This window comes from Nocardiopsis oceanisediminis (assembly GCF_048595525.1).
Taxonomy (GTDB): Bacteria; Actinomycetota; Actinomycetes; order Streptosporangiales; family Streptosporangiaceae; genus Nocardiopsis_A; species Nocardiopsis_A oceanisediminis.
Genome location: NZ_JAFMZJ010000001.1, coordinates 4,819,626 through 4,876,136 on the forward strand (window position 1 = coordinate 4,819,626; position 56,511 = coordinate 4,876,136).

Consider the following 56,511-nt stretch of genomic DNA (forward strand, 5'->3'; position numbering starts at 1 on the left):
CCGCACACGACCCGCCACCCCGGCCCGCTCCCGCCCTCGCCGCCCGTCTGAACCTTCGCTCCGCGAGGCGCCGCGCCCGACCGACCGGCCGGCACACCTTCTGCCGTCGCCGCCCGTCTGAACCCCCACCCCGCGAGGCGCCGCGCCCGACCGAGACGCCCGCCCCCCCCCGCCTCCGCCGTCGCTGCCGGCCCGTACCTCCACCCCGTGGGCGCCGCGCCCGGCCGGGGCACCCGTCCCGCCCCTAACTCTGCCGTCGCCGCCGGTCTGAACCCTGGTCCCGTGGGGCGCCGCACTCGGCCGAGGCCTCCGCTCCGACTCTTCCTCCGCCGTCGCCGCCCGCCTGAACCCCCGCCCCGCGAGGCGCCGCGGCCGGCCGGTTCCTCCGCCCCTCCCCACCTCGCCCTCCTGGGGCCGACGGCGGCGCGGTTCCGCCTCGGGGCATAGGCTCGAACGCCGAGGACCGCCGGCCGGGACGGTCGGGACCACCGCCCGGCCGGAGACGACCGCGCAGAGGACAGAGGAGGACCCCGATGACCGCGCTCGGCGGATCGGACATCGAACTGCACCCGCTCGTCCTGGGCGGCAACACCTTCGGCTGGACCGGCGACGAAGCCGCCTCGCACCGGATCATGGACGCCTACCTGGACGGCGGCGGCACGCTCATCGACACCGCGGACGGCTACTCCGCGTGGGTCCCGGGGAACTCCGGCGGCGAATCGGAGCGGACCATCGGCTCCTGGCTGAAGGCGAGCGGCCGGCGCGACTCCGTCGCCATCGCCACCAAGGTGAGCGGCCACCCCGAGTTCCCCGGCCTGTCCGGGAAGAACGTCAAAGCCGCAGCGGAGGCGTCTCTGCGCCGCCTGGGCACCGACCGGATCGACCTGTACTACGCGCACTTCGACGACCCGGACACCCCGCTGGAGGAGACCGTCGCCGCCTTCGCCGCCCTGGTCGAGGAGGGCAAGGTGCGCCACGTCGGGGTCTCCAACTACGCGCCGAAGCGGCTCCGGGAGTGGCTGGAGACCGCCGACCGGCTCGGCGCCGCCCGGCCCGTGGCGCTCCAGCCGCACTACAGCCTGGTGCACCGGAACACCTACGAGCCGGAGCTGCGCGACATCGCGGTGGGCGCCGGCATGGGCGCGCTGCCCTACTACGGGCTCGGCGGCGGCTTCCTCACCGGCAAGTACCGCACCCGCGCCGACCTGGAGGGCCGGTCCCGCGGCAGCACCGTGGAGCGGTACTTCAGCGACGCCGGCCTCGCCCTGGTCGACCTGCTGGCCGAGATCGCCGACGCGCACTCCGCGGAGATCCCCACCATCGCCCTGGCCTGGCTGCTGACCCGCCCCGGCATCGCCGCGGCCCTGGCCAGTGCCAGCCGCCCGGAGCAGCTTCCGGCCCTGCTCGCCGTCGCCGACACCGCCCTCACCGACGACGAGGCCGCCGCCCTCACCCGCGCCTCGGACGCCGCCGCGGCGGGCTGACCGCCCCGCGGCGGCCGCGCCCCGCCCGGGGCCAGGAGCCCGTGGCGGGTTCCCTCCTCCCCTGGATAGATTCCGACGCACACCGGGAGGGCAGACGGACAAGGGGATCCAGTGGGAACAGGGCGGAAGGTCGGCGGGTTCCGGCTGGTGCGCGAGATCGGCTCGGGCGGGTTCGGTTCGGTGCACCTGGGAGAGGACTCCTCGGGCCGGCAGGCGGCGGTGAAGCTGCTCCACCCCCACCTGGCCAAGGACGCCCGAGTACGCCGGTATTTCGCCCGGGAGCTGGACAGCATGCGCCAGGTGCAGGGCTTCTGCCTGGCCGAGGTGCTGGACGCCGACGCCGAGGCCGCCCGGCCCTGGATCGCCACCGAGTACATCAAGGGCCCCACCTTGGAGGAGGACGTCCGCGACCGCGGCCCGCGCACCGGCGGCGAGCTGCAGCGCCTGGCCATGCACACCATCACCGCGCTCAACGCGATCCACGCCGCCGGGGTGGTGCACCGCGACCTCAAGCCCGCCAACATCCTGCTCGGCCCGGACGGGCCCCGGGTGATCGACTTCGGCATCGCCCGCGCCCTGGACGCCGACACCTCCTCGGCCACCCGCATCGGAACCCTGGGCTACATGGCCCCCGAGCAGCTCGAAGGCACCGCCCTGGGGCCGGCCGCCGACCTGTTCGCCTGGGCATCGGTCATCGTCCACGCCGCCACCGGCGCCGAGGCCTTCCCCGGCCCCACCCAGGCCGCCCGCATCAACCGCGTCCTCACCCGCCCGCCCGAGACCGGGGACCTGGCCGAGCCGCTGCTCGGCATCGTCCTGGCCTGCACCGCCAAGGAGCCCGACCAGCGGCCCACCGCACGCCAGGTCCTCGACATGCTGCTCACCGGCCGCAGCGCACCCCCGCCGGCCGGGGGCGACGCGCCGACCACCGAGTACACCGCGCGCGCCGGCGGCGAGCGGACCGGGCCCGCGGCCGACCCGGATTCCTGGCGCAGCAGCGACACCGACCGGACCCCGTTCACCGTGGACGCGCTGCTCCCGGAAAGGTTCGTCTCCTACAAGGGCATCGAATTCGCCCGGGTGGCCTCAGGGATCCAGCCGTGCGACCTGGCCGCCACCGGTGAGGGTTCCGCCAGCGCCGGCGAGGTGGTCGAGAAGATCATCGCCCTCGGCTGCACCCGGCTGGCGGCCGGGGTCTACACGGAGCAGCCCGGACCCCTCGCCACGGCGCACAACCCGGTCACGGTCTCGGTGTCGGTCTTTCCCTTCCCGGACAAGGCGAAGGCCGTGGAGATGTACGAGTTCCTGGACGGCCCCGCGCACTGGAACCTGACCACATGGCGCCCGCAGTGGCACATCGGCACGCTGTTCCGGAGGTCCGGACCCGACGTCAGGCCCTTCGTCCCCGGCCGGAAGCACTTCCGCTGGTGCCACCGGCGCTGGCGCCACCGCTACCTGATCATCGCGATGGCCTACCGGGCCGATCTCACCACCGACGGCGGCATCGGGCCGTGGCTCGAAGCGGCCGCCCACAAGGCGGCCGTGTCCAGTGGACCGGACGGCCGGCGGACGTGACCGGCCCTCCCTCTCCGTCCGGGCCCTCGCCGACCGGCTCCACGCCGGCCGTCCGGTCCGCCGCTCGGGCGGTGCGGGCGCGGTCCGCCGGGCGGGCCGCTCCGGCAGGCCGGGCCGGTCAGGGCCGGTCGGTGGTGTGCACCGCCTCGTCCTCGGGCCCTTCCTCCTCCTCGGCGTACTCGGCGTAGCCGTCCTCCTGCTCGCCCGGGCGGCGCTCCTGGGCCAGTTCGGCGTCGATGCCCAGCTCGCCGGCGGAATCGTCGTCGACCACGTCGACCTCGCCCTCCGGCGGGTCGTCGATGTAGCGCTCCCACAGGGAGAGGTCGCTCTCCTGCTCGTCGTCGCCCATGTCCGCCTGGAGCCGCTCCTCCTCGCCCCGTGCGCGGCGGACGCGGGGGTCGCCGCCGCCGAACCTCTCCGACTCCCATTCCGGGTCGCGCTCGCTCATCGTCTTTCCTTCCCCTCGGTTCTCCCCTGCTCCGGCTCCGGCCCGCCCCGCGAAGGCCCGGCGGGCACCCGCAGAACGAACACCGCCCCGCCCAGGAGCGGGCTCTCCCCAGCGGTCAGCGTGCCGCCGTGCGCCTCGGCCACCCCGCGCGAGATCGCCAGGCCCAGACCGGAGCCGCCGGGGTCCTTCCGTCGCGACTCGTCCAGCCGGGCGAAGCGCTCGAAGATGCGCTCCCGCTCCTCCTCCGGGATGCCCGCGCCGTCGTCGTGCACCTCCAGCACGGCCTCCGGCCCGGCGCCGCCGTCCTCGGCGCGGACCGCGACGAGGATCCGCGACCGGGCGTGCCGCTCGGCGTTGGCGATCAGGTTGACCAGCAGCCTGGCCAGCCGCAGCCGGTTGCCGCGCACCACCGCGCCCGGCTCCAGGTCGGTGTCGATGCGCGCCGCCGCGGCGGCGCGGTGCCCGGCCTCGGCCCGGGCCAGTTCGGCCAGGTCCACCCGCTCCTCGGCGCGGGCGACGTCGGCGTCCAGCCGGGCCAGCTCCAGCAGGTCGCTCACGATCCGCTGCAGCCGCTCGACGTCGCCGAGCACGCTCTCCAGGGACCGCCGCGCCGCGGTGTCGCCCAGCTCCGGGTCGGTCAGCTCCACCTCCAGCCGGGCGCGCATGCCGGCGATCGGGTTGCGCAGCTCGTGCGAGGCGTCGGAGACGAAGCTGCGCTGCCGCTCCATCGCGGTCTGCAGCCGGTCCAGGGTGGCGTTGGCGGTGCGCGCCAGGTCGGCGAGCTCGTCGCCGGTTCCGGGCAGGGCGAGCCGGTGGCGGAGGTCGGTCGCGGACAACCGCTCCAGGTCGGAGCGGATGCTCTCCACCGGGCGCAGGGTGCGGCCGGTGCCCCACCAGGTGAGCCAGCCGACCACGAGCAGCACCACCAGGGCGACGGCGACCAGGCCGAACTCCAGCAGGAAGCCGTCGGTCACCTCCGCCGAGACGATCGCGGCGTAGACGACGACCGGGCCGTAAGCGCGGCTGTCCGTCTCGAAGCCGGCCACCACCAGGCAGCGCCCGGAGAGGTCGTCCGGGCAGACCTTGTCGTCGACCCGGAAGTCGTTCTCGGCGGGCAGCCTGTCGCTGAGCGGCGGGCGGCCCTGCATCGCGTCGCTGGCCGCGACGACCTCGCCCGACCCGTCCACCACCTGGATCCGGAGCACCCCGTCGGCCGCCGGGATGGGCTCGGAGTAGCCGGACTCGGCCAGGTGCAGGGCGACCTGGCGGGCCGCCTGGGCGGCCCGGTCCACCTGCTCCCGCTCGATCTCGTGCCGGAGCACCACGGAGACGACGGTGATGCAGATCAGGATGACCGGGGCGACCACCCCCAGGGCGCGCACGGTCATCCGCGCCCTGATCGAGCGCGGCCGCGCCAGCCGCCAGCCGCTCATGGCCCCCCGTGGTCTCTGCGCCGCCCTGTCCGACGATCCTCCCAACCGGGCGGCCCGCACCGGGCGGCGAACACAGCACCGAAACGGACTTTTGTCATCTATTTACCGGTGGGGCCGGTGCGGCCCCTGCCGCCGCCCGCACCGTCCGCCTTACTCTTCCGGCACCGTCACCGCGCTCCCCGCCCGCCGCATCCGGAGCCTCGGGGGATTTCGGCGATTCCCGCACAGAGGACGATGAGTTGCGACTAGATTACCGTCCGCAACGATCTCGAAGGGGAACGGAGAAGCTCCCATGCTGAAGAGGTTCGCCCCGGCCGTCGCCGCCGCCCTGGTCGCAGCGGGGGCCGCCGGTCTCGCCGGCGCCGCGCCCGCGCAGGCCGATGACGCCCCGAAGGCCGGCTCCCGGCTCGTGCTGTCCTGGAGCGAGGGGGAGGGCGGCGCGCCCCGCTCGACCACCCTGACCTGCCGGCCGGCCGGCGGCTCGCACCCGTCCGCCGCGGACGCCTGCGCGGCCCTGGAGTCCGCCGGCGGGGACTTCTCCTCGCTGCGGCCCTCCGGCGGCGCGTGCACCATGGAGTACCGGCCGGTGCGGCTCTCCGCCCGGGGCCACTGGGGCTCCGAGCCGGTCGACTACTCCGAGACCTTCAGCAACCCGTGCACCGCCCGGAACGGCACGGACGGGGTGTTCGCCTTCTGAACCGCCCCTCGGACGCAGCGGAGAGGGCCGCCCCTGCTCGGGGCGGCCCTCTCCGCTGTGCCCGCCCCCTCGGCACGTCACCCGGTGTGCATCGGTGTTCGCCGATGTGCTGCATTGCGGTCCAGGCGTTGTGCGATGCACAACTTTGCACACCCTCTCTTCAGCCGCTCCGGGCGGCGACCTTACATTCAAGCCCCATCAGGCGGTTCGATCCGGTATAGACCATTCGTCGCACTCGTCCCGTCCGTACCGGTCAGCGCCTTCCCCCACCCCCTATAACCGGCGAAGGAGATCCGATGCGACCTTCCCGCCCATCGCCCGCCACCCCCCTCAGCGGAGGCGCTTCGGGCCGCCCCCGCGCTTCAGGCCGACCGGCCTTCCCCCCGTCCCCCCTCTCCTTCTCCCGCCCGCTCCGCGCCTGCGCCCTGGCCGGGCTCGCCGCGGTGCTGGCCGCATGCGCCCCCGCCCAGACCGACGGCGCCGGCTCCGGCGCCGACAAGATGGAGGGCACGCTCCGCGTCTGGCTCTTCTCCGAGGTCGACCAGGAGCCCAAGGAGAAGGTGGTCGACGAGGCCGTCGCGGAGTTCGAGTCCGCGCACGACGGCGTCACCGTCGACGTCCAGTACATCCCGGTGGAGACCCGGGCCGAGCGGTTCCAGGGCGCCTTCAACGACCCCTCCTCCGCGCCCGACGTCGCCGAGTACGGCAACACCGACCTGGCCGGCTACGTGGAGTCCGGCGGGTTCGCCGACATCTCCGACGAGCTGGCCGAGTGGGAGGACCACGCCGACATCTCCGAGGACGTCGCCGCCACCGCGCAGGTCGACGGGGCCTCCTACGGCGTCCCGTGGTTCCTGGGCGCACGCGCCCTGTACTACCGGACCGACGTCTTCGAAGAGCTCGGCATCGAGCGGCCGGAGACCCTGGAGGAGGTCGTCGAGGCCGGCCGGAAGGTCCGCGAGGAGGACCCGGACATGCTCGGCGTCTCCGTCGGCGGCGCCTACACCTACGCCTTCCTCCCGTTCGTCTGGGCGCACGGCGGCGACGTGGCGGAGGAGGGCGGTGACGGGGCCTACACCGCCGCCATCGACTCCGAGGAGGCCAAGGCCGGCCTGGAGCTCTACGGCGAGATCCTCTCCGACGACAACTGCCCGCCGCAGACCTGCTCGGAGATGACCGGCAACGACAGCGTGCAGAACTACGTCGCGGGCCGCGCCGCGATGACCCTGGGCGGCAACTTCAACCTCAAGGCGGTGCAGGACAGCGAGGTGGCCGAGGACACCGAGGTGATCCCGCTGCCCGGAACCGAGCCCGGCAGCATCGCCCCCGCCTTCGCCGGCGGCAACAACCTCGGCGTGCTCGCCGGGACCGAGCGGCGCACCCTTGCGGTGGAGTTCGTGAAGCTGCTGGCCGGCAAGGAGTACCAGCGCGACATGTACGACGCGATGGGCAACCTGCCCACCTTCGGCGACGTGCAGAACGAGCTGGCCGAGTCCGACCCCGACGCCGGGCCGTTCATCGAGACGCTGGACGCCGGAACCCGGTTCGTCCCGGTGACCGGCGCCTGGGCCGCGGTCGACGCCGAGGGCGTGCTGCCGACCATGGTGCAGAAGGTCGCCGCCGGCGACGCCTCGGTGGACGAGGCCGCCGGTGAGGCCGCCACCGCGCTCGACGACGCCTTCGGCGGGGAGTGACCCGGGCGCCATGGGAATCCCCGCACTTCCGCTCCGGCGCCCCGGGGGCACCGCCTCCGGGCGCCGGCGCCTCGAACCCTGGATGTACCTCGTGCCCGCCCTGGCGGTACTGGGCACGATGCTGGTCTACCCGCTCTACCAGCTGGTGCTGGTCTCCTTCTTCGACTACCGGCAGCCGCAGGTCACCGGCGCCGAGCCGCTGCGCTTCACCGGTCTGGCCAACTACCGGGAGCTCCTCTCCGACCCGCAGTTCTGGGAGGTGCTGCTCAACACGGTGGTGTTCGCCGGGGCCTGCGTCCTGGGCACGATCCTGCTCGGCGGCGGGCTGGCGGTGCTGGCGACCCGGCTCTCGCCGTGGGTGCGCACCGTGCTGTTCCTCGCCGCACTGGGCGCCTGGGCCACCCCCGCGGTCACCGGCAGCGCGGTCTGGCTCTTCCTGTTCGACCCGACCCTGGGCCCGGTCAACCAGGCCCTGGCCGGCCTGGGGCTGACCGAGTTCGCCGGGCACTCCTGGACCTACACCAAGACCTCGGCGTTCGTGCTGGTGGCCTCGCAGGTGCTGTGGTGCTCGTTCCCGTTCGTGATGGTCACCCTGTACGCCGCGATCCGCGCGATCCCCGAGGAGGTGATCGAGGCGGCCCGGCTGGACGGCGCCTCCACCGCGCGCATCGCCCGCTCGGTGATGCTGCCGATGCTGCGCCCGGCGATGACCATCGTGACGATCCAGTCCATCATCTGGGACTTCAAGATCTTCACCCAGATCTACATCATGACCGGCGGCGGCGGGATCGCCGGGCAGAACCTGGTGCTCAACGTGTACGCCTACCAGAAGGCGTTCGCCTCCGGCCAGTACGGGCTGGGGTCGGCCATCGGCGTGATCACCACCCTGCTCCTGCTCCTGATCACGCTCGGCTACCTGCGCGCGCTGCGCCGCCAAGGGGAGGTGCTGTAGTTGCTCCGCCGTATCCGGACCGACGCCGCCGGGCTGCTGATCGCCCTGGTGGTCGCGTTCCCGCTCTACTGGATGGTGCTCTCCGCGCTCAAGCCCCGGGCCGCGCTGGAGGCCGGGGACCCCATGCCGTTCACGCTCACCCCCACCCTGGACTCGTTCCGCCGGGTGCTGCTGGTGGACGGCTTCGGCCAGTACCTGCTGAACAGCGTGGTGGTGGCCGCGGTGGTGGTGACCGCCTCCACGTTCTGCGCGTTCTGCGCCGCGGTGGCGCTGACCCGGTACCGCTTCCGGCTCCGCACCACCCTGCTGGTGCTGGTGCTCATCGCGCAGATGGTGCCGGTGGAGGCGCTGACCATCCCGCTGTTCTTCCTGATGCGCAACATGGGCCAGGCCGTCCCGGAGCTGGGCCTGAACCACCTGGGCTCGCTGATGCTGGTGCACACCGCCTTCGCAGTGCCGCTGGCGATCTGGATGCTGCGCGGCTTCGTCGCGGCGGTGCCCAAGGAGCTGGAGGAGGCCGCCCAGCTGGACGGCGCGGGCAGCCTGACCTTCGTCACCCGGGTGCTGTTCCCCCTGGTCGCCCCCGGGGTGGTGGCGTGCAGCATCTTCTCGTTCATCATGACCTGGAACGACTTCCTGTTCGCCAAGACGTTCATCATCTCGGCGCAGGAGAACCAGACCCTGCCGATCGCGCTGCTGTCGTTCTTCAAACCGGACGAGAACGACTGGGGTGGCATCATGGCCGGGTCCGTGCTGATGACCATCCCGGTGCTGGTGTTCTTCCTGTTCGTCCAGCGCCGGCTGGCCTCCGGCCTGGGAGGGGCGGTGAAAGGATGAACGTCGACCTGACCCCTCGGCGCAACTCCTCGGCGTCGCTGCGGCGGGCGCTGGCCATCCTCGACTACGTCCGCTCCCGCCCGGCGGACAGCGGCGGGGCGAGCCTCACCCAGCTCGCCGAGGGGGTGGGGGTGAACAAGAGCTCGGTGCTGCGGCTGTCCGCCCCGCTGGTGGAGGCGGGGCTGCTCACCCGGGACGCGCGCACCGGCCGGTTCCGGCTGGGGCCGGCGGCGCTCTCGCTGTGGCAGGCCTACCTGGACCAGATGGACCTGCGCTCGGTCGCCTCCGAGCACCTGCGCGGGCTGATGCGGCGCACCGGCCACACCTGCCACCTGGTGCTGCTGGACGGGCACGACGTCGTCTACGCCGACAAGGTGGAGAACACCACCACGGTCCGGATGGCCTCGCGGATCGGTTCCCGGCGGCCCGCCTACCGCACCGCGGTCGGCAAGGCGATCCTCGCGTTCAGCCCGGCCGACCTGGTGGCGGACGTGATCGCGGCGGGCCTGCCGGCGGCCACCCCGCGCACCGTCACCGACCCGGAGGTCTTCACCGAGGAGCTGCGCCGGGTGCGCGAGCGCGGCTACGCGATCGACGACCGGGAGAACGAGCCGGAGGTGCGCTGCGTGGCCGCGCCGGTCTTCGACCACAACCGGGACCCGGTCGCCGCGATCAGCGTCTCGTCGCTGGCCAGCCGGCTGCCGGCGGCCCGGGTGCGGGAGCTGGGGCCGCAGGTGGCGGCGGTGGCCGCGCGGATCTCCGACGACCTGGGGGCGCCGCCCCCTCCGCCCCCGCAGGGCGCGCCCGCCCCGCAGGGCCGTCACTCGTAGGGGTCCGGCGGGTTCTCCACCTCGCGCATCTCCTCGACGGTGAACCGGTGGTCCCGGACGGACTGCAGGTCGCCCTCGGGCTCGTCCCAGGTGCCGCGGACGGTCCACCAGGAGTCGGTCTCCGGGGCCGGCTCGTCGGTGATCAGCACCCGGTTGACCACCGCGTCCGCGGCGCAGCAGGCCATCTGGAGCCGGGCCAGGTACCAGCCCTCGTCCTCGCCCTCGGGGTGCGGCACGACGAACCCGGTGAGCTCGACGGTCCGGCCGGACATGGTCCGCTCCTCGTCGGTCCAGGCCCGGGAGACGAACTCCTGCAGCTGCAGCTCGACCGGGCCGTCCCCGGCCTCGGCGAACGGGTCGTCCCGGTACTCGCTGAGGTCGACCCGGGAGGGGTCGGGGGCCTCCGCCGCGCCGGACGCCGCGGCGGTGTAGGCGCCCAGCGCCGGCGGCGCGACCACGAACACCGCGACCGCCGGCAGCACCAGCAGCCAGGCGACCCGCGGCCCGCCGTGGTGGTCGTCGCCGTGGCCCTGGCAGTCGTGCCCCTCCTCTTCCTCCTCGCCCCGGGCGGCGGTGCGCAGGTCCGCGGCGACGACCAGCGCGCCCAGGAGGACCAGCACCGCCCCCGCGGCGATGAGGAACGGCCGGAACGCCCCCTGCACGTAGTTCAGGTACAGCTCGGAGAAGGCCGAGGAGCCCAGCGCGGCCGCGCCCAGCAGCACCAGGACCAGCCCCTGCGCGATGCGGTTCACAGGATCAGCGCTCCGATCAGGAAGGTGGACAGCAGGGTCACCAGCAAGGTGAGCGGGACGAAGCGGCGCACGAACCCCCAGCCGAAGGTGCCCGCCTGCAGCGCGATGAGCTTGATGTCGACCATCGGGCCGACCACCATGAACGCCAGCAGCGCGGTGGGCGGGAACGGGTTGAGGCTGGCGGCGACGAACGCGTCGGCCTCCGAGCAGATCGACAGCAGGATCGCCAGCGCCGCGGTGACCAGCACCGAGACCACCGGGAGGTCGGCCAGGCCGGTGACCCACTCGCGCGGGATCACCACGTTGAGGGTGGCCGCCGCCAGGGCGCCGACCACCAGGAACCCGCCGGCGTGCACCAGGTCGTGCACCATCGAGTCGCGGAAGACCCGCCACTTGGGGGCGTCGGGGTCGTGCGGGGTGCGGGGCGGGCGGATCCAGTCGGCCTTGCCGAACCGCGCCCAGATCCAGCCGATGACCACCGCGGCGCCGAGCGAGGCGACCAGCCGGGCGATCCACACCTCGGGCTGCCCGGGGAAGGCCACCGCGGTGGCGATCAGCACCACCGGGTTGATCGCCGGCGCGGCGAGCAGGAAGGTCAGCGCCGCGGCGGGGGCGATGCCGCGCTTCATCAGCCCGCCGGCCACCGGGACCGAGGCGCACTCGCAGCCGGGCAGCACCATGCCGGAGAGCCCGGCCACCGGGACCGCGGCCACCGGGTTGCGCGGGATGACCTTGCGGTAGAACGAGGCGGGCACGAACGCGGTCAGCGCGGCCGACAGCGCCACGCCGAACACCAGGAACGGCAGCGCCTGCAGCGAGATCGCGGTGAAGATCGTGGCCCAGGCGAGGAAGGCCTCGTGGGTGAAGCGGTCGGAGAGCCAGAGGTTGCCGGCCGCCATGGCGGTGATGAACAGGGCGAACAGCCACACCGTCGCGGTGCGGCGGGGGCCCTTCGGCCGCCCCCAGTCGGACGGTGGGAGCTCGCCGGGGCCGCCCCAGTCCTGGACCAGGGAGTCGCCGAGGGAGGAGCCCGGGGGCCTGTCGGACACGAGTGCACTCCGTCATCGGGTTCGCGGGAAAGCGGGCCGGGACGGCCGCGGCGGCGGCCGTCCCGGCGAATGCTACCGAAAACGGTTTTCGTACGCGTGCCGGCGCCCGGAACCGGGGCGCCGCGGGGCCTACTCCCGGTCGAGCCTCCCGGCCGGGCGCTCCTCCTCGCCCTCCCAGACCTGCACGCCGGGCACACCGGGCAGCCGGTCCCGGGTGAACACCGGGTCCAGGCCCTGGCGGCGCTGCGCCGTGTAGTCCTTGAGCAGCAGGAACGCGATTCCGGCCAGCGGCACCAGCGCGATCAGGTTGATGGTGGCCATCACGCCCTGGAACACGTCGGCCATGGTCCACACGAGGTCCAGCGGCGCCACCGCGCCGAGGAAGACCATCACCAGCACCAGCGCCCGGTAGCCGGTGAGGACGGACGGGGAGGCCGACATGAACTTGAGGTTGGACTCGCCGTAGTAGTAGTTGCCCAGCACCGAGGTGAACGCCAGCAGGAAGAGGATGATGGTCAGCGCGTGCACGGACCAGCCGCCCAGGTTGGCCTCCAGGGAGGCCTGGGTGAGGCTCGCCCCCTCGCGGGTGCCGTAGGAGGGGTCGGCGACCAGCACGATGAACGCGGTGATCGAGCAGACCAGCAGGGTGTCGAAGTAGACGCCCAGGGTCTGCACCAGGCCCTGCTTGACCGGGTGGCTCACCGCGGCGGTGGCGGCCGCGTTGGGCGCCGACCCCAGGCCGGCCTCGTTGGAGAACATGCCGCGCCGCATGCCCTGCACGATCGCGGCGCCGATGCCGCCGGCCACGAACTCCTGGACGCCGAACGCGCTCTGCACGATGTCGCTGAGCACCCGGGGGATCTCCCCCGCGTTGAGCACGACCACCGCGATGCCCAGCAGCAGGTAGAGCAGGGCCATGAACGGCACCAGCAGCTGGGCGACGTGCGCGATGCGCCGCACCCCGCCGAAGATCACCCCGGCGGTGAGCGCCACCAGGCCGAGGCCGATCGCCCAGCTCAGCCAGGCGGCCGGGGCGGCGCCGGCGACCTCGACCGAGCCGGCGATCGCGTCGGCGATGCTGTTGGTCTGCACGGAGTTGAAGATGAAGCCGAAGGTCACCGTGATGACGACGGCGAAGACCAGCCCCATCCAGCGGGCGCCCAGGCCGTGCTGCATGTAGTAGGCGGGGCCGCCGCGGAACCCGGTCCGCTCGCGCACCTTGAACAGCTGCGCGAGGGTGGACTCGACGAACGCCGCCGAGCCGACCAGCAGCGCCATCGCCCACATCCAGAACACCGCGCCGGGGCCGCCGAGCGCGATGGCGGTGGCGACGCCCACGATGTTGCCGGTTCCCACCCGGGAGGCCGCCGAGATGGCGAAGGCCTGGAAGGCGGAGATCGCCTTCTTGCCGTCGGCGGCGGTGGGCGGCTGGCCGCCGAGCACCCGGAACATCTCCGGGAGGAGTCGGACCTGCACCACTCCGGAGCGCACCGTGAAGTACAGCGCGAGGAGGATCAGGAACGGGATGAGCAGGTAACCCCAGAAGGCATCGTTCACTGCGACGATGCCGTCGTTCAACGCTTCCACTCGGCGCTGCTCCTTAACAGGGCGGGCACGCCGGGGCCCCGCCTCTCGGGCCGGACCGGACGGCGTGTGCGACGGCCGGGCGCGCGCATCCCGGAAGCGGCCGTCCCGGCCGCACCGAACGCCGTGCGCCCGCCGCCTCATCCTTGTGCTGACGCGCGGCGTCCCGCTTCAGCGACACGCCGCCGGCCCCGTATCGGCGCTGTCCACGCCTGTGGGCCGTGGAACATTAAACACCCCGTCCGGACGCGGTACGACACCGACCGACATATGCCGCACGCCGTGTCTTCACCGCCCCGTCGACCGCGGTGCACCCGCTCTGGGGGCGGCCGCCCGGCACCGGGCGGTGCGCCCGCCGGTCTCCCCCTCTCCCGGGTCAGCGGGCCCTCTTCTCCCCTCCGGGACGGGCCCACCGCGCGCCGCCCATCCCGGAAGAGCGATGCACCGCGCCCCGGCCGATCCCGGGCAGGGAACAGGGCCGCCCCGGCCCCAGGGGCGGGCCCCACGGCCGAGAGGCACTCGCGCGACCGGACACCCCGCACCGGGCAGAGCGCCCGCCGCCCCTCGCCCCGGGACCGCGGCGCCTTTCCGCGTCCAAGCGCGTCCACGGCGAGCGGCCCCGCGCACCGGTTCGGAAGGGGGCTGCGCAGCGCCCGCCGGAGGGCGCCCGCCCTGTCGGAGGCCGGGGCCGGCCGACTCCCCCGGGTGCGGAGACCTCGCACCGTCCAGTGGGGGCCGCCTGGAAACGGCGGCGCCCGCCGCGCGCCGCTCCGGGGAGCGGTGCGCGGCGGGCGGTCGGGTGCGGTTCCCGGGTCCGGGTCAGCCCCGGGAGCTGCGGGTGTCCTCGCGGTCGCCGCGGTAGGGCTTGCGGCCGCCGCGGCGCTCGCCGCCGCGCTCGTCGCGGTCCCGGCGCTCGCCGGAGAACCCGCCGCGCCGTTCACCGCCGTGGCCGCCGCGGCGCTCGCCGTCGAACCGGCGGCCGCCGCTGCGGCCCCGGCGCGGCCCGCCGCGCCCGCGCCGCGGGCGCTCCGGCTCCGGCGGCTCGATCCACGGCTCCCAGGAGGGCTGCCGGGCCCCGGTGACCTCGCTCAGCAGCTCGTCGCCGGGGTTGACCAGGTGCTGCTGGACCTCGACGCCGGCGTCGCCGAGCAGGCGCCGGGCCATCCGGCGCTGGTTGGGCTGGACCAGCGAGACGACCCGTCCGGACTCCCCCGCCCGGGCGGTGCGCCCGCCGCGGTGCAGGTAGTCCTTGTGGCTCGCGGGCAGGTCGACGTTGACCACCATGTCGATGCCGTCGACGTGGATGCCGCGGGCGGCGACGTCGGTGGCGACCAGCGCCTGGACCCGCCCCTCGCGGAACTTGGCCAGCGTCCGGGTGCGCACGCTCTGCGTCTTGCCGCCGTGCAGCGAGGCCGCCGGGACGCCGGCGGCGATCAGCTGCTCGCTGATCGCGTCGGCCCGGTACTTGCTGCGCACGAACAGGATGGTGCGGCCGTCGCGCGCGGCGATCTCGATGACGATCTTGGCCTTGTCCCTCGGGAGCACCTTGAGCAGGTGGTGCTCCATGGTGGTGACCTGGGAGACCGGCGGGTCCACCGAGTGGGTGCGCGGCTCCTTCATGTACCGGCGCACCAGGGTGTCCACGTCGCCGTCGAGCGTCGCGGAGAACAGCAGCGTCTGGCCGCCCGGACGGACCCGGTCGAGCAGGTCGCTGACCTGCGGCATGAACCCCATGTCGCACATCTGGTCGGCCTCGTCGAGGACCGAGACCAGCACGTCGCCCAGCTCGCAGGCGCCCTGCTCGATCAGGTCGCTGAGCCGGCCCGGGGTGGCCACCAGCACGTCCACGCCGCGGCGCAGCTCGTTGATCTGGCGGGTGTAGGAGCTGCCGCCGACGACGTCGCCGATCCGCGCGCCGAGCACCCTGCCGTAGGGGATGAGCGCGTCGCGCACCTGGTGGGCGAGCTCGCGGGTGGGCACCAGGACCAGGCCGCGCGGCCGGCGCGGCTCGGCGCGGCGCTCGGCGGCGCGCACCAGCAGCGGGAGGCCGAAGGCGAGGGTCTTGCCCGACCCGGTGCGGCCGCACCCGAGCACGTCGCGCCCGGCGAGGACGTCCGGAACCGCCGCTGCCTGGATCGGGAACGGGCGGGTCACACCGTTGTGCGCCAGCTTCTCGACGATCTTCTCGGGCAGCCCGAGATCACCGAAGCCGGCGCAGGCGGCATTGTCCGTCAAGTGACGTTTACCTTCCTCGTCGAATCGGCGGCGTTTCGAGGAAGGCCCCGCGGCACAGGGCCACAGCGGAGAGATCGCACAAACGCGCCGGAGCATGCGGCTCGGGGGCCGTCCGGCCTCCCCGCCGCAAGAGCGGCCCGGCGCGCCGGATGCGCGCAGCGAAGATCAGCCGCCCGCAGAAGGGTACTAGACCTGCCCTCCGGAAGCCCCGGCGCCCCGGATTCCCAGCGGTGATCCGCACCTCGCGGCGGACGCGGCCGGGCCCGGGAGGGACGGGCGGCCGCCCTTCCCCCGATGATCTCGGGGCCATCAGAGCGCTCTGATGGCCCCGAGATCATCGCCCGGGGGGGCGGGCTTCTCCCGTCAATGGTCTAGCCGCGCATCAGGGCGGCCATCGCGTTGAGCCGGTCGATCTGGGCGGCGCGCTCGGCGGCGCACTGCTCGTCGAGGGTGCGCCCGGCGGCGCCCAGGAGCAGCTCCTTGGTGGCGGCGGCCGCGTCCCGCGGAACCGCCTGCAGGGCCGCGACCAGGTCGGCGACGGCGGCGTCCAGCTCCGCGCCGGGCACCACCAGCTGGGCCAGGCCGAGGCGGGCCGCCTCGTCGGCGGCGACGGTGCGCGCGGTCAGGCAGATCTCCAGGGCGCGGGAGACCCCGACGGCGTCCACCAGCGGCTTGGTGCCGGCCAGGTCGGGGACCAGCCCCAGGGCGGGCTCCTTCATGCACAGCTTGGCGTCGTCGGCGAGCACCCGCAGGTCGCAGGCGAGCGCCAGCTGGAAGCCGGCCCCGATCGCGTGTCCGCGCACCGCGGCGATGGAGACGATGTCGGGGCGGTGCAGCCAGGTGAAGCCCCGCTGGTACTCGGCGATCGCCGCGTCCAGCTCGGCGCGGTTCCGCGGGTCGTCGCCGACCATCCCCATCAGGGAGCGCTCGCCCGGCACCCCCTCGGGGGAGAACATCGCCAGGTCGATCCCGGCGGAGAAGGACGGCCCCTCCCCCTTCAGCACGACGATTCGGACGGACTCCGGCAGATTCTGGCCGACATGGGCCAGGGTCGTCCAGGTCCGGCCGGTCATCGCGTTGCGCCGCTCCGGCCTGGCGATGGTGATCTCGGCCAGCCCGCCGTCGATCGAGAGCCGCAGCCCCGCCGCGGTCTGCTCCGCCTCGCCGAGGACCGCCGCGCCGCCCGCGCCCTGTTCCCGCTGCTCGGCCATGCCCACCTCCGGTTCCGCGGCCGCCCCGGGGACCCGGCGCGACCCGTCGTCGTATTCAACGGTGGACACCGTAGCCGTGCTGCCGCCCCCCTTGTTACCGGGGGGTAGCCCCGGCTCAGGTGCGGCGGGTGGCTCCGCCGCGGCCGCGCAGGGTCACCCCGGCCTCGGTGAGCAGCCGGTGCACGAAACCGTAGGAGCGGCCGGTGGCCGCGGCCAGCGAGCGGATGCTCTCGCCGCCGTCATAGCGCCTCTTGAGTTCCGTAGCCAGCTCGGAACGCTCGGTTCCCGTCACTCTGGTGCCCTTTCTCAGCGTCTCGGCCACGACTTCCTCCTGGTGGGTTCAGTGCCGCCTGCACGGGGACCGCCCGGACGGGGCGGTATCGAAAGCCCATGATCAGCCATGAGATCGTCACTGGCTACCCTCCGGCACCTGGAGCGAGTCGTACCGGGACCGGTTCACCTGTTTGCGGACAGCACAAAACTTGACCCGTTTTACCCGGCCGAGTCAACGGAGACGCGCCGACGGGGCGGGAACCGGCCGCGCGCCGGCACCGCCCCGCCGGGATCAGGCGAGCGTGATCAGGTCCTCGAAGTCGGGGGTCCACATGTCCTCGACGCCGTCGGGCAGCAGGATGACCCGCTCCGGCTGGAGCGCGTCCACCGCCCCCTCGTCGTGGGTGACCAGCACGATCGCGCCCTTGTAGTTGCGCAGCGCGCCGAGGATCTCCTCCCGGCTGGCCGGGTCGAGGTTGTTGGTGGGCTCGTCCAGCAGCAGCACGTTGGCGCTGGAGACGACCAGGGCGGCCAGGGCCAGCCGGGTCTTCTCCCCGCCGGAGAGCACCCCCGCGGGCTTGGCCACGTCGTCCCCGGTGAACAGGAACGACCCGAGCACCTTTCGGGCCTCCACCTCGGGCAGGTCCGGGGCGGCCGACATCATGTTCTCCAGCACGCTCCGGCCGGCGTCCAGGGTCTCGTGCTCCTGGGCGTAGTAGCCCAGCTTGAGCCCGTGCCCCTCGATGACCCGGCCGGTGTCCGGCTTCTCGACGCCGGACAGCAGCCGCAGCAGGGTGGTCTTGCCCGCGCCGTTGAGGCCGAGCACGACCACCCGCGAGCCGCGGTCGATGGCCAGGTCCACCCCCGCGAAGATCTCCAGCGACCCGTAGGCCTTGGAGAGCCCCTCGGCCATCAGCGGGGTGCGCCCGCTGGGGGCGGGGTCGGGGAAGCGGAGCTTGGCGACCCGGTCGGCGGCCCGCCCGCCCTGGACCGAGTCGAGGAGCCGCTCGGCGCGGTTGGCCATCTGCTGGGCGGCCTTGGCCTTGGTGGCCTTGGCCCGGAACCGGTCGGCCTGCTTGAGCAGGGCCCCGGCCTGCTTCTCGGCGTTGGCCTGCTCGCGGCGGCGGCGCCGCTCGTCGGCCTGGCGCTGCTCCTGGTAGGCCTTCCAGCCCATGTTGTACACGTCGATGACGCAGCGGTTGGCGTCCAGGTAGAACACCTTGTTCACCACGTCCTCGACCAGCTCCACGTCGTGGCTGATCACGATGAGGCCGCCCTGGTGCGCCTTGAGGAAGTCGCGCAGCCAGACGATCGAGTCGCCGTCGAGGTGGTTGGTGGGCTCGTCGAGCAGGAGCGTGTCCGCCCCGCTGAACAGGATGCGGGCCAGCTCGATGCGGCGCCGCTGGCCGCCGGAGAGGGTGCCCAGCGGCTGGGCCAGCACCCGGTCGGGCAGGCCGAGGCTGCTGGCGATGGAGGCCGCCTCCGACTCGGCGGCGTACCCGCCCATCACGTGCAGCTCCTCCTCGGCGCGGGCGTAGGCGCGCACGCCCTGGTCCCGCAGCCGGGGGTCGTCGCTGCTCATCTTCTGCTCGGCCCTGCGCATCCGGCGGAGCGTGTCGGCGATGCCGCGGGCGGACAGGATGCGGTCGCGCGCGAGTTCCTCAGGGTCGGTCGCCCTGGGGTCCTGCGGGAGGTAGCCGACGCTCCCCGTGCTGCCGGCCGAGCCGGCGGCGGGGATCCCCTCGCCCGCCAGCACCTTGGTGAGGGTCGTCTTGCCCGCTCCGTTCCGCCCGACCAGCCCGACCCGGTCGCCCGGGCCGACGCGGAAGGAGGTGGGCTCGAGCAGCAGGCGGGATCCGACTCTCATTTCGAGGCCAGAGGCGATCAGCATGGGACAGGCGTCTTTCTGCGGTGGAAGGCGTGTGCTGCGGGGGCGCCGGGAGCGCTCGCGGACCGGCCCGGCCCCGGGAGGCGGGGCAGGGTCGGGGGCGCGGCGGTCAACCGGGGATCAGGTGCACTCGGAAAGGGTATCCGATGGCCCTCTCAGTCCACCCCTGATTTCTCCGCGGCCCGCGGCTCCAGGCCCGCTTCGGAGGCGGGGCGCTCGGCCGGCGCCGACCCGTTCCCGCCGCCCGTGGAACGCGCGGGGGCCGCCGATGCTTCCCCGGCGCCCGCCCCGGCCTCGGACGCCTCCGCGGCCGGCTCCTCCCGGGAGAACGGGCGGTCGCGCAGGAGCGCGGCGAGCACCGCGGCCACCGGAGTGGCGAGGAACATGCCGGCGATGCCGCCGATGATGCCGCCGGCGCTGATCGCGACCAGCACCACCGCGGCGGGCAGGTCCAGCGCCTTGCCGTAGACGCGGGGCGCGAAGACGTGGCTCTCCAGCTGCTGCACGATGAGCACCGCCGCGATGACCAGCAGCATGGCCAGCGGGCCCTCGGTGACGAAGGCGACCACCGCGGCCAGCAGCCCGGAGGCGAACGCCCCGACGATCGGCAGGAAGGCGCCGATGAAGGTCAGCACGATCAGCGGGATGGCCAGCCCGGGGTCGATCAGGAAGAACAGCGGGATGCCGATGCCGACCGCGTCGATGAAGCCGACCGTGGCCACGCCCCGCACGTAGCGGCCCATCACCCCGTAGGCGAGCTCGCCGGCGGCCTGGAGCGGGCGGCGCGAGGCGGCCGGGACCAGCCCGCGCAGCCACTCCACCAGCTTGTCCCCGGAGTGCACGAAGTACACCGTGAGGACGAGGATCAGCACCAGGCCGAGCAGGACCTCCAGCACCGCGGTGCCCGCGGTCCACACCCCGGTCATCAGCTGGTCCCGGTTGTCCGCGAGCAGGTCGGTGAGCTCCTGGTCGGCGGCGCCCACGATCTGGTTGACCAGCTCCGGCTGGAGGCCGAGGCCGGTCGCGATCCCGGTGACGCTGTCCAGCGCCTTGTCGACGCTGTCCACCAGCCCGCTGAACCCGGAGATCGCCGGCTGCACGATCAGCGTCACCACCCCGCCGAGCAGGACGAGCGCGCCCACGCAGGTGAGGGTGGTGGAGAGGCCGCGCCCCAGGCCCTTGCGGCGCAGCCAGTTGGTCGGCGGCATGAGCAGCGCGGTGAGGAACACCGCGAGGATGACCGGGACGCTGATCACGCTGAGGTAGGCCAGGCCCCACAGCAGCAGGGCGACGACGACGCCGATGATCAGCATCCGCCAGGCGGCCTCGCTGATCCGCCGGAGCAGGTCGTCCTCCTCGGGGGGCTCCGGCGCCGGCGGTTCGGCCGCCGCGGGCTCGGACCGCCCGTCCGCGCCGCCGGCCGCCGCCCGGCGCCTCCGGAAGAACGCCCAATCGCCCGGCCATCTCATCCGCACATCGTCCCTTCGCTGCTCATCTGCCTCCGGTCCGGGCCCCCGGCGGAACCGGGCGCCGGGTCAGAACTTCCAGGGGTCCCGCGCCCGCTCGCTGGTCACGATCTCATTGCCGAACGGCGCCAGCGCGACGGGGATCATCTTCAGCGAGGCCCACGCCATCGGGATGCCGATGATGGTCACCGCCAGGCCGATCGCGGTGGCGATGTGGCCGAGCGTCAGCCACCAGCCGGCCACGATGAGCCAGATGACGTTCCCGACCGTACTGGGCGCCCCCGCGCCGGGGCGCTTGGCGATCGTCCGGCCGAACGGCCACAGAGCGTAGTTCGCCATTCGGAATGAGGCCACCCCGAAGGGGATGGTCACGATCAGCACGCAGCAGATCAGGCCGGCCACGACATAGCCGACGGCCAGCCAGAAGCCCGCCACCACCAGCCAGATCACATTGAGGACGAACCTCAGCAGCGCCATGTTCCCGTTCCTACTCTCTTCTTCTCCGAGGTGCGCGGCGGCCCCTCCCGCCCGGCCGCGTCGAACCGTACGACGCCGGACGCGGCGGGGGCGTTCCCTCCGCGCCCCCTGACCGGTCCCCGACCCGCCTCCCCTAGGGGCGCGCCCGCGCACCGGACGGGCCCTTCCCGTCCGCGCTCCGGTGCTCCCGGACTCATCAGGAACTGTCCCCGGTGGCCGTGCGGGAAACCGCCGCGGCCGCCCGCCGAAAGCGCGGGGCGGATCCCCCGGAGGGCGCGGAAGGGCGCGGAGCCCGCCCTCCGGAGGCGCGGAGCGGTGCCGGCTCCCCCCGCGGGGCGGGCGGTAGGGTCGGGGCCGAGAAGACGGTCCGGCGGGAAGGGGCGACGCCCGGACGGCGCGCCCCGCCGGCGCGGGGAGGCGACACATGCGGTTGGAGAAGCGGGGCCACTCGTGCGTGCGGCTGGAGCACCGCGGCGGCACCCTGGTCATCGACCCGGGCGGGTTCAGCGAACCGGACGCCGCGGTCGGCGCGGACGCCGTCGCGATCACCCATGAGCACCCGGACCACTTCGACCTGGACCGGATCCGCGCGGCCCGGCGGGCCCGGCCGGACCTGGAGGTCTTCACCCACGCCGGCATCGCGGCCCGGCTCCGCGAGGCCGAGCCCGGCCTGCGGGTGCACGAGGTCGCGCACGGCGACACCGCGGCCATGGCCGGCCTGGACGTGCACGTGTACGGCGAGCGCCATGCGGTGATCCATCCGGACATTCCGGTCATCACCAATGTCGGCTTCCGGATCGAGGCCCCCGGCGGCGCGCTCTTCCACCCGGGCGACGCGCTCACCGTTCCGGAGGACCCGGTCGCCACCCTCCTGGTCCCGGTGCACGCCCCCTGGTGCAAGCTGTCCGAGGTGGTCGACTACCTGCGCGCGGCGGCGCCGCGGGAGGCGGTGGCGATCCACGACGGCCTGCTCAGCGAGAACGGCCTGGGCGTGTTCGCCCGGATGTTCGGCCTGCTGGCCCCGGACACCGCCTACAGCCGCCTCGCCCCCGGCGAGGGCCGCGACCTCTAGCCCGCGGGCGGGCCTTCTCCGCTGGTCCCCGGGGCGCCGCCGCGGGCCGGCCGCCGGGGAGGCGCCCCGGCCCGCCCCCGCTCCCCCGCCTTCCGGGGCCGTGTCCGGGAGGGCCTTTCCCGGAGCGCGCGGCGGGGCCGGGCGCACGGCCGCCCGCCCCTCCGGAGGGCCCGGCGGCCGGCGCCGAGGGCGGCCCGGCGGCGCCCGGCCCCGAACCTGGAAGTCCCGGTCGGTCCGGCGGCGCGGAGCGGCCGGGGGCCGCGGGACCGCCCCCACCTGGTCTAGACCGGAATGTGACCCGCACATCAGGAGCCACCCCTAGGCAGGGACCGAAATTCCTCATACGATGTTCTACATCCGGCTCGCCAGGCCGGATCTCGCGTTCCGGAGCCGATCTGGAGCGGGCCGCGGCCCCCGGCCGCGACCACCCCGGTCCTTCGGTAACGGTTCCGCGATGAATTTCCCCGGCCCCCGTGCACGAGCGGGAACGGGGATGGCATGATTACGTACCGGCTCGCAGGGAGAGCGCCAAGACCTCCCCGGCCGCTCGCGTGAGCGCCTCGCCGAGAATCGGCGGATCTGCGCCTTTCGTGGTCTCCACCACACAGGGAACACAGAATCAGGGCATGCCGTTCCAGGCATGCGGGGTCGCTCGCGCCGCACGACCTTGACCGCACGTTTTTCGTCTGACCCCTGCTGTGCTGAGCACAGCTTACTAGCGATTCGACAGAGGTGGTTCAACCATGTCTCAGGTACGTCGGCAGGCCGCGCTGCGCCCCCGCCCGAGCTGGGGGTGGCAGGATGCCGCCGGCTGCCGGGGCGAGGACCTCGTGCTCTTCTTCGGCCCGGACGGCGAGCGCCAGCCCGAGCGGGAGATCCGCGAGCGCAAGGCCAAGGAGATCTGCGCCCAGTGCCCGGTGCGCACCGAATGTCTCGACTACGCGATCTCGCGTCCCGAGAAATACGGCACCTGGGGCGGCCTGAACGAGGACGAGCGCGCGTCCGAGCGCCGGCGCCGAATGCGCCGCGCCAACGCCGCGGCCTGATCGCCCCGGCCGCCCCGCCCCTCCCCCGAGGAAGCCGAGCTGCTCCCTGGTGGTCCCCGGCCGCACACAACGGAATGACCCGCGTTACCCGAGGCGCCCCGACGTTGCACGTCGAGGGCGCCTCGGGTTGTCCGCACCGGCCTCGGGCCGGCGCTCTCACAGGTGCCGGGCGAACCACTCCGCGACGGCCCCGCCCACGGCGCGGCCCTCCTCCCCGCCGGGCAGCAGGCCCTCCGCGCCGGGGACCACGCGCAGCTCCGCGGGGACCGGCATCCGGCCCACGGCCCACTCGGTGAGCTCGCGGATGAAGGAGTCCTCCCCCGGCACCAGGACCAGGGTCGGCGCCCGCACCCCGGGCAGGTGCTCCTCGGCCATGTCGATCCGGCCGCCCAGCACCGCCACCGCGCCGACGTCCGCCGGGATCGCGGCCGCGGCGGCCAGCGCGGCCGGGGCCGCGGCGCCCGAGCCGAACAGCGCCACCCGGGGGCCGGCCAGGTCGGTGGAGCCCCGCAGCCAGCGCACCCCCTCGGCGAGCCGGGCGCCCAGCTCCCCCGAGCCGATCTCCGGCGCCCCCTGGGACTCCTCCCACTCCTGCGGTGTGATCAGGTCCAGCAGCAGGGTGGCGAACCCCGCGTCGCGCATCGCCGCGGCCACCGCCCGCTGCTGGGCGGCGTGCCGCTCGTGCCCCAGGCCGAGCACCGCGGCGCCGCGCACCTTCTCCGGGTCCTCGGGGGCGACCAGGTCGCCGTCGAGCCGGACCCCGCCGGCCTCGATGTGCACCGTCCACCCGGTGTCCGCCTCCCCGGGGGTCACCGCCTCCGCCAGCAGGGCGGTCACCTCGGCGTCGGTGAGCTGCTCGAAGTCGCGGTACCACTCGCCGACCGCCTGGAAGTTCTCCGGGGCGCTGAGCACCACCGTCTCGTCCGCCTCGGCGCGCAGCGCCTGCAGCGCCGAGGGGGAGGCCACCGGGACGGCCAGCACCAGCCGCGCCGGGCGGCGCCGGCGCACCATCCGCAGCGCCGCCCGCGCGGTGCCGCCGGTGGCCGCGCCGTCGTCCACCACGATGACGTCCCGGCCGGTCAGCACCGGGCCGGACCGGCCGCCCCGGTAGACCCGGAGCCGGCGGCGGAGCTCCTCGCGCTCCTCCTCGACCACGGGGGCCAGGGCGTCCGGGGCGATGCGGTGCCGGGCCAGCGCGGCGTGGTCCAGGCAGGCGTGGCCGTCCTCCGCGATCGCGCCGACCCCGTACTCGGAGTGCCCGGGCAGGCCGATCTTGCGGACCAGGAGGACGTCCAGGGGGACGCCGAGGCGGCGGGCGAGCTCCGCGCCGACCGGGACCCCGCCGCGCGGCAGGGCCAGCACGACCGGGTCGGTGACGGCGAACGGGCGGACCCGCTCGGCGAGCCCGCGCCCGGCCTCGGCGCGGTCGGCGAACGGCAGCGATACGGGTACTGGGCTCATGGCGTCCCGGCGTCCGCCCCGCCGCCGAACCGGCGGACCGGGCGCCGCTCCCCCTCGCGTGTGCGGTTGAGAAAGTGCCAACGGGATACCCGCTGCGCGGCTCCGCGCAACATCGGCGGGGCGGGGAATCGGTGCGGCCCGGCCCGCTCAGCCCCCGCCGGCCTTGCGGAAGTCCCGCTCCAGGACGCCCATCACCAGGGCGTCGTGCCGGCGCCCCTCCCAGAGCAGGGCGTCGCGCAGCCGGCCCTCCACCGCGAAGCCGCAGGAGCGGTAGACCGCGATGGCGCGCATGTTGAAGGAGTAGACCTCCAGCCAGACCCGGTGCAGGCCGATCTCTTCGAAGGCGTAGCGCAGCAGCAGCCGGGTGGCCTCCTTGCCGATGCCCTGCCCGGTGAACTCCAGGGCGGACAGGGCGATCCGGTAGGCCGCGCTCTCGTTCTCCGGGTCGACGTCGAGCAGCGCGAGCTCGCCCACGAACCTGTCGTCGGGGCGGGACAGGATCGCCAGGTCCAGCCGGTCCGGCTGCGCCGCCCGGCCCGCGCACCACGCGCGGACCTCCTCGTAGTCGAAGACCCGGTGGGTCCCGGTCAGTCTGCGGATCTCCTCGTCGTTGGTGGAGGCGTAGAAGTCGTCGGCGTGCTCTTCGGAGAGCGGTACCAGCCGCACCCGATCGCCCGTCAGGGCCGGTTTCTCACGCAGCGCGCTCAGCTCGATCATCTGTCGGGGGCTCCGGTCGTCGAGGGGTCGTCGACCGCCGGGGATCGGATGATCCGGCGGGGATCCGGCGGGTCGCCCGGTGGGCTCGGCATGTAGCGTCGGCGCAAGGCCGCCGAGGGCGGCCGGGGCCTCCGCGCGGTCGGACGGGAGGGGTCGGAACGGACAGGGACGCACCGGCCTCCGCGCCGCTCCGCGGCGCGGGCCGGAAGATCATATGTAGATCGCCCGCCCCTCCCCGCGCAACCCCGGATGCGCACGGGAAGTGACGTCGACGTGACCGCCCGTGCCCGACCAGGGCCGGGATCCGAGAGAACACGGAGGCCCGATGGCATCGGAGCGACGGCTGCAGCGGACCACTCCCCCCGATCGGACGGCGGTGCGGGCGCGCGCCGCCGTCGCGGTGCTGTTCGCGGTCAACGGGTTCGCCTACACCAACGTGGTGCCGTGGCTGCCCGCGCTCAAGAGCGGGCTCGGCCTGTCCAACACCGAGCTGGGCGCGGCGATCGCGGCGCTGCCGTTCGGCGCGCTGCTCACCGGGATGCTCGCCGGGCCGCTCATCGCCCGCTGGGGCAGCGGCCGGGCCTCGGTCGCCGCCGGGGTGCTCGTCGCCCTGGTGCTGCCGCTGGTCGCGTTCGCCCCCGGCTGGTGGGCGCTGGCCCTGGCGCTGTTCGCCATCGGGTGCGGCGACGCCTGGATGGACGCGGCGATGAACACCCACGGCCTGCGGGTGCAGCAGCGGTACGGGCGGACCATCATCAACACCTTCCACGCGGTGTGGAGCGTGGCCGCGGTCTGCGGCGGCCTGGCCGGCTCGCTCGCGGCCGGGACCGGCGTGCCGCTCCCGGTGCACCTGGCGGCGGCCTCGCTGGTGCTGCTCGCCGCCCTGGCCTGGGCCGGCCGGAACCTGCTCCCGGAGGAGCGGGGCGGGGCGGGGGCGGACGCGCCCGGGGAGCCCGCGGAGGCGCGGCCCGCGGGGGCGGTGCGGCGGCTGCGGAGCGCCGCCGGCGCGCTGCGCGGCGCCGCGCCGCTGCTGCTCGCGCTCAGCCTGCTCCTCATGGCGGCCGGCGCGATCGAGGACTCCGCCGCCTCCTGGGGTGCGGTGTACATGCGCGCCGAGCTGGGCGCGGCGGCGTTCCTGGCGGGCATGCCGTTCGTGGCCTGCCAGGCGATGATGACGGTGGGCCGGCTGACCGGCGACCGGCTGACCGACCGGTTCGGCGCGGTGGCGGTGGTGCGCGCCGGAGCGCTGGTCTCCGCGGCGGGGGTGGCGGTGGCCGTGCTGCTGCCCTACCAGGCCGCGGGGATCGCCGGGTTCGGTCTGCTGGGCCTGGGGGTGGCGACGCTGTTCCCGCTCACCCTGGCCGCCGCGGGGGCCGTCCCCGGGGTGCGCAGCGGGGACGGCGTGGCCGTCGTCGGCTGGCTGGGCCGGGTCGGGTTCCTGGTCTTCCCGCCGATGATCGGCGCGATCGCGGACGCCGCCTCGCTGGGTGCGGCGCTGTGGACGGTGGGCGCCGCGGGCCTGCTCGCGGCCGCCCTGGCCGGCGCCGTGCGCCCGCGCCCGGCCGCGCATTGACCGCCGGCGCCTTGGGGGGCGAGGCAGGCGGGGAAAGGGGCGGGTGGGGGAACGGCCCGCCTCGCGCCTCCGGCCCCTCGGCGCCGGGCGCGGGCGGGCGGTGGGGCCGGCGGTCCGGCCGGGGGCGGGGGCGTGCGCGGTACCGCCCCACCGGTGCCGGGCGGGCGCCGGAGGCGTTCCCGCACGCCGCCCCCGGAACGGCGGGAGGCCCCGTCCGCTCGCGGGGAGCGGCCGGGGCCTCAGGCTCGCCGGGGTCCTTCCGGACCTCAGGCCAGCGGGGCGGCCTTGCGGCGGCTGGCGTAGATCGTCAGCGCGCCGAGGCCGGTGGCGAGCACGCCGCCCAGGACGAAGCCGTCCAGGTCGCTCGCGCCCGTCTTCGGCAGCTCCGTCGGGCCCTCGTCGCCCGAGGCGCTGCCGCCGGAGGCGGAGGTCCCGGTCGAAGCCGAGCCGTCGTCGGAGCCGTCGTCCGAGCCGTCGCCACCGGGGCGCTCGTCGGCCGGCGGCGGCGTCGGCTCACCCGGGTCCGGCGGGTTGCCGGGGTCACCCGGGTCCGGCGGGTCCGTGGGGTCCGGGTCCGGCGGGTCGGTCGGGTCCGGGTCCGGCGGGTCCGGCGGATCCGTGGGGTCCGGGTCCGGCGGGTCCGGCGGGTCGGTCGGGTCCGGGTCCGGCGGGTCCGGCGGATCCGTGGGGTCCGGGTCCGGCGGGTCCGGCGGGTCGGTCGGGTCCGGCGGCAGCGGGGGGTCCGTCGGGTCCGGGTCCGGGTCCGGCGGGTCGGGGAGGATCGGGTCGAGGATCGGGTCCAGCGGGTTGCCGACCTCGAGCGTGATGAGGGTGCCCTCAGGGGAACCCTCGGCAGGCTCGACCGGCGCCTCGACCGGCTCGACCGGCTGCTCGTCGGTGTCGGCCAGGGCCGGCGCCGCAGAGAAGCCGGCCGCCAGCAGGCCCGCGGCCGCGACGCCGAACGCGCGTCGTGCGTGCGACATCCTGCTCCTTTCGTCTGTGAGGGGGATCTATTCCGGGGAGAGGCCGTAGAGGGTTTCTCCGGCGGCGACGACCGCCCTGCCGTCCAGCAGACCCCAGGGGCGGGCCGTGTCCGGGTCGATCTCGGTCGCCTCTCCCGTACCGTCGACGGCGACCGCGCCGCCGTCGATCTCACCGAAGACCCGGCCGTCCGAGGCGCTCTCCGGCACGAGGCCGGTCACGGTGGCCTCGCCGGCGGCCAGGTCGAACACGACCGGGCCGTAGGCGGCGACGTCACCGCCCTGCTCCCAGTGCGCTTCGGACAGCTCGTCCGGGTCGACGGAGGCATGTGCGACGACGGAGCCGTCGCGGGAGTCGTGCACGGCGACGATCCCGTCGTCGCCGCGCTTCGCGGTCCACAGCACCACGACGTGGTCTGCGCGGGCGGTGAGCAGGCGGTCGACCTCGTCGCCGCCCTTCGGCGCCTCCGGTTCGACCTTCTCCCCGCCGCCGCCGTCGGGCCGCGCCCACTGCCACGGGCCGCTCAGCACCGCGGTGAGGACCTGCTCGCCGTCGTAGAGCATGGCGCCGTAGCCGGAGCCGGGGATCTCGATCCGCTCCAGCCCGCCGTCGGAGTCGGTGACGAAGGTTTCGCCGTCGCCGCCCTCCACCAGCGGGGCGCCGCCGGCGAAGGAGACGCGGCCGCCTTCGGGCACCTCCGTCTCGACCGGCTCGCCGCCCTCGGCGGGCCAGCGCCACATCCGCCCCTTGCCGAGCAGCGCGACGCCGTAGCCGTCCCCGTCCACCACGAAGTAGGGGCCGTTCTCCACCTCACCGGCGGGGACCGGGAGCTTCTCCGCCCACCGCACGGCGCCGTCCGGGCCGATCAGGGTGAGCTCCCCGCCCTCCGAGACGAACGCCGCGCTGCCGCCGTCCGGCGCCACCGTGGGGTCGAGGCCGGGGGCCATCGGGTGGGACCAGGCGGCCTCCGCGGCGAACCCCGGCGGGGCGGGCCGGGCGTCGAAGGCGATCGGCGTCTCCGCGTCGCTGGAGGCGCCGCTCGACCCGCCGCCGGGCAGCAGGCCCAGCGCGAAGTAGCCGGCGCCGCCGAGCACGCCCAGGACCAGGACCGCGGAGGCGGTGCCGACGAGGACCTTGCGGCCCTTGCCGGAGGCGGGCTTCTTCTCCCGGTTCGCGCCCAGTTCGGCGTCGGTGCCGCCGACGGTCTGCACCACGCCGGTCGGGGAGACCGAGAGCTGCCAGGAGCCGTTGGCGTCGCGCGCGTTGACCAGGACCGGGCGGCCGAGGTGGGCGGCGTAGGAGGCGGCGGCGTCCAGGGCGCCGCTCCGCGTCTGCCGGGGGCTCTCGCCGTGCACGACCCGGGTGCGGCCCTCGATGGTGACCTCGGCGCTGCGCTCGTCCGGGGCGATGACGACGATGACCGCGTGGTGCTGCGCTTCGGGACCGGTGCCGGCGTTCATGGCGCACCGACCCGTGTCGGCCGGATGCGCGGACCGGTCACAGGCCGTCCGCCCCGCGGGGGAAACGCTGCGCTCATCGTGGTGCTGAACCTGTTCGTCGAGTCGTCGGATACCGGTTCCGGCGAAGGAATGGGTGCGTCGATGCGGCGGTCGTCGGCATGGGACCGCCTGAGCGGGGTAGGGCCGGAGAAGCCGGTGGGGGGCGTCGGTGGCCTCGACGAGCATACTGACCCGGGCCGGGGACGGTTTCGGCCGCCCGGTGCCCGGGAGGGGCGGTCCGGCGGCCCGCCGGCGCCCCGTTCCCCGCCCCCTCCCCCGCATGCCCCTGCCACCTCTCCACCCCCGCTCACCAGCCGCGACGCATCGCCCACCGGTGGATCACCCGGGCATCGCGCCGCTTCCCGCCATGGAAAGGACGCCCGCGGGGCCGCTCCGGCTCCGCCGGATCGCCGTTCTCGGCTGACCGGTTCCGGCCACGGGCGCGCCCGAATCGCAACCGTTCGGCGTCCGAACCGCGATCCGCCGGGGCGGCGGGGCCGGGCGGAGGGGTCAGGCGCAGGTGCCGAGCATCTCGTCGAGGCCCTCCCGGTCCTCGGCGGAGACCGCCAGCCCGTAGCGGTGCACCACCTCGACGTAGGCCACCGCGTACTCGCACCGGAAGCCCTCGTAGGGCTGCCACTCCCCCGGCCCGGCGTCGCCCTTGGACATGTTCGCCGGGCCGTCCGAGGCCAGCAGGTTGTCCGGGTCGTTGGCGAACTCGACCCGGGTGTCGCGGTCCCACTCCGAGGCGCCCGTCCTCCAGGCCAGCGAGAGCGGCACCACGTGGTCGATCTGGACCGCCTGCGGGTCCTCGGAGGTGAACTCCAGCCGCTCCCCGGTGTAGGGGTCGTCCAGCACGCCGTCGGTGACCTTGCAGCCGTCGGCGGCCCGCACCCGGTCCAGGTCGCGGGAGAGGATGTCGTTCCGGGTGGAGCAGCCGTTGCCGTCGGTGTCCACCCAGGAGGAGCCGAACTCGTCCCGCTCGTAGTCGCCGCGCGGGCGCGGGTCCTCGACCGGGACCTCGGCCAGCAGCCGCTGCGCCTGCTCGGCGCCGGCGGAGGTGCCGGGGCCCGCGGTGCCCTGGCCGCCCTCCGGGTCCTGCCCGGTGAGCACCCGCAGCGCTCCGGACAGGCCGTGGTCGATCACCAGTACCGCGAAGGCGACGATCGCGAGGGCCGCGACGATGGTGATGTAGGCGCCGGTCCTGCGGCGGTCGCGGGGGCCGCGCGGGGAGGGGCGCCGGGGAGAACGGGACATGGCTCTGCTTCGACCTGCCTTTTCGTCGTGTCCGGAAGAGCCCGTGCCGTGTTCGGGAGAGCTCGTGCCGTGCTCGGAGTCGTGCCGTGCCCGGAAGGGTCCGCCGGGGCGGGTGCGGGGAGGGCTCCCTCCCCGGTTCCAGGATGCCGGAAGGCGGCGCGGCGTCAGTTCTGCGGGGGCCCGGTCCCGCCGGGCGCGGACCGGTCCCGGCCGCGGGCGTCCGCCTCGGGGCCGCCCCGGTCCCCGGCGGGGCCCGGCTCCTCCGCCCGTCCCTCACCGGGCTCCCCGGGGTGCGGCCCGGGCGGGTCCCCTCCCCCCGCGGGCGGGCCGTCCTCGCCGGCGGGCCGGCTCTCCGGCCGGTCCGCGGGCGCTCCGGCCTCCCCGGCGGAGCGGGCGCCCTCCGGGGCGCTCTCCTCCGGGGCGCCCTCCTCCTCGCCGGAGGAGGGCTCCGCCGGAAGCGCTCCATCCGGCTGCGGGGCCGCCGCGGCGCCGGGCGCGCGGCCGCTCCCGTCCTCCGCGTCCGGGTCCCGGCCCCCGCCGCCGTTCTCGCCGAACCTGCGCAGCAGCCGGCCGACCCCGGTGGGCCCGCCCGGTTCGGGGCCGCCGTCCTCGCCGCTGCGCTCCTGGGCGACCTGGAGGGCCTGCTCGTGCCGCTCGACCTGGCGGGTGGCCCGGTCGAAGCGGCGCGCCGCGAGCTCGGCCCGGGCCTCGGCGGTGCGCTGCGTGGGCCACATCAGGTCGATCTCGGCGTTGAGCGCCGACCCGATGAGCACCGCCAGCGCCATCACCCACAGCCAGGCCACCACCGCGATCGGCGCCGCCAGCGACCCGTAGATGGTGACCTGGCCGAAGGAGGCGCCGAAGTAGAGCCGGAGCACCACCGATCCGAGCAGCAGGATCGCGGCGGCCAGCACCGCGCCGGGGAGGTGCCGCCAGAACGCGACCCGCTCCGGCACGGCCACCAGGTACAGCGTGGCCACGGCGAGGACCGTCATCCCGGCGACCGCGGGCCAGTAGGCGGCCCCCAGCCGGCCCACCGTCGCCGGGAGGAGCCGGTGCACCATGTCGGGGCCGACCACCATCACCGGCAGCACGGCCAGCGCGAAGACCAGGGCGCCCAGGTAGGACAGGAGCGCCAGCAGGCGCTGGCGGATGTAGCCGCGCAGCCCGTCCAGGCCGTAGGCGATGGTGATGGCCTCGATGAACACGTTCAGCGCCCGCGAGCCCGACCAGAGCGAGACCAGGAAGGTCAGCGAGAGCACGCCGCCCTGGGCGCCGCGGAGGAAGTCGTCGACCAGCGGGGCGACCAGGGTGTCCACCGTGTGCTGGGTGAGGGCGTCGGCGGAGAGCTCCAGGATCCGGGCGCGGATCCGCTGCACGGTCTGCTCGCCGAACACCCCGCTGAAGTGGCCGAGCGTGCCGACCAGGCCGAGCAGCAGGGCGGGCAGGGAGAGCAGCGAGAAGAAGGCGGACTCGGCGGCCAGCCCGACGATGCGGGTACGGGCCACCGACCGGACGGTCCGCGCGACCAGCAGCACCGGGCGGCCCGGGACCGGGTTCCGGCGGATCCACCCCTCCGCGGCGGCGCGCCATCTGTCCACAAAGCCCCTCACGTCCACCAACGTTACGGGCGGCCCGCCGCGCGCGCCGCTCCCGCTCGACCGGTGACGCCTTTTCGTGTCGCTCCGCATAGCCGAACGTGACCTGCCCGGAACCGGAGGAGCGGCGGACGTGACCCGCTTCACTGCCCCCGCCCGCCGGCCGGGCCTGGACAGCCGGTCACCGTCCGTGCGATCGTCTTCAGCATGATGGCTGCGATCGACCCCATGCTCTACGTGCGCCGGCACGTGGACCTGCTCCGGGTCAGCAGCGCCATCTGTCGCCACGTCGGCTGACTCCGCCGCGGCGCGCCGGGTTACCGCAGACCCCGCGCCCGATGATCCCGCCCAGTTCTCACTGGGGCCCGGGCGGCGCCGACGTCACCCACCCGAACCGGCTGAACAGCCCCCTGCCCGGATCACGACGGCGTGCCGGGCGGCGGAGCCGGAACGTGGTGCGCGGCGGTCGCCTCCCCGGCCCCGCGATCCGCACGGAGGATCCCCAGCAATGCCTCCTTCCACGACGTCCCGACCCCGCCCGCGCCGGGGCGAGGGCCAATGGGCCCTCGGCTACCGGGAGCCGCTCAACAAGAACGAGGAGAACAAGAAGAACGACGACGGGCTCAATGTCCGCCGGCGCATCATCGACATCTACTCCAAGGCCGGCTTCGACTCGATCGACCCCGCCGACCTGCGGGGCCGGTTCCGCTGGTTCGGGCTGTACACCCAGCGCGCCCCGGGCATCGACGGCGGCAAGACCGCGGTGCTGGAGCCGGAGGAGCTGGACGACCGCTACTTCATGCTGCGGATCCGCATCGACGGCGGCCAGCTGAGCACCGCCCAGCTGCGCACCGTCGCGGAGATCTCCACCGCCTACGGCCGCGACACCGCCGACATCACCGACCGGCAGAACGTGCAGCTGCACTGGGTCCGCATCGAGGACGTCCCGGCCATCTGGGAGAAGCTCGAGGCGGTGGGCCTGTCCACCACCGAGGCCTGCGGCGACACCCCGCGGGTCATCCTCGGCTGCCCGCTCGCCGGGATCGCCGAGGACGAGGTCATCGACGCCTCCCCGGAGATCCGGCGGATCCACGACGACCACATCGGCAGCCCGCTCTTCTCCAACCTGCCGCGCAAGTTCAAGACCTCGGTCTCCGGGTGCTCGGTGCACTGCGTCAACCACGAGATCAACGACGTCGCCTTCGCCGGGGTGACCGGCCCGGACGGCACCCCCGGCTACGACCTGTACGTCGGCGGCGGGCTCTCCACCAACCCGATGTTCGCCCAGCGGCTGGGGACCTTCATCGCCCCGGAGCGGGTCTCCGAGGTGTGGGCCGGGGTGTGCGCGATCTTCCGCGACTACGGCTACCGGCGGCTGCGGCACCGCGCCCGGATCAAGTTCCTGATCAAGGACTGGGGCGCGGAGCGCTTCCGCGAGGTGCTGGAGCAGGAGTACCTCGGCTACCGGCTGCCCGACGGCCCGGAGCCGGTGCTCGACCCCGGGGTGCGCCGCGACCACGTCGGCGTGCACCGGCAGCGCGACGGCCGCTACTACGTCGGCTTCGCCCCCCGGGTGGGCCGGGTCTCCGGCACCAAGCTGGCCCGGATCGCCGACATCGCCGAGGCGCACGGCTCGGACCGGATCCGCACCACCGCGGACCAGAAGCTGGTCGTGCTGGACGTCGAGGAGTCCCGGACCGAGGCCATCACGGCCGCGCTGGAGGCGGAGGACCTGCAGGTCCGGCCGAGCGTGTTCCGCCGCCAGACCATGGCCTGCACCGGCATCGAGTTCTGCAAGCTGGCCATCGTGGAGACCAAGGCGCGCGGCGCCTCGCTCATCGACGAGCTGGAGAAGCGGCTGCCCGACTTCCCCGAGCCGGTCAGCGTCAACCTCAACGGCTGCCCCAACTCCTGCGCCCGGATCCAGGTCGCCGACATCGGCCTCAAGGGGCAGCTGGTCACCGACGCCGACGGGCGCCAGGTCGAGGGCTACCAGGTGCACCTGGGCGGCGCCATGGGCCTCAACGCCTCGTTCGGGCGGAAGGTGCGCGGCCTGAAGACCACCGCGGACGAGCTCCCCGACTACATCGAGCGGGTGCTCCGCCGCTTCCTGGAGAAGCGGGAGGAGGGCGAGCCCTTCGCGGTGTGGGCCGCCCGCGCCGACGACGCGGACCTGAAGTGAGCGCACCGAGACGGGAAGGGGACCGCCGATGAGCGAGAGAGCCGCACCCCACTACTGCCCGTACTGCGGCGACGAGGACCTCGTGCCGCACGAGGGGGACGCGGAGAAGGGCGCGGGCTACGCCTGGGCCTGCCACTCCTGCGCCCGCGTCTTCCGGGTCAAGTTCGTCGGGCTGCGCAGCGCCTCCGTCGCCGGCGGCGGCGCGGGCCCGACCGGGACGGATGGGAACCGATGAGCGCCACCGACACCCGCACCGACGGCGGGCGGACCGCCGCCGAGGACGAGGAGCGGCGCGCCCTGGCCGAGCGCGCCGCCCGCGAACTGGAGGGGGCCCCGGCCCGGGAGATCATCGCCTGGGCCGCGGAGACCTTCGGCGACCGGCTGTGCATGACCTCCTCGATGGCCGACGCCCTCATGGTCGACCTGGTCTCCAGGACCGTGCCGGGCATCGACGTGATCTTCCTGGACACCGGCTACCACTTCGCCGAGACCATCGGCACCCGCGACGCGGTCGCGGCGATGTACCCGATCAACCTGGTCAACGTGGAGCCCCGGCGCACCGTGGCCGAGCAGGACCGCGACCTGGGGCCGCGGCTGCACGGCCGCAACCCGTCCATCTGCTGCCACCTGCGCAAGGTGGAGCCGCTGAAGGAGGCCCTGGAGCCCTACGACGCCTGGCTCAGCGGGCTGCGCCGGGACGACGCGTCGACCCGGCGCGGCATCGGCACCGTCCAGTGGGACCGGCGCCGGCGGATGGTCAAGGTCAACCCGATCGCCGACTGGTCCCAGGAGGACGTGGACGCCTACATGGCGGAGAACGGCGTCATCGTCAACCCGCTCCAGTACGACGGCTACCCCTCGATCGGCTGCGCCCCGTGCACCAGCCGCGTCGAGCCGGGCGCCGACCCGCGCAGCGGCCGCTGGGCGGGTCTGGGCAAGACGGAATGCGGGATCCACCTGTGACCGCCGGCGACCCGACGCGCTCCGCGCACCGCCCGGCGCCGCTGCTCGCGGTGGCGCACGGCAGCGCCGACCCGCGCTCCGCCGAGGCCGTCGAGCGGATCTTCGAGCGGGTCCGGGCGCTCCGCCCGGACCTGGACGTCCGCACCGCCTACCTGGACCACGTCGGGCCCGGCGCGGAGGCGGAGCTGACCCGCCTGGCCGCGGACGGGGCGGGCGAAGCGGTGGTGCTGCCCGCGCTGCTCACCGCCGCCTACCACAGCCGGGTGGACCTGCCCCGGCTGCTGGAGCGGGTGAGCGCGGCCGGCCCGTGGCTGCGCATCCGCTACGCGTCGACCCTGGGGCCGCACCCGTGGCTGCTGGACGCGGTGGAGCGGCGGCTGCGCGAGGCGGGGGTGCGGGCGTCCCCGGACACCTCGCTGGTGCTGGCCTCGGCCGGCTCCAGCGACCCGGAGGCCAACGCGGTGGTGGCCCGGGCGGCCGGGCAGCTGGCCGCCCGCGGCCCGTGGCGCTCGGTGGTCCCGGCGTTCGCCTCGATGGCCTCGCCCTCTCCGGCGCAGGCCGTCGCCGGGCTGCGCGCCGGCGGCGCCCCGCGGGTCGCCGTCGCCACCTACCTGCTCGCCCCCGGCCTCTTCTCCGACCGGGTCCGCGACCAGGCCCTGTCCGAGGGCGCCGCCGCGGTCTCCGAACCCCTCGGCGACCTCCCGGAGACGGCCGCCCTGGCCCTGCACCGCTACACCGAGGCCCTGCGGGCCGAACCGTCCTTCCCCCGCCTGCCCGCCCGCTGACCACCGGCCACCGACCGCGCGGCCGCCGCCCCACGCCGGGGCGGCGACCGCGCGCGCACGGGCGGTGAGGCTGGAGACCGGACCCGCCGGTGACTACGCTGAGTCCTGGGATCCTGTTGGTTTCCCGGACATGGAGAGGGGCTGTTCTCTACGATGGCGGAGTCTCAAGGAGGAGCAGACCCCATGTCCGTGGCAGCAGCCGAGCGGCTCGAATCAGTCGAGGCCTTTTCCAATCGCACAGAAGAGCCTTCACTGCGCGCGGTCGCCGAGAAGACGGCCGAGATGCTCCCCGACGGTTATCGGGTGGAGATCCTCGGAGGAAGCATCGTCGTGTCCCCTACCCCTTCCGCATTGCACGGCACCGTGGTCAGTCGAGTCCACCGCCGGCTCGTCACCCGGCTTCCGGATGACCTGGAGTGCTATCAGGTCGTCTCCATCGGCGAACACGGGCAGAACGCAGATTACGTGACCCCTGATCTCGCGGTGATGCCCGTCGAGGCGGCGGAGGACCACTGGCTTGTCCACCCCGAGGCGTTCTGTTTCGTGATGGAAGTGGTCTCCCGAGGCAATGCCGAAACGGACATCAAGCTGAAGCCTCAGATCTACGCGGGGATGGGGATCCCCGTTTTCCTTCTGGCCGACCCCCGGGACGGTTCGATCGTTCTCCACTCGAACCCCCGCGAGGGCGCATACCAGGCGATCAGCCGGATGAAGTTCGGCGACACCGTGGTGCTGCCCGCCCCATTGAAGGACGTCGAGATCGAGACCGAGGGGTTTCCGTACTACGGTGACTGACCTCCGGGCCCCTCACAACCTGCTCCGCCTTGCCCCCGTGAACGGTTCCGCGCTGCGTGCGGCCGCGAGGAGAACAGCCGAGTCGCTCCCCGACGGCTATCGGGTGGAGATCCTCGGAGGAAACATCATCGTGTCCCCCGTCTCAACGAACGAGCACAACGGCGTGATCCGGCGCGTTCTCCTCCAGCTGGAGAAGCAGCTCCCGGAAAGCCGGATCACTCTGCAGACCACCTCGGTCGGCCGGGCCGGGGAAGATGACGACATCGTCATCCCCGACCTGGTCGTCCTTCCTGTCGAGGCCGAGGACGACGATGTCCGGCTCAATTCCCCGGACGTCGTCGATTTCGCCCTGGAAGTGGTCTCCAGAGGGAATTCCACGATCGACACCAAGGTCAAGCCCGGCGTCTACGCGGGGATGGGCATTCCCGTCCATCTGCTCCTGGACCCCCGAGACGGAGCGATCACCTGCTATTCGGATCCCCGGAACGGCACTTATCAGAGCGTGCACCACTGGAAGTTCGGCGACACCGTCGTGCTGCCCGCCCCGCTGAAGGACGTCGAGATCGAGACCGAGGGGCTGCCCCGGTACGGCGGCTGAGCACTCGCCGCTTCGGGGCGCTCCCCGCATCGGTACGGGCCGGGCGGGCGGGATAGGCTGGCGCCGATCGGTACCGAACGGGATTCGGAAGGGACGGCGCCCCCATGCCCGCCACCCATGAAGTGTTCAACCAGGCGAGCCCGCTGGAGGACTACGACGTCGCGGCGGACGACGCGCTCACCGCGGGGCTGGAGCGGGAGGGGGCCGGCTGGGCCGCCGGGGAGCTGCACGAGCTGGGGCGGCTCGCCGGGACGGCGCGGGCCCGGGCCTGGGGCGAGCAGGCCAACGCCAACGAGCCGGAGCTGCGCACGCACGACCGGTACGGCAACCGGATCGACGAGGTGGACTTCCACCCGGCCTGGCACGTGCTGATGGACACCGCCGTCGGCCACGGGCTGCACGCCGCGCCGTGGGCCGACGAGCGGCCCGGCGCGCACGCGGCGCGGGCCGCGAAGTTCTTCGTCTGGTCGCAGGTGGAGGGCGGGCACGGCTGCCCGGTCTCGATGACCTACGCCGCCGTCCCCGCGCTGCGGCACTCCCCCGAGCTGGCCGCCCGGTTCGAGCCGCTGCTCACCGCGCGCAGCTACGACTTCGGCCTGCGCGCCCCCGGCACCAAGCAGGGGCTGCTGGCCGGGATGTCGATGACCGAGAAGCAGGGCGGCTCCGATGTGCGGGCCAACACCACCCGGGCGGTGCCCGCCGCCGACGGCTCCTACCGGCTGACCGGGCACAAGTGGTTCACCTCCGCGCCGATGGGCGACCTGTTCCTCACCCTGGCCCAGGCCCCGGAGGGGCTGACCTGCTTCCTGGTGCCGCGGGTGCTGGACGACGGCTCGCGCAACGCGCTGCGGCTGCAGCGGCTCAAGGACAAGCTGGGCAACCGGTCCAACGCCTCCTCCGAGATCGAGTACGAGGAGGCCTTCGCCTGGCGGGTGGGCGAGCCCGGCAAGGGGGTGCGCACCATCATCGAGATGGTCAACGGCACCCGGCTGGACTGCGTGATCGGGTCGGCCGCCGGGATGCGCGCCGGGCTGCTGCAGGCGGTGCACCACGCGAGCGAGCGCCGGGCCTTCGGCAGGGCGCTGATCGACCAGCCGCTGATGCGCAACGTCCTGGCCGACCTGGCGCTGGAGTCGGAGGCGGCGACCACGCTGATGACCCGGCTGGCCGGCGCCGCCGACCGGAGCGCGCGCGGCGACGCCGGCGAGGCCGCGTTCCGCCGGCTGGCGGTGGCGGTCGGCAAGTTCTGGGTGACCAAGCGGGCCCCGGCGCACGCCGCCGAGGCGCTGGAGTGCCTGGGCGGCAACGGCTACGTGGAGGAGTCCGGGATGCCCCGGCTGTTCCGCGAGTCGCCGCTCAACTCCATCTGGGAGGGCTCGGGCAACGTCGCCGCGCTGGACGTGCTGCGCGCGATGGCCAAGAGCCCGGAGAGCGTGGAGGCGCTCCTGGCCGAGGTGCGCCTGGCCGAGGGGGCCGACCCGCACCTGGACGCCGCGCTGAAGCGGATCGGCGCCGAGCTGTCCGACCTCTCCGACGCCGAGTTCCGCGCCCGGGAGCTGGTCCGGCTGCTGGCGGTGAGCCTGCAGGCGTCGCTGCTGCTGCGGTTCGCCCCGGCGCCGGTCGCGGAGGCGTTCACCGCCTCCCGGCTGGGCGAGGGGCGCGGCGACGTGTTCGGCACCCTGCCGCGCGGCACCGACACCGGGGCGATCCTGGACCGGGCCCGCCCGCGCGGGTGAGGCCGGGGGGCTCCCCGCGGGAACCGGCGGGAAGCCCGGTGCCCGGCCCGCGACGGCGGCCCCTGCGGGCGGCCCCGGCGGCCTCCGCGCCCGAACGGCCTCCCGGCGGGACCGGTCCCGGTGAGCCGGACGGGCATGGTTCCGAGCCCGGGGCCCCGCAGGCGCCGGCAGCGGGACTGACGCCGGGGGCCGGCCGGGCGGCTCGCCCGCTCGGGCGCCCTCCCGCCCCGAGGTGCCTCCCGGGCCCCGGGCCGGGACGCCCCGCGGCGTCAGCGGGGGGCCGACGCCCGGCCGACGATGATCGGCTGGGACGGCGCCAGCGGGCCGAACGGGCGGTTCCGGGTGATCTCCTCGACGGCGAAGCCCGCCGCGCCGATCGCCTCCTCGGTGCGGCGGCGCAGGTCGCAGCCGAGGAGGAGGCGCTGCAGCGGCGCCACCGCGCGCTGCACCCGGGCGCGCGCCCCCGGCTCCTCCTCCCGGACGTGCTCGATGAAGGCGAGGGTGCCGCCGGGCACCAGGACCCGGCGGATCTCGGCGAGGGTCCGGGCCGGGTCGCCCACCGAGCAGAGCATCAGGACGCAGCAGACCGCGTCGAAGGAGGCGTCCGGGTAGGGCAGGTCCTCGGCGTCGGCGTCGGCCACCTCCACCGGGACCGGGGCGGCGCGGGCGCGCTCGGCGAGCAGGGCGCGGCGCCCCGGGGCGGGCTCGACCGCGGTGACGTGCCCGGCTCCGGCCAGGTCGGCCAGGGACTTGCCGGTGCCCGCGCCGACGTCGAGCACCCTGCCGGTGAGCCCGCCGAGCAGCCGGCCGCGGACGGGCCCCTCCCAGTGCGGGTCGGCCCTGCGCACCAGGCGGTCGTAGCAGCGGGCCCGCACCAGCTGGGCCCGCGTCGGCCGCCCTTCTCCACTCTCCGATGGCGCCATACCGGTCCTCCGCTAGCTCGGCCGGCCAGTGGGTCGTTTCGGTCCGGTATATCCGCTCGGGCCGGTTCCGTACCCCCGGCGGGACGGGAATCCGGCACCGCCGCGCACCGGTTCCGCGGAATCCGGTGCGGAAAGGGGCACAATACCGGTGGCAGGGCCACGGGCGGCACCCCCGGCCCACCGGCGACGGCAGCGACCCCGGAGCGGAGACGGCGACCCATGGTGGAAGTCTGGCCAGGAACCCCCTACCCCCTCGGCGCCACCTACGACGGCACCGGGACCAACTTCTCGCTCTTCTCCGAGGCCGCCGAGGCGGTGGTGCTCTGCCTGTTCGACGACGCCGGGGAGGAGACCGAGGTCCCGCTCACCGAGGCCGACGGCTTCGTGTGGCACGGCTACCTGCCCGGGATCGGCCCGGGGCAGCGCTACGGCTACCGGGTGCACGGCCCCTACGCGCCCGAGCGCGGCCTGCGCTGCAACCCGGCCAAGCTCCTCGTCGACCCCTACGCCAAGGCCATCGACGGCACGGTCACCTGGCACGAGTCGCTGTTCTCCTACCACTTCGACGACCCGGGCCGGCGGAACACCAGGGACAGCGCCCGCTACGTGCCCAAGTGCGTGGTGGTCAGCCCGTTCTTCGACTGGGGCAACGAGAACCGCCCCCGGGTGCCCTACCACGAGACCGTCATCTACGAGGCGCACCTGCGCGGGCTGACCATGCGCCACCCCGGCGTCCCCGAGCACCAGCGGGGCACCTACGCCGGCCTGGCGCACCCGGTGATGGTGGAGTACCTGGCCTCGCTGGGGGCCACCGCGGTGGAGCTGATGCCGGTGCACCACTTCGTGCCGGAGCACGCCCTCGTCGCCCGCGGGCTGACCAACTACTGGGGCTACAACACCCTGGCCTACCTGGCGCCGCACAGCGGGTACGCGGCCAACGGGTCGCGCGGCCAGCAGGTGCAGGAGTTCAAGGCCATGGTCAAGGCCCTGCACGGGGCCGGCATCGAGGTGCTGCTGGACGTGGTCTACAACCACACCGCCGAGGGCGACCACATGGGCCCCACCCTCTCCCTGCGCGGCATCGACAACCTCAGCTACTACCGGGTGGCCGACGGGGACCCGCGGTTCTACGTCGACTACACCGGCTGCGGCAACAGCCTCAACGTGCGCCACCCGCACTCGCTGCAGCTCATCATGGACTCGCTCCGCTACTGGGTGATGGAGATGCACGTCGACGGCTTCCGCTTCGACCTGGCCTCGGCGCTGGCCCGGGAGTTCCACGACGTGGACCGGCTCAGCACCTTCTTCGACATCGTCCAGCAGGACCCGGTGATCTCCCAGACCAAGCTGATCGCCGAGCCGTGGGACGTCGGCCCCGGCGGCTACCAGGTGGGCAACTTCCCGCCGCTGTGGACCGAGTGGAACGGCAAGTACCGGGACACCGTGCGCGACTTCTGGCGCGGCAGGCCGGTGGTCCCCGAGCTCGCCTCCCGGCTGGCCGGCTCCAGCGACCTCTACCAGGACGACGGGCGCCGCCCGGTCGCCTCGATCAACTTCGTCACCTGCCACGACGGCTTCACCATGGCCGACCTGGTCTCCTACGAGCGCAAGCACAACGAGGACAACGGCGAGGACAACCGGGACGGCACCGACGACAACCGGTCGGCCAACCACGGCGTGGAGGGGCCCACCGAGCGGGTCGAGGTGCTGGCGCTCCGCCGCCGCCAGGTGCGCAACCTGCTGGCGACGCTGTTCTGCTCCCAGGGCGTGGTGATGCTCTCGCACGGCGACGAGATCGGCCGCACCCAGGGCGGCAACAACAACGCCTACTGCCAGGACAACGAGATCGCCTGGATGGACTGGAAGCGGGCGGCCGAGGAGGAGGACCTGCTCGACTACGTGCGCGGGCTGGCCCGGCTCCGCCGCGAGCACCCGGTGTTCCGCCGCCGCCGGTTCTTCCAGGGCGGCCGGCCCGGCGCGGGCGCACTGCCCGACATCGCCTGGCTCCGCCCGGACGGCGCGCGGATGGGCGACGGCGACTGGCACGACGGGGTGCAGGAGCTGGGCGTCTTCCTCAACGGCGACGCGATCACCGAACCCGACCCGCACGGCCGCCCGGTCCGCGACGACTCCTTCCTGCTGCTGTTCAACGCCGGCCCGGCGCCGACCGACTTCCGCGTCCCCGGCAAGGAGTTCGGCATCGCCTGGGAGACCGTGCTGGACACCGCCGACCCCGACGTCTCCGACCGGCCGTTCGTACCGGCGGAGGGCCGGGTCCCGGTGATCGACCGGGCGCTCATCCTGCTGCGCCGCGTCTCGCACGGCGCGTCCGGCCGGGTCCGGCGCCCCGAGCCGCCGAGCTGACCGGGGCGGCCGGGGCGGCACCGCCCCGGCCGCCGCCGGATCGGCGGCCGCGGATACTAACCTCGCAGCCATGGATTCCGTCCCGCGCTTCCGCGCCCTGCTGCCCGACCCCGGCGGCGAGGTCGACCTCGCCGCCCGCTACGCCTACCCCGCCGGGCTCGACCGGCCCTGGCTCCGCTGCAACATGGTGTCCAGCGCCGACGGCGGGGCGTGGGGGCCCTCCGGGCGCACCGCCGAGCTCAGCTCGCCGGCGGACCGCGCCGTGATGGGGGTGCTGCGCGGGCTGTCCGACGTGGTGCTGGCCGGGGCCGCCACCGCCCGGATCGAGGGCTACCGCCCGGTGCGCCCCCGCGAGGTCTGGGCCGGGCTGCGCGAGGGGCGGCCGTCCACCCCGTCGGTGGCGGTGGTGACGCGCTCCCTGGACCTCCACCCCGACCTGCTGGGATCCGCCCCGGAGGACGCCCCCACCATCGTGTTCACCACCGATTCGGCGCCGCCGGACCGGCTCCGCGCGGCGAAGCGGGCCGGCGCCGAGGTGGTCATCGCCGGCGGGGAGTCGGTCAGCCCGGTGGCGGTACTGCAGGCACTGGCCGCGCGCGGGCTGAACCGGGTGCTCACCGAGGGCGGCCCGCACCTGCTCGCGGAGTTCGCCTCGGCCGGCCTGCTCGACGAGCTCTGCCTGACCACCAGCCCGCACCTGCTGGGCCCGGCGGCTTCCCGGATCGTGGCCGGGGACGCGCCCTCGCACACCGCGCCGCTCCGCCTGGAGCACCTGCTGGAGTCCGAGGGGGCGCTCTTCGCCCGCTACACCCGGGCCTGAGGCCGCCGCTCCCCGGCGGGCGGGGCGGCGCGGAGAGAGCGCCACCGCCGCCCGCCCCGGGGGACGGCCCGGCCGCCGCCGGGGCTTCCCGCCGCCCGCGCGCGCCGGGCCGGCCGCCCCGCGGAGGGTTCCCGTCCGGGTGGCCGGTTTCGGCTCTCCGCCGATCACGCATGAACACCGGCACGGGTGGAGATATCGGCTGTGTGGGGTCGTCTCGATGAGCCCCGCCGAATCCCTCCGGGCACGGAGTGCCGGGGGGAGCAAGGGTATGAAGACCATGGCCGACCCCCAGCCGACCCCCACCGCGATCCGCGGCGCCACGCAGTCCGGGCGAGAGGATGACAACCGTGCCGACGTCCGATAACGAGTCCCCTCCGGTATACCGCGAGATCGCCGAGGAGCTGCGGGCCGCCATCGCCTCCGGGCGGCTCTCCGACGGCGATCGGGTCCCCGGCGAGAACGACCTGATGAAGCGGTACGGTGTCGCCCGCGCCACCGCCCGCCAGGCGCTCTCGGTCCTGATCAACGAGGGGCTCCTGGTCCCCATCCGCGGCTCGGGCGTGTACGTGCGCGCCTTCCGGCCGCTGCGCAGACACGGCCCGCGCAGACTGTCCAGAGAGCTGTGGGGCTCCGGGCGGGCGATCTGGCAGGCCGACGCCGCCGACCGCTCGTTCGAGATCGACGACGTGCGGATCGACGAGGTCGCCGCCGAGGCGCACGTGGCGCGGGCCCTGGAGGTCCCCGAGGGGGCGGTGGTGCTCCGCCGCCGGCGCCGGTACCGGCTGGACGGGCGGCCGCTCCAGCTGGCCTCCTCCTACCTCCCGCTCGACCTGGTCCGGGAGACCGCGATCGCCCGGGTGGACACCGGCCCCGGCGGGATCTACGCGCGCCTGGCCGAGCTGGGCCGCGCGCCGGCGCACTTCACCGAGGAGATCCGGGTGCGGATGCCCACCCCGGCCGAGGCGGAGGCGCTGCGGCTGACCGCCGGGACCCCGGTCCTGGACGTGCTGCGCACCGCGCTGACCTCGGAGCACACCCCGGTGGAGCTCAACGAGATGACCCTGGACGGCTCGGCCTACGTGCTGCAGTACGACTTCGAGGCCTGAGGCCGCCCAGGGCGCGCCCCTCGCGCGGCGATGTCGGCGCCGCGGCCCTGTCAGGGCTCTCTGACGGGGCCGCAGCGCCGAGGTCGCGCACCGGGGAGCCGCCGCGCAGGCGCTCCCGCGGCCCCGCGGCGGTCCGGACCGCCTGCCCCCGCCGCAACCCGGTCCTCACCGGCCGGGAGATTGACTCCGCCGCGCTTCCGTGACGTGATGGGCGGAGGGGCCTCTCTAGAGAGCTCCACGGGTCCGCCGCCCCGCGGGGCGGGGAGCCGCGCGCGGGCCGGGGAGGACGGCCCCGGCCCGCGGGCGCCGGACGCGCCCGTCCGGCGCGGTCCCGCTCAGCGCTCCGATCCGGAGGAGGCGCCCTGCTCCCGCTCCGCGAAGACCAGGAATACCAGGATCAGCAGGACCAGGCCGATGATGACCGCGCCCGCCGCGGCGGGCAGCAGGTCGCCGGGGTCGGACTCGACCCAGAGGGCCAGCGCGGCCCCGATCAGCCCCGCGGCGGCCAGCCCCAGCACCCCGGTCGCGCACAGCCCCGCCGCCAGCGCGCGGTCGCTCCAGCGGACCGGGCGGATGCGGTGCAGCGCCGTTCCGGCGTGCGCCGCCGCCAGCGCCCCGGCCATCCTGACCTCGTCCGCGACCTCGCCGCTCCGCGTCCTCAGCGTCCGCGCGGCGGCCGCCCCCGCCGCCGCCCAAGGGCGGGCGGCCCCGCCCCGGTAGACCCCGCCGTGCTCCTGGTAGACCCCTCTGTGCTGCGAGACGAGCATGGCCGAACGCTCCCGCCTGGTCGAAACCGTGCTCGATGAGACCCTCTCCTCTCCCTACCCTGGGCGATCCGGTGCGAACATGGCCGGAGCGGCTGAAAACAGGGAAAGAGCGGCCGTTCTCGGACAAGACCCACCCCTACCCCGCGAGCACGAACGAATGCGAACGGGTAGCGTCGTCACCATGGACGATTCATCGCGGCCGGTTACCGGGGCCGCAGGCAGGACCGAGGAGGAGTGGCTGGCCGAGCTCGGTCCGGAGGCGTACGCGGTACTGCGCCAGGGCGCCACCGAGCGCGCCTGGACCGGCGCGTACGTGTCCACCCGGACCAGCGGCGTCTACCGCTGCCGGGCCTGCGGCGCCGAGCTGTTCCGCTCCACCGAGAAGTTCGAGTCGCACTGCGGCTGGCCGAGTTTCTATGATCCTTCGGACAGCGCCGCCGTGACACTGCACGAGGACGGCTCGCTTGGCACCATACGTACGGAGGTCCGCTGCGCACGCTGCGATTCCCACCTCGGCCACGTGTTCCGCGGTGAGGGCTACGACACTCCGACCGATGACCGTTACTGCATCAACTCAGTGGCTCTCACGCTGGAGCCGGACGACTCAGTGCAATAGCATCCTCCTTCATGGGTTCCGGCGGCCGGCCGTGCGGGTCCGCCTCCGGTCGCCCTCCCGTCCAGCGACGGGACCACGCATGTGCCCGCCCCCCTGCTCCCCGGGAGCGGACGCCAGGCTCCACGACGAAAGCACCACATGACCGACCACTCCCATCCCGCTCGATCGAGCACCCCCCCTCTCGGCGTGCGCATGGCCAAGGGCTCCGCGCCCTGGCTGGTGCCCGCGTGCGCGGCCGCCGGTGCCGCGCTCCTGGCCGCACGCCGCTCCCGGGCCGGCAAGGCGATCGCCGTCCCCACCGTCGGCCTGGCGGCCGGGATGGCCTGGTTCTTCCGCGACCCCGAGCGGGTCCCCGCGGACGGCAGGGTGGTCTCCTCCGCCGACGGGGTGGTGCAGAGCATCGACACCCAGGCGGACGGCCGGACCCGGATCGCCGTCTTCATGAACCCCCTGAACGTGCACGTCAACCGTGCCCCTACGGCGGGGACCGTCGTCCGGCGCGAGCACCGCTCCGGAGGCTTCCGCCCCGCATTCGACAAGGACAGCGAGCGTAATGAACGCGTCATCTGGACCTTCGAAACCGAGATCGGTGAGATCACGGTCGTCCAAATCGCCGGCGCGATGGTCCGGCGTATCGTCCCGTATCTCGCTGAGGGGCAGAAGGCGGAGAAGGGACAGAGGATCGGCCTCATCCGCTTCGGGTCCCGCGTCGATGTCTACCTCCCGCCCGGTATCGCCCCGGCGGTGGAGGTCGGGCAGAAGGTCCGAGCCGGAGAAACTCGCCTTGACCGCGACTAGCGCGGCCGCCCTCTCCGGGGCCGCGCCGGCGCCGGAGGAGCAGGACGCGTCCCGCGTCCGCCTGGCCGTCGCCGACTACCTGACGCTGGGCAACGCCCTGTGCGGGTTCATGGCGGTCTGGCAGCTGGCCTCGGCCCAGGCGGCGCAGGTCGCCTCGGGCACCCCGGGCCCGCTGGACCGGGGCGCGATCGCGACCGCCGTGGTGCTGCTGCTCGCGGCCGCCGCCTGCGACCTGTTCGACGGCCGGGTGGCGCGCAAGCTGGGCGGCAGCGGGATGGGCGCCGAGCTGGACAACCTGGCCGACGTGATCAGCTTCGGCTTCGCCCCGGCGTTCTTCGTGGTCGCCTGGGGCACCTTCACCGCCGACGGCGGCCCGCTGCCGATCGCCGCGGCCGCCGCGGTGCTGCTCGCGGTTGTGGTGCGGCTGGCCCGGTTCTCCTGCGAGACGCCCGGGACCGCGTCGTTCACCGGGCTGCCCAGCCCGTTCGGCGCGATGGCGGTGATCACCATCGTGCTGCTGAACCCGCCGGTGCTGGTCGGCACGGCCGCGGTGTTCTTCGTGGCCTGGCTGATGGTGAGCCGGATCGTCTACCCCAAGCCGCGCGGCCGGATCGCCTTCGCGGTGCTGGCCTGGATCCTGGGCAGCGTGGGCTGCCTGGCCGCCTGGGCGATGGACGCCCCGGCCGGCGACACCCTGCTGTACTCCGGGTCGAGCCTGGTGCTGGTGCTGATCCTGGCGATCCCGTTCTACGTGTTCGCCACCCGCCGGCAGGGCGGCCGCGGCGGCTCCGAGGAGCCGCTGCCCGCCCCCCGGGAGGGCTGAGCCCGCCGGGGACCGGAAGAGCGCGAAGGGGCGCCCGCGGATCGGATCCGCGGGCGCCCCTTCGCGTCGGGGCCGGTCAGGCCAGCGCTTCGACCAGCTCGGCCGGGCTCTTCCGGCGGCCGGTGTAGAACGGCACCTCCAGCCGGGTGTGCCGGCGCGCCTCGGCGCCGCGCAGGTGGCGCATGAGGTCGACGATGCGGTGCAGGTCGTCGGCCTCGAAGGCGAGCATCCACTCGTAGTCGCTGAGCGCGAAGGTGGAGACGGTGTTGGCCCGCACGTCGGGGTAGGGGGCGGCCATCCGGCCGTGCTCGGCCAGCATCGCGCGCCGCTCCTCGTCCGGGAGCAGGTACCACTCGTAGGAGCGGACGAAGGGGTAGACGCAGACGTGCCCCTTCGGCTCCTCCCCGGCCAGGAAGGCCGGCACGTGGCCGCGGTTGAACTCGGCCGGGCGGTGCAGGCCCACGACCGACCAGACCGGCTCGCAGAGCCGGCCCAGGGCGGTCCGGCGGAACGCCGCGTAGACCTCCTGGAGCTGCTCGGAGGTCTCGGCGACCCACCAGAACATCAGGTCCGCGTCGGCCCGGAAGCCCTGCACGTCATAGGTGCCCCGGGTGGTGACGCCCTTCTTCTCCGCGTCCTCGATCAGCGCCGCCAGCTCGGCCCCGGCGGCGGCCCGGTCCAGCCCGGACAGGTCCCCGGCCTTGAAGACCGACCACATGGTGTAGCGGATGAGCTTGTTCAGGTCCTCGGGGTCGCTCTGCCGCGCGGCCTGCTCTGTGCTGCTACCGGTGCTCACGTTCGGCTCCTTGTCGTCCTCGCGCCGCCTCGTCGCGGCGCGTCCTGCACACCGTGCCCGCGCGGCCGCATCCGGCCGCGCGGCGCGGGGGTCATCGCGCGGTGCCCGGGCGGCCGCCGGCCGCCGGCTCCACCGCCAGCCCTTCCACCGCCCGGGTCGCCCCGGCGATGCACGCCGGGATCCCCACCCCGTCGTAGGCGGCGCCGCACAGCGCCAGCGACGGGTGGGCCGCCAGGGCCTCCCGGGCGCGGGCGACGCGCGCCCCGTGCCCGGTGTCGTACTGCGGGAGGCCGGCCTCCCAGCGGGTGATCCGCTTCTCCAGCGGGGCCCCGACCGGGCCGCCGCACACCGTCGCCAGGTCGGCGAGGGCCGCGGCGGCCAGCTCCTCGTCGGAGCGGCGCAGCGCCTCCTCCTCCCCGGCCCGGCCGATGGAGCAGCGCACCACCACCCGCTCCTCGCCGGGGTGCGCGGCGCGCAGCTCATCGGCGAGCCAGGGCCATTTCACGCTGCTGAAGGTGGCGGCCTTGATGGTCAGCCCCTCCCTGGGGGAGACCAGGAAGCCGCTGCCCTCCGGGCGGACCGGCAGGTCCGCGGCGCGGAAGGCCAGGGTGACGATGGCCATCCCGGCGTAGCGGATGCCGTCCAGGGCGCCGGCGGCGGGCTCGGCCACCGGGCGCAGCAGCCGCGCGGCGACGGGGGCCGGGCAGGCCAGCACCACGGCGTCGGCGCGCAGCCGCTCGGGCTCCGCGGCGCCGGGCGCTCCGACCTCCAGCGCCCATCCGCCGCCCTCCGGGGTCAGGGCGGTGACCGGGCTGAGCGTGCGCACCTCGGCCCCGCCCCGCTCGGCCAGCGCGTCGATCAGCACGCCGAGGCCGCCGCGGAGGGTGGCGAAGACGGGGGCGGGCGGGCCGGACCCGGCGGCCTCGGCCTGGCGCCGCTTGAGCGCGCGCACCCCGCGCATCAGCGAGCGCTCGCCGCGCGCGATCGGGGCGATCTGCGGCATCGCCTCGTCCAGCGAGAGGCGCTCGGTGCGTCCGGCGTACACCCCGCCGAGCAACGGCTCGACCAGCCGGTCCACCACCTCGGCGCCCATCCGCGCCCCGATGTAGCGGGCGATCGGGACGTCGCCGCGGACCGGGGTGCGCGGCCAGACCAGGTCGAGCGCGGCGCGCAGGGTTCCGGCCCAGGACAGCACGCCGCTGCGGGCCAGCGCGACCGGGTCGCCGGGGACGCCCATGACGTGGCCCTCGGGCAGCGGGCGCAGCCGGCCCCGGCTGTAGATCCGGGCCGGCCCCGGCGCGGGATGCACGACCCGGTCGTCCAGGCCGAGCTCGGAGAAGAGCCGGAGCGCCTCGGGGCGGCGGGCCAGCACCGATTCGGCGCCGGCGTCCACCGGGACCCCGGCGACCTCGGAGACGTGCAGCTTGCCGCCGAGGTCCGGGCCGGCCTCCAGCACGGTGACGGCCGCCCCCCGCTCGGCGAGCCGGTAGGCCGCGGTGAGCCCGGACAGGCCGGCGCCGACGACCGCGACGTGGGGTGTGCTCTGCATATCCGCCAGCTTTCCAGATGCTCCGGCGGAGCCGTGCCCGACCCGGGCATCTCGTTCCTCACGTTCCCGCACGTCCGGGCCTGCTCCGGGCGGCGTGACCGACATGTGACCCCGCCCCGGCAACCGGGGGTGATCCCGGCCACGTCCAAACCGGCATGAGCGCTGAGGGCAACCGGACCACCTCCTCCCCCGCAGTCCCCCGGTCCGCGGGGCGCGCCGCGGCCGCACCGGCCGGCCTGCTGGCCCTGCTGCTGCTCGCCGGCTGCGGCGGGGGCGCCGAGCAGTCCTCGATGGACACCGCCGCCGAAGGCGGCGGGGCGGGCGGCCGGGCCGCGGAGGCGCCTGCCGAGGCCCCTCGGGAGGCCGCCCCGGAGGACGGTGCGGAGGGCGGCTCCGGGGAGGGCGCCGGCTCCGACGTCGAGGCGGCCCCGCGGGAGCAGGTGCACACCGCGGCGCTGTCCGTGGAGACCGAGGACGTCGCGGGCTCCGCCGAGCAGGCCAAGGAGCTGCTCACCGGCTGGGACGGCTACGTCGAGCGGGAGAGCCTGCAGGGCGGCGGGGCGCCTTCGGGCACCCTCGTGCTGCGGGTCCCCCGGAAGCGCTACGAGAAGGCGCTGGAGGAGCTGTCCGGGCTGGGCACCCGCCTCAGCCTGGAGCAGGAGGTCGTCGACGTCACCGAGGAGGTCGCCGACGTGGAGAGCCGGGTGGAGTCGGCGGAGGCCTCCCTGGACCGGCTGCGCGGCCTGCTGGAGGACGCGGAGGGCGTGGACGAGGTGCTCGCCGTCGAGGGGGAGATCTCCACCCGCCAGGCCGACCTGGAGGCGCTCCAGGCCCGGCGGGCGTCGCTGGAGAACCGGACCTCCTACAGCACGATCGAGCTGTCCCTGTCGGTCCCGGAGAGCCGGATCGACGAGGAGCCCGGCGACTCGCTCGGCTTCACCGGCGGGCTGGCCTACGGCTGGCGCGCGCTGACCGGCCTGGCCCAGGCGCTCTCCGTGGCGCTGGGCTGGCTGCTGCCGTTCGCCGCGGTGGCCGCGGTGCTGCTCGCCCCGGTCGCCTGGTGGCGGCACCGCCGCGGGATCCGCCCGGCGGTCCCGCTGACCGGCCTGCTCCGCCGGCGCCGCCGGTCCGCCGCGCCCCGGGGCCCGGCCGCTCCGGCCGGGGGCGGGAGCGGCGCGGCCGAGCCCGCCGGGGCTCCCGCGGAGGAGGCCGGGCAGGCCGAGGGGGCGAAGGCCCGGAAGGCGGAGACCGCGGAGGCGGCGGAGCCCGGCGCGGAACCGGGCGGGGGCACGCGGCCCGGACCGGACGGGCACTGACCCGGTCCCCGCTCTCGTCCGGCCCGACCGGTTCCGGGCGCCGCCCCGTCCGCCCCGTCCGGCGGCGGGCGGGCCCCGGCAGGGCGCCCGGGTCGGCCCCGGTCTCCCCGGGCGTCGGCGGCCGCCGGTCCGATGCGGATCCCGGGTCGGCTTCCTGGCGGGTCTCCGGCCCGAGGGCCCGCGACGGGCGGGCGGGGAGGCGCAGGCCCGCCCGCACGGAACCGGGATACCCCGCCGCGGCTCCGCGGGCGCCGGCCCGCGCCCGTGCGGACGCCGCCGGTCCCGGACACGGCGCGGCCCCGCCCGCGCGGTGCGGGCGGGGCCGGAGACGCCGGGCGGCCCCTCTCCGGGCCCGGCCGGTCAGTCCTCGGTCTCGGCGTGCACGAACTCGGTGAGCCGGGTGAGCACGTCCGGGTCGGTGCTGGGCAGCACCCCGTGGCCGAGGTTGAAGATGTGGCCGTCGGCGACGCGGCCGCGGGAGAGCACGTCCCTGGTGCGCTCGGCGACCACCTCCCAGGGGGCGAACAGCACCGCCGGGTCGAGGTTGCCCTGCAGCGCGGTGGCGGCCTGGACCCGCTGGGCGGCCTTGTCCAGCGGCACCCGCCAGTCCACCCCGACCACGTCGGCGCCGGCCTCGCTGAGCAGGCCGAGCAGCTCGCCGGTGCCCACGCCGAAGTGGATCCGCGGGACGTCGCGGCCGGAGAGCGCCTCGAAGATCGACGCGCTGTGCGGCAGCACCGAGGTGCGGTAGTCCTCGGCGCTCAGCGCGCCGACCCAGGAGTCGAAGAGCTGGACCGCGGAGGCGCCGGCGTCGATCTGCACCTTGAGGAACTCGAGGGTGATCGCGGAGAGCCGGGCCATCAGGTCGTTCCAGAGCTCGGGCTCGCCGTACATCAGCGCCTTGGTGCGCTCGTGGTTCTTCGACGGCCCCCCTTCGATCAGGTAGGAGGCCAGGGTGAACGGGGCCCCGGCGAAGCCGATCAGCGGGACGTCGCCGAGCTCGCCGACGAGGGACCCCACCGCCTCGGTCACGAAGGAGACGTCACCGGGCTCCAGCTCGCGCAGGCGCTTCAGGTCCGCGGCGGTGCGGACCGGCTCGGCCACCACCGGGCCCACGCCCGGCTTGATGTCCAGGTCGATGCCGATGGCCTTGAGCGGGACGACGATGTCGCTGAAGTAGATCGCCGCGTCGACCCCGTGCCGGCGCACCGGCTGCAGGGTGATCTCGGTGATCATGTCGGGCCGGGCGCACGCCTCCAGCATGGGGACGTCCGCGCGGACCCTGCGGTATTCGGGCAGGGAGCGCCCGGCCTGGCGCATGAACCACACCGGTGTCCGGGACACCGGGAGGCGCCGGCAGGCGCGGAGGAAAGGAGAGTCTTGCAGCGTCACCCTCCGATCGTGCCATGCGCGCGGAGCCGAAACGACGCACCCCGGCCCCGGGCGGACGCGGTCCGGGTGTAACGACTTCGTCGCGGACCGGACCCCAAGATCATCACGAAACACCGACACGCCGGGAAAACTCCGCGGACCGGGGCGTGACTCGTGCCACGGTGGCAGGTGATCAGCTCCAGTCACGCACCGCGGCCACCGCGGTGCAGGACGGGTCGGCCGCCCGCCCCCTCGGCTGCCGCCCCGCCGACGACCATGGTTAAGGCAGACGTGTCCAACATGCCCCCTCTCGGCCGGGTCGACGACGCGCCTCCCCCGTTCCGGCGCGCGGTCGAAAGTCTGCGCGCGACCGCCGTCCGGCCGGAGATCTCCGTGGAGGCGATGCCCGCTCCGAAGCGGCTCGCCCCGCACGCCGCGGCGCTGTCGGCCCGGGTGAACGGCGACGAGGAAGACATCGCGCTGGGCCGCCTGATCGTGCTCTACGACCCGGAGGGCACTCGGGGATGGCCCGGCCCGTTCCGCGTGGTCGCCTATGTGAGCGCGGAGGTCGAGCCGGAGATCGCCGCCGACCCGCTGCTCGGCCAGGTGGCGTGGAGCTGGCTGACCGACGCGCTGGAGGCCTGCGGCGCGGAGCACCGGGTGCTCAGCGGGACCGTCACCCGCGCGACCACCGAGGGGTTCGCGGCCAAGGCCGACGAGCCGGTCAGCACCGAGCTGGAGCTGCGCGCCTCGTGGTCGCCGGAGGGCGACGACCTGTCCGGGCACATGGCGGCGTGGTGCGCGCTGCTCTCCGCCGCCTCCGGACTGCCCCCGGCCGATGTCGCCGACATCACCGCCCGCAGAGGGCCCGGCAGCGACTGACCACGGTGTTCTCCGCCGTCACGGAGGGTGCGGGTCACCGCCGCGCTCCCCGGAGCGCATACCGTAGTGCTGTGGCGAACGTGCTTGATTCAACGACTGACACCCCCGAACCGGACGACGGGCGGCCCGGTGAGGCCCCTCTGCTGCGCGCGCCACGCGAGGGCCTTCCCCCCGTCGTCACCGATGCCGCAGGCCTCGCCTCGACCGTCGGCGCGTTCAGCGCCGGCTCCGGACCGGTCGCGGTGGACGCGGAGCGCGCCTCCGGGTACCGCTACGGCCAGCGCGCCTACCTGGTGCAGCTGCGCCGCTCCGGCGCGGGGTCCGCACTGATCGACCCGGTGGCCTGCCCCGACCTGTCCGGGCTGAGCGACGCGCTCTCCGGCGCGGAGATGGTCCTGCACGCCGCCCACCAGGACCTGCCCTGCCTCTCCGAGCTGGGTTTCCGCCCGTCCTCGCTGTTCGACACCGAGCTGGCCGGGCGGCTGCTCGGCTACCAGCGGGTCGGCCTGGGCTCGATGGTGGAGGGCGTGCTGGGCATGCGCCTGGCCAAGGAGCACTCCGCGGTGGACTGGTCCACCCGGCCGCTGCCCGAGGACTGGCTGACCTACGCCGCCTTGGACGTGGAGGTCCTGGTGGACCTGCGCGACGCCCTGGAGGACGAGCTGAAGGCGGCCGGCAAGTTGGAGTGGGCGGCCGAGGAGTTCGCCGCCGAGCTCGCCGCACCGCCCAAGGAGCCCCGCCCCGACCCGTGGCGCCGCACCTCCGGGATCCACCGGGTGCGCAACCAGCGCGCCCTGGGCGTGGTCCGCGAGCTGTGGCTGGAGCGCGACCGGATCGCCCGCGAGCGGGACGTCTCCCCGGGCCGGGTGCTGCCGGACGCCGCCATCGTGGAGGCCGCCACGGCGATGCCGCGCACCCCGCAGGAGCTGACCGCGATCCGCCAGTTCGGGGTCCGGATGGCCCGCCGGTACGTGCCGCAGTGGATCAAGGCGGTCAACCGCGTGCGCGACATGGCCCAGTCCGACCTGCCCCGGCCCGCGGCGCCGGGCGACGGCCCGCCGCCGACCAACCGGTGGGCCGACCGCGACCCGGCGGCCGCCCGCCGACTGGAGGCCTCCCGGGCCCTGGTATCCCAGGTCGCCGAGGAGGTCAACATGCCCGCGGAGAATCTGCTGCAGCCGGACGCGGTGCGCCGGCTCGCCTGGACGCCGCCGGAGAGCACCGAGCCGGAGGCGGTCCGCGAGCGGCTGCGCGGCTACGGCGCCCGGGAGTGGCAGCTCGGCCTGACCTCCGAAGGGCTCGCCGAGGCGCTGCGCTCGGCCGGCGGGGACTGAGCCCTCCGGGCGGCCCGGAAGGGCGGAGCGGGCGGGGAAGCCCGAAGCAGAGCGTGCGGCGGCGCCGCGTCCGGGGCGCGGGCGCGGCGCCGCTCGGCGCTGCCCGGAGGCCGCCCTCCCGGCGGCCCGGAGAGCGGCTCGGGCGGGTCTCCGGGCAGGTCCGGGCCCCGCTTCCGGGGGACCGCACCAAGCAACCGCAAAGCGGACAAGAAACGACTTAAACATCCTCTGGCCATAAATTTGCAATAAGTGGCATGATTCACATCGGCACACCCCCAGGTGAGGGTTTCCCCCGCCCCGCGGGGCGGATTAAGTTATGGAATCGTGCTGTTGTCGATGCGGAGCGGAAAGCTCCACAGGACCGGAGGGGCAGGCGCTCCCGTCCCGAGCCCTGCTCCGGGGGAGACCGTCGGACACCGGGAAGGGGAGGTGGGCCTGTTGGCCATCTGGCGCAACCTGATGCGCAGGGGTTCCGTCATGACCGGGCGCACCGAGGCGTCCGTTCCGCCGACGCCCGCGCCCGCCCCGTCCGGGCACACCCCCGGGCAGCGCGCCGCCTCCCTGGAGCGCACCCTGGACGACCTGGTCCAGCGGCTCGGCTCCGACGACCCGCGCAGCATCGCCGCCCGCAACAACCTGGCCAGCAAGTACGCCCAGATCGGCCGGCGCGCGGCCGCGATCTCCCAGTTCGAGCTGGCCCTGCAGGACGCGGTCCGGGTGTTCGGCGAGGACCACCCGCAGACCGACGTGATCCGGGAGAACCTGGCCTGGTGCTACGGCGACGCCTCGCGCCCCGCCGACGCGGCGGCGCAGTGGGAGGCGCTGCTGCGCAGCCGCACCGAGCGGCTCGGCCCGGTCGCGCACGACACGGTGGAGGCGCGCACCAGGCTCGCCTCGGCGCTGCGCCGCTCCGGTGAGCACGAGGCCTCGATCGCGCACTACCAGCGCGCCATCGAGGACGCCGCGGACCCCGCCGAGCGGGAGAAGCTGCGGGTGGGGCTGAGCACCGCGCTCAACGCGGCCGGCCGCTACGAGGAGAGCGTCCGCCACCTGCGCCTGGTGCTGGCCCAGCGCAGCCGCAGGCTGGGCGCCCGGCACCACGACACCCTGGTGATCCACCACCGGCTCGGCCGGGTCTACTCGCAGGCGGGCATGCACGCCGAGGCGATCGACGCGCTGCGCGACGCCTACCGGCACGGCCTGGCCGCGGTCGGCGACCCGGAGATCCGGATGCTCACCTTCAAGATGCGCCGGGACCTCGCCGGGGCCTTCAGTGCGGCGGGCCGGCACCGCGAGGCCGCCTCCCTGTTCTGACCCGGCCCCGCCCGCCCCGTCCCGCCCAGCGCGCACGAGCGGCCGCGGAGGTGCCGCCCGCGCCCCCGGGCGCGCCCTTCCGGCCGGAGGGGCGCGCCCGGGGGCGCCTTCCGCCGGCTCCGGACCCCGCCCTCTCCCGGCCGCCCTCCGGGGCGGCCTTCTCGTGTTCCCGGCCCCTCTCGGACCGGGTGTCCGGCGGCGCGGCCCGCCTCCGGTGCGGGCGGTCCGGCGGGGGCCGCGGCGCGGTTCCCGGAAAGTCGGGCGCCCCGCTGCTCGCAGCAGTAGTTACCGACGAGTAGCATGTGGGGGAAAGTCACCCATCCGTGTGAGAAGGAGGGGCAATCGTGCCGCGAACCGCCCGCGACGTCGTGTTCGTCGACGGCGCCCGCACCCCGTTCGGCAAGGCCGGCAAGGGCCTGTACGCCGAGACGCGCGCCGATGACCTCGTGGTCCGTGTCATCCGGGAACTGCTGCGCCGCAACCCCGGCCTGCCTCCCGAGCGCATCGACGAGGTCGCCATCGCCGCGACCACCCAGATCGGCGACCAGGGGCTGACCATCGGCCGCAGCGCCGCCCTCCTCGCC

At 74.8% G+C, this 56,511-nt stretch carries 51 protein-coding genes (1 of these 51 cut by a window edge); 29 read left to right on the top strand and 22 right to left on the bottom strand.

Annotated elements, in window-relative coordinates:
- Positions 1–533: 533 nt before the first annotated feature.
- Entirely contained in the window at positions 534–1,484 is a 951-nt protein-coding gene (locus tag J0910_RS21105; RefSeq protein WP_420160280.1) for an aldo/keto reductase, read from the top strand.
- A gap of 111 nt (positions 1,485–1,595) precedes the next feature.
- Entirely contained in the window at positions 1,596–3,059 is a 1,464-nt protein-coding gene (locus J0910_RS21110) for a serine/threonine-protein kinase (RefSeq protein ID WP_420160281.1), read from the top strand.
- A 118-nt stretch (positions 3,060–3,177) separates the two neighbouring features.
- Here J0910_RS21110 and J0910_RS21115 read toward each other — a convergent pair whose 3' ends face one another.
- Both J0910_RS21115 and J0910_RS21120 read right to left on the bottom strand, forming a co-directional pair.
- Entirely contained in the window at positions 3,178–3,507 is a 330-nt protein-coding gene (locus J0910_RS21115) for a hypothetical protein (RefSeq protein ID WP_420160282.1), read from the bottom strand.
- Entirely contained in the window at positions 3,504–4,940 is a 1,437-nt protein-coding gene (locus tag J0910_RS21120) for a HAMP domain-containing sensor histidine kinase (RefSeq protein WP_420160283.1), read from the bottom strand. Before J0910_RS21120 ends, J0910_RS21115 begins: the two co-directional genes overlap by 4 nt.
- 292 nt (positions 4,941–5,232) lie before the next feature.
- Here J0910_RS21120 and J0910_RS21125 point away from each other — a divergent pair, with 292 nt between their 5' ends.
- The 5 genes from J0910_RS21125 (at position 5,233) to J0910_RS21145 (ending at position 9,950) form a co-directional block, all read left to right on the top strand.
- Complete coding sequence (locus J0910_RS21125) at positions 5,233–5,637, top strand: SSI family serine proteinase inhibitor (protein WP_420160284.1); 405 nt, start codon at positions 5,233–5,235, stop codon at positions 5,635–5,637.
- Positions 5,638–5,933: 296 nt separating this feature from the next.
- The gene (locus J0910_RS21130; RefSeq protein ID WP_420160285.1) at positions 5,934–7,331 is read left to right on the top strand and encodes an extracellular solute-binding protein; all 1,398 of its coding nucleotides are present in this window, start codon (positions 5,934–5,936) and stop codon (positions 7,329–7,331) included.
- 82 nt (positions 7,332–7,413) lie between these two features.
- The gene (locus J0910_RS21135; protein ID WP_420160286.1) at positions 7,414–8,283 is read left to right on the top strand and encodes a carbohydrate ABC transporter permease; all 870 of its coding nucleotides are present in this window, start codon (positions 7,414–7,416) and stop codon (positions 8,281–8,283) included.
- A complete protein-coding gene (locus J0910_RS21140) occupies positions 8,284–9,120 on the top strand; it encodes a carbohydrate ABC transporter permease (RefSeq protein WP_420160287.1) in 837 nt (278 codons plus the stop codon).
- Positions 9,117–9,950 carry an IclR family transcriptional regulator gene (locus J0910_RS21145; RefSeq protein WP_420160288.1) on the top strand — a complete coding sequence of 278 codons (834 nt, stop codon included), beginning with the start codon at positions 9,117–9,119 and terminating at the stop codon, positions 9,948–9,950. The genes J0910_RS21140 and J0910_RS21145 overlap by 4 nt, the downstream gene beginning before the upstream one ends.
- On the opposite strand, the gene J0910_RS21150 is transcribed toward J0910_RS21145, so the two are convergent.
- The 9 genes from J0910_RS21150 to J0910_RS21190 all read right to left on the bottom strand — a co-directional run bounded on the left by J0910_RS21150 (position 9,941) and on the right by J0910_RS21190 (position 20,885).
- Positions 9,941–10,702 carry a TIGR03943 family putative permease subunit gene (locus tag J0910_RS21150; protein ID WP_420160289.1) on the bottom strand — a complete coding sequence of 254 codons (762 nt, stop codon included), beginning with the start codon at positions 10,700–10,702 and terminating at the stop codon, positions 9,941–9,943. The genes J0910_RS21145 and J0910_RS21150 overlap by 10 nt on opposite strands.
- A complete protein-coding gene (locus J0910_RS21155) occupies positions 10,699–11,751 on the bottom strand; it encodes a permease (protein WP_420160290.1) in 1,053 nt (350 codons plus the stop codon). Before J0910_RS21155 ends, J0910_RS21150 begins: the two co-directional genes overlap by 4 nt.
- Positions 11,752–11,880: 129 nt before the next feature.
- Complete coding sequence (locus tag J0910_RS21160; RefSeq protein ID WP_420160291.1) at positions 11,881–13,338, bottom strand: alanine/glycine:cation symporter family protein; 1,458 nt, start codon at positions 13,336–13,338, stop codon at positions 11,881–11,883.
- Between the two features lie 816 nt (positions 13,339–14,154).
- The gene (locus tag J0910_RS21165) at positions 14,155–15,570 is read right to left on the bottom strand and encodes a DEAD/DEAH box helicase (protein ID WP_420160292.1); all 1,416 of its coding nucleotides are present in this window, start codon (positions 15,568–15,570) and stop codon (positions 14,155–14,157) included.
- A 371-nt stretch (positions 15,571–15,941) separates the two neighbouring features.
- Positions 15,942–16,781: an enoyl-CoA hydratase/isomerase family protein gene (locus tag J0910_RS21170; protein ID WP_420162039.1), complete on the bottom strand. Its 840-nt coding sequence runs from the start codon at positions 16,779–16,781 to the stop codon at positions 15,942–15,944.
- Between the two features lie 115 nt (positions 16,782–16,896).
- On the bottom strand, positions 16,897–17,103 hold the full coding sequence (locus tag J0910_RS21175; RefSeq protein WP_152523125.1) for a helix-turn-helix domain-containing protein: 207 nt from the start codon (positions 17,101–17,103) through the stop codon (positions 16,897–16,899).
- A gap of 243 nt (positions 17,104–17,346) precedes the next feature.
- Positions 17,347–18,945 (bottom strand): ABC-F family ATP-binding cassette domain-containing protein, encoded by a 1,599-nt coding sequence (locus tag J0910_RS21180; RefSeq protein WP_420160293.1) that lies wholly within the window; start codon positions 18,943–18,945, stop codon positions 17,347–17,349.
- Between the two features lie 152 nt (positions 18,946–19,097).
- Positions 19,098–20,411: an AI-2E family transporter gene (locus J0910_RS21185; RefSeq protein ID WP_420160294.1), complete on the bottom strand. Its 1,314-nt coding sequence runs from the start codon at positions 20,409–20,411 to the stop codon at positions 19,098–19,100.
- Between the two features lie 66 nt (positions 20,412–20,477).
- A complete protein-coding gene (locus tag J0910_RS21190; protein ID WP_420160295.1) occupies positions 20,478–20,885 on the bottom strand; it encodes a YccF domain-containing protein in 408 nt (135 codons plus the stop codon).
- A 424-nt stretch (positions 20,886–21,309) separates the two neighbouring features.
- Here J0910_RS21190 and J0910_RS21195 point away from each other — a divergent pair, with 424 nt between their 5' ends.
- Both J0910_RS21195 and J0910_RS21200 read left to right on the top strand, forming a co-directional pair.
- A complete protein-coding gene (locus tag J0910_RS21195) occupies positions 21,310–21,957 on the top strand; it encodes an MBL fold metallo-hydrolase (protein ID WP_420160296.1) in 648 nt (215 codons plus the stop codon).
- Positions 21,958–22,700: 743 nt separating this feature from the next.
- On the top strand, positions 22,701–23,003 hold the full coding sequence (locus J0910_RS21200; RefSeq protein WP_275041868.1) for a WhiB family transcriptional regulator: 303 nt from the start codon (positions 22,701–22,703) through the stop codon (positions 23,001–23,003).
- A 156-nt stretch (positions 23,004–23,159) separates the two neighbouring features.
- Here the strand turns inward: J0910_RS21200 and J0910_RS21205 are convergent, their stop codons facing one another.
- Positions 23,160–24,464 (bottom strand): phosphoribosyltransferase family protein, encoded by a 1,305-nt coding sequence (locus J0910_RS21205; protein ID WP_420160297.1) that lies wholly within the window; start codon positions 24,462–24,464, stop codon positions 23,160–23,162.
- A gap of 147 nt (positions 24,465–24,611) precedes the next feature.
- On the bottom strand, positions 24,612–25,181 hold the full coding sequence (locus J0910_RS21210; protein ID WP_420160298.1) for a GNAT family N-acetyltransferase: 570 nt from the start codon (positions 25,179–25,181) through the stop codon (positions 24,612–24,614).
- A gap of 325 nt (positions 25,182–25,506) precedes the next feature.
- Here J0910_RS21210 and J0910_RS21215 point away from each other — a divergent pair, with 325 nt between their 5' ends.
- Positions 25,507–26,754: an MFS transporter gene (locus J0910_RS21215; protein WP_420160299.1), complete on the top strand. Its 1,248-nt coding sequence runs from the start codon at positions 25,507–25,509 to the stop codon at positions 26,752–26,754.
- Between the two features lie 266 nt (positions 26,755–27,020).
- Here the strand turns inward: J0910_RS21215 and J0910_RS21220 are convergent, their stop codons facing one another.
- The 4 genes from J0910_RS21220 to J0910_RS21235 form a co-directional block, all read right to left on the bottom strand.
- Positions 27,021–27,737, bottom strand: a complete 717-nt coding sequence (locus J0910_RS21220; protein ID WP_420160300.1) for an LPXTG cell wall anchor domain-containing protein — start codon at positions 27,735–27,737, stop codon at positions 27,021–27,023.
- A 27-nt stretch (positions 27,738–27,764) separates the two neighbouring features.
- The gene (locus J0910_RS21225; protein WP_420160301.1) at positions 27,765–29,195 is read right to left on the bottom strand and encodes a hypothetical protein; all 1,431 of its coding nucleotides are present in this window, start codon (positions 29,193–29,195) and stop codon (positions 27,765–27,767) included.
- 549 nt (positions 29,196–29,744) lie between these two features.
- Entirely contained in the window at positions 29,745–30,491 is a 747-nt protein-coding gene (locus tag J0910_RS21230; protein ID WP_420160302.1) for an HNH endonuclease family protein, read from the bottom strand.
- 164 nt (positions 30,492–30,655) lie between these two features.
- Positions 30,656–32,092: a YhjD/YihY/BrkB family envelope integrity protein gene (locus tag J0910_RS21235; protein ID WP_420160303.1), complete on the bottom strand. Its 1,437-nt coding sequence runs from the start codon at positions 32,090–32,092 to the stop codon at positions 30,656–30,658.
- Between the two features lie 204 nt (positions 32,093–32,296).
- Between J0910_RS21235 and J0910_RS21240 the strand changes: the two genes are divergently transcribed.
- From J0910_RS21240 to J0910_RS21275, 8 genes are all read left to right on the top strand, one after another.
- Complete coding sequence (locus J0910_RS21240) at positions 32,297–32,386, top strand: putative leader peptide (protein WP_017596097.1); 90 nt, start codon at positions 32,297–32,299, stop codon at positions 32,384–32,386.
- A 211-nt stretch (positions 32,387–32,597) separates the two neighbouring features.
- Positions 32,598–34,271 carry a nitrite/sulfite reductase gene (locus tag J0910_RS21245; RefSeq protein WP_420160304.1) on the top strand — a complete coding sequence of 558 codons (1,674 nt, stop codon included), beginning with the start codon at positions 32,598–32,600 and terminating at the stop codon, positions 34,269–34,271.
- Positions 34,272–34,299: 28 nt separating this feature from the next.
- Positions 34,300–34,506 (top strand): hypothetical protein, encoded by a 207-nt coding sequence (locus tag J0910_RS21250; protein ID WP_420160305.1) that lies wholly within the window; start codon positions 34,300–34,302, stop codon positions 34,504–34,506.
- Positions 34,503–35,234 (top strand): phosphoadenylyl-sulfate reductase, encoded by a 732-nt coding sequence (locus J0910_RS21255; RefSeq protein WP_420160306.1) that lies wholly within the window; start codon positions 34,503–34,505, stop codon positions 35,232–35,234. Before J0910_RS21250 ends, J0910_RS21255 begins: the two co-directional genes overlap by 4 nt.
- The gene (locus tag J0910_RS21260; protein ID WP_420160307.1) at positions 35,216–36,019 is read left to right on the top strand and encodes a sirohydrochlorin chelatase; all 804 of its coding nucleotides are present in this window, start codon (positions 35,216–35,218) and stop codon (positions 36,017–36,019) included. Before J0910_RS21255 ends, J0910_RS21260 begins: the two co-directional genes overlap by 19 nt.
- Before the next feature lie 183 nt (positions 36,020–36,202).
- The gene (locus J0910_RS21265) at positions 36,203–36,814 is read left to right on the top strand and encodes a Uma2 family endonuclease (protein ID WP_420160308.1); all 612 of its coding nucleotides are present in this window, start codon (positions 36,203–36,205) and stop codon (positions 36,812–36,814) included.
- 37 nt (positions 36,815–36,851) lie between these two features.
- Positions 36,852–37,412, top strand: coding sequence for a Uma2 family endonuclease (locus J0910_RS21270; RefSeq protein WP_420162040.1), 561 nt, complete (start codon positions 36,852–36,854; stop codon positions 37,410–37,412).
- 104 nt (positions 37,413–37,516) lie between these two features.
- Entirely contained in the window at positions 37,517–39,148 is a 1,632-nt protein-coding gene (locus J0910_RS21275; RefSeq protein ID WP_420160309.1) for an acyl-CoA dehydrogenase family protein, read from the top strand.
- Positions 39,149–39,417: 269 nt separating this feature from the next.
- On the opposite strand, the gene J0910_RS21280 is transcribed toward J0910_RS21275, so the two are convergent.
- Positions 39,418–40,071 (bottom strand): class I SAM-dependent methyltransferase, encoded by a 654-nt coding sequence (locus J0910_RS21280; protein ID WP_420160310.1) that lies wholly within the window; start codon positions 40,069–40,071, stop codon positions 39,418–39,420.
- Positions 40,072–40,290: 219 nt separating this feature from the next.
- Here J0910_RS21280 and glgX point away from each other — a divergent pair, with 219 nt between their 5' ends.
- The 3 genes from glgX to J0910_RS21295 all read left to right on the top strand — a co-directional run bounded on the left by glgX (position 40,291) and on the right by J0910_RS21295 (position 44,361).
- The gene (glgX, locus tag J0910_RS21285) at positions 40,291–42,435 is read left to right on the top strand and encodes a glycogen debranching protein GlgX (RefSeq protein WP_420160311.1); all 2,145 of its coding nucleotides are present in this window, start codon (positions 40,291–40,293) and stop codon (positions 42,433–42,435) included.
- A gap of 70 nt (positions 42,436–42,505) precedes the next feature.
- Positions 42,506–43,255 (top strand): pyrimidine reductase family protein, encoded by a 750-nt coding sequence (locus J0910_RS21290; protein WP_420160312.1) that lies wholly within the window; start codon positions 42,506–42,508, stop codon positions 43,253–43,255.
- Positions 43,256–43,602: 347 nt separating this feature from the next.
- Positions 43,603–44,361: a GntR family transcriptional regulator gene (locus J0910_RS21295; RefSeq protein WP_420160313.1), complete on the top strand. Its 759-nt coding sequence runs from the start codon at positions 43,603–43,605 to the stop codon at positions 44,359–44,361.
- Between the two features lie 335 nt (positions 44,362–44,696).
- Here J0910_RS21295 and J0910_RS21300 read toward each other — a convergent pair whose 3' ends face one another.
- Positions 44,697–45,128 (bottom strand): hypothetical protein, encoded by a 432-nt coding sequence (locus J0910_RS21300; protein WP_420160314.1) that lies wholly within the window; start codon positions 45,126–45,128, stop codon positions 44,697–44,699.
- 181 nt (positions 45,129–45,309) lie between these two features.
- On the opposite strand from J0910_RS21300, the gene msrB reads away from it, so the two are divergent.
- From msrB to pssA, 3 genes are all read left to right on the top strand, one after another.
- On the top strand, positions 45,310–45,744 hold the full coding sequence (gene msrB, locus J0910_RS21305; protein WP_420160315.1) for a peptide-methionine (R)-S-oxide reductase MsrB: 435 nt from the start codon (positions 45,310–45,312) through the stop codon (positions 45,742–45,744).
- A 138-nt stretch (positions 45,745–45,882) separates the two neighbouring features.
- Entirely contained in the window at positions 45,883–46,542 is a 660-nt protein-coding gene (locus J0910_RS21310) for a phosphatidylserine decarboxylase (RefSeq protein ID WP_420160316.1), read from the top strand.
- Positions 46,529–47,365, top strand: a complete 837-nt coding sequence (pssA, locus tag J0910_RS21315; RefSeq protein WP_420160317.1) for a CDP-diacylglycerol--serine O-phosphatidyltransferase — start codon at positions 46,529–46,531, stop codon at positions 47,363–47,365. Before J0910_RS21310 ends, pssA begins: the two co-directional genes overlap by 14 nt.
- 76 nt (positions 47,366–47,441) lie before the next feature.
- Here pssA and hemQ read toward each other — a convergent pair whose 3' ends face one another.
- Together hemQ and hemG are read right to left on the bottom strand one after the other, a co-directional pair.
- Positions 47,442–48,083 (bottom strand): hydrogen peroxide-dependent heme synthase, encoded by a 642-nt coding sequence (gene hemQ / locus J0910_RS21320; protein WP_420162041.1) that lies wholly within the window; start codon positions 48,081–48,083, stop codon positions 47,442–47,444.
- A gap of 169 nt (positions 48,084–48,252) precedes the next feature.
- Entirely contained in the window at positions 48,253–49,710 is a 1,458-nt protein-coding gene (hemG, locus tag J0910_RS21325) for a protoporphyrinogen oxidase (RefSeq protein ID WP_420160318.1), read from the bottom strand.
- A 155-nt stretch (positions 49,711–49,865) separates the two neighbouring features.
- Here hemG and J0910_RS21330 point away from each other — a divergent pair, with 155 nt between their 5' ends.
- Entirely contained in the window at positions 49,866–51,026 is a 1,161-nt protein-coding gene (locus J0910_RS21330) for a DUF4349 domain-containing protein (protein ID WP_420160319.1), read from the top strand.
- Between the two features lie 360 nt (positions 51,027–51,386).
- Here J0910_RS21330 and hemE read toward each other — a convergent pair whose 3' ends face one another.
- Complete coding sequence (gene hemE / locus J0910_RS21335) at positions 51,387–52,355, bottom strand: uroporphyrinogen decarboxylase (protein WP_420162042.1); 969 nt, start codon at positions 52,353–52,355, stop codon at positions 51,387–51,389.
- 342 nt (positions 52,356–52,697) lie between these two features.
- Here hemE and J0910_RS21340 point away from each other — a divergent pair, with 342 nt between their 5' ends.
- From J0910_RS21340 to J0910_RS21355, 4 genes are all read left to right on the top strand, one after another.
- Positions 52,698–53,279, top strand: coding sequence for a DUF3000 domain-containing protein (locus J0910_RS21340; protein WP_420162043.1), 582 nt, complete (start codon positions 52,698–52,700; stop codon positions 53,277–53,279).
- A gap of 71 nt (positions 53,280–53,350) precedes the next feature.
- Entirely contained in the window at positions 53,351–54,613 is a 1,263-nt protein-coding gene (locus tag J0910_RS21345; RefSeq protein WP_420160320.1) for an HRDC domain-containing protein, read from the top strand.
- A gap of 429 nt (positions 54,614–55,042) precedes the next feature.
- The gene (locus J0910_RS21350) at positions 55,043–55,927 is read left to right on the top strand and encodes a tetratricopeptide repeat protein (protein ID WP_420160321.1); all 885 of its coding nucleotides are present in this window, start codon (positions 55,043–55,045) and stop codon (positions 55,925–55,927) included.
- Positions 55,928–56,271: 344 nt separating this feature from the next.
- Positions 56,272–56,511, top strand: the start of a protein-coding gene (locus J0910_RS21355) for a thiolase family protein (protein ID WP_420160322.1). Its footprint extends 963 nt past the window's final position; 240 of the gene's 1,203 nt are visible here — the first part of the coding sequence; its start codon is at positions 56,272–56,274; its stop codon lies beyond the right edge, outside the window.

Coding starts and splice junctions, on each gene's coding strand:
- J0910_RS21145 (WP_420160288.1), top strand. CDS start 9,117: ATGAACGTCGACCTGACCCCTCGGCGCAACTCCTCGGCGTCGCTGCGG.
- J0910_RS21260 (WP_420160307.1), top strand. CDS start 35,216: ATGCGGGATCCACCTGTGACCGCCGGCGACCCGACGCGCTCCGCGCAC.
- J0910_RS21225 (WP_420160301.1), bottom strand. CDS start 29,195: ATGAACGCCGGCACCGGTCCCGAAGCGCAGCACCACGCGGTCATCGTC.
- J0910_RS21205 (WP_420160297.1), bottom strand. CDS start 24,464: ATGAGCCCAGTACCCGTATCGCTGCCGTTCGCCGACCGCGCCGAGGCC.
- hemG (WP_420160318.1), bottom strand. CDS start 49,710: ATGCAGAGCACACCCCACGTCGCGGTCGTCGGCGCCGGCCTGTCCGGG.
- J0910_RS21185 (WP_420160294.1), bottom strand. CDS start 20,411: ATGAGATGGCCGGGCGATTGGGCGTTCTTCCGGAGGCGCCGGGCGGCG.
- J0910_RS21200 (WP_275041868.1), top strand. CDS start 22,701: ATGTCTCAGGTACGTCGGCAGGCCGCGCTGCGCCCCCGCCCGAGCTGG.
- J0910_RS21280 (WP_420160310.1), bottom strand. CDS start 40,071: ATGGCGCCATCGGAGAGTGGAGAAGGGCGGCCGACGCGGGCCCAGCTG.
- hemQ (WP_420162041.1), bottom strand. CDS start 48,083: ATGTGGTCGGTCTTCAAGGCCGGGGACCTGTCCGGGCTGGACCGGGCC.
- J0910_RS21115 (WP_420160282.1), bottom strand. CDS start 3,507: ATGAGCGAGCGCGACCCGGAATGGGAGTCGGAGAGGTTCGGCGGCGGC.
- J0910_RS21215 (WP_420160299.1), top strand. CDS start 25,507: ATGGCATCGGAGCGACGGCTGCAGCGGACCACTCCCCCCGATCGGACG.
- J0910_RS21340 (WP_420162043.1), top strand. CDS start 52,698: ATGCCCCCTCTCGGCCGGGTCGACGACGCGCCTCCCCCGTTCCGGCGC.
- J0910_RS21180 (WP_420160293.1), bottom strand. CDS start 18,945: ATGCTGATCGCCTCTGGCCTCGAAATGAGAGTCGGATCCCGCCTGCTG.
- J0910_RS21230 (WP_420160302.1), bottom strand. CDS start 30,491: ATGTCCCGTTCTCCCCGGCGCCCCTCCCCGCGCGGCCCCCGCGACCGC.
- J0910_RS21130 (WP_420160285.1), top strand. CDS start 5,934: ATGCGACCTTCCCGCCCATCGCCCGCCACCCCCCTCAGCGGAGGCGCT.
- J0910_RS21190 (WP_420160295.1), bottom strand. CDS start 20,885: ATGGCGCTGCTGAGGTTCGTCCTCAATGTGATCTGGCTGGTGGTGGCG.
- J0910_RS21105 (WP_420160280.1), top strand. CDS start 534: ATGACCGCGCTCGGCGGATCGGACATCGAACTGCACCCGCTCGTCCTG.
- J0910_RS21170 (WP_420162039.1), bottom strand. CDS start 16,781: ATGGCCGAGCAGCGGGAACAGGGCGCGGGCGGCGCGGCGGTCCTCGGC.
- J0910_RS21250 (WP_420160305.1), top strand. CDS start 34,300: ATGAGCGAGAGAGCCGCACCCCACTACTGCCCGTACTGCGGCGACGAG.
- J0910_RS21255 (WP_420160306.1), top strand. CDS start 34,503: ATGAGCGCCACCGACACCCGCACCGACGGCGGGCGGACCGCCGCCGAG.
- J0910_RS21265 (WP_420160308.1), top strand. CDS start 36,203: ATGTCCGTGGCAGCAGCCGAGCGGCTCGAATCAGTCGAGGCCTTTTCC.
- msrB (WP_420160315.1), top strand. CDS start 45,310: ATGGACGATTCATCGCGGCCGGTTACCGGGGCCGCAGGCAGGACCGAG.
- J0910_RS21310 (WP_420160316.1), top strand. CDS start 45,883: ATGACCGACCACTCCCATCCCGCTCGATCGAGCACCCCCCCTCTCGGC.
- J0910_RS21300 (WP_420160314.1), bottom strand. CDS start 45,128: ATGCTCGTCTCGCAGCACAGAGGGGTCTACCAGGAGCACGGCGGGGTC.
- J0910_RS21195 (WP_420160296.1), top strand. CDS start 21,310: ATGCGGTTGGAGAAGCGGGGCCACTCGTGCGTGCGGCTGGAGCACCGC.
- J0910_RS21135 (WP_420160286.1), top strand. CDS start 7,414: ATGTACCTCGTGCCCGCCCTGGCGGTACTGGGCACGATGCTGGTCTAC.
- glgX (WP_420160311.1), top strand. CDS start 40,291: ATGGTGGAAGTCTGGCCAGGAACCCCCTACCCCCTCGGCGCCACCTAC.
- J0910_RS21120 (WP_420160283.1), bottom strand. CDS start 4,940: ATGAGCGGCTGGCGGCTGGCGCGGCCGCGCTCGATCAGGGCGCGGATG.
- J0910_RS21220 (WP_420160300.1), bottom strand. CDS start 27,737: ATGTCGCACGCACGACGCGCGTTCGGCGTCGCGGCCGCGGGCCTGCTG.
- J0910_RS21240 (WP_017596097.1), top strand. CDS start 32,297: ATGATGGCTGCGATCGACCCCATGCTCTACGTGCGCCGGCACGTGGAC.
- J0910_RS21330 (WP_420160319.1), top strand. CDS start 49,866: ATGAGCGCTGAGGGCAACCGGACCACCTCCTCCCCCGCAGTCCCCCGG.
- J0910_RS21245 (WP_420160304.1), top strand. CDS start 32,598: ATGCCTCCTTCCACGACGTCCCGACCCCGCCCGCGCCGGGGCGAGGGC.
- J0910_RS21275 (WP_420160309.1), top strand. CDS start 37,517: ATGCCCGCCACCCATGAAGTGTTCAACCAGGCGAGCCCGCTGGAGGAC.
- J0910_RS21210 (WP_420160298.1), bottom strand. CDS start 25,181: ATGATCGAGCTGAGCGCGCTGCGTGAGAAACCGGCCCTGACGGGCGAT.
- J0910_RS21290 (WP_420160312.1), top strand. CDS start 42,506: ATGGATTCCGTCCCGCGCTTCCGCGCCCTGCTGCCCGACCCCGGCGGC.
- J0910_RS21125 (WP_420160284.1), top strand. CDS start 5,233: ATGCTGAAGAGGTTCGCCCCGGCCGTCGCCGCCGCCCTGGTCGCAGCG.